The organism is Streptomyces sp. NPDC006012 (genome assembly GCF_042871185.1).
GTDB lineage: Bacteria > Actinomycetota > Actinomycetes > Streptomycetales > Streptomycetaceae > Streptomyces.
The window spans coordinates 115,344-173,014 of sequence record NZ_JBIAIE010000011.1 but is presented as its reverse complement, the minus strand read 5'-3'; the positions used below and the strand labels follow the sequence as shown (position 1 = coordinate 173,014).

40 protein-coding genes and 6 pseudogenes (2 of these 46 cut by a window edge) are annotated in these 57,671 nt (G+C 69.9%); 25 read left to right on the top strand and 21 right to left on the bottom strand.

Annotated elements, in window-relative coordinates; genetic code table 11:
- Nucleotides 1-219: pseudogene (locus tag ACFYPJ_RS20845) on the top strand (aldo/keto reductase); its annotated part reaches 207 nt to the left of the window's first position; the annotation flags it as partial.
- Between the two features lie 12 nt (nucleotides 220-231).
- On the opposite strand, the gene ACFYPJ_RS20840 reads toward ACFYPJ_RS20845, so the two are convergent.
- Nucleotides 232-618, bottom strand: coding sequence for an ArsR/SmtB family transcription factor (locus ACFYPJ_RS20840; RefSeq protein ID WP_389019044.1), 387 nt, complete (start codon nucleotides 616-618; stop codon nucleotides 232-234).
- 93 nt (nucleotides 619-711) lie between these two features.
- On the opposite strand from ACFYPJ_RS20840, the gene ACFYPJ_RS20835 reads away from it, so the two are divergent.
- The 5 genes from ACFYPJ_RS20835 (at nucleotide 712) to ACFYPJ_RS20815 (ending at nucleotide 6,059) form a co-directional block, all read left to right on the top strand.
- Nucleotides 712-2,685 (top strand): heavy metal translocating P-type ATPase, encoded by a 1,974-nt coding sequence (locus ACFYPJ_RS20835; RefSeq protein WP_389019041.1) that lies wholly within the window; start codon nucleotides 712-714, stop codon nucleotides 2,683-2,685.
- Nucleotides 2,682-3,098: a (2Fe-2S) ferredoxin domain-containing protein gene (locus ACFYPJ_RS20830; protein WP_389019038.1), complete on the top strand. Its 417-nt coding sequence runs from the start codon at nucleotides 2,682-2,684 to the stop codon at nucleotides 3,096-3,098. Before ACFYPJ_RS20835 ends, ACFYPJ_RS20830 begins: the two co-directional genes overlap by 4 nt.
- 612 nt (nucleotides 3,099-3,710) lie before the next feature.
- Nucleotides 3,711-3,866: a hypothetical protein gene (locus tag ACFYPJ_RS20825; protein ID WP_389019035.1), complete on the top strand. Its 156-nt coding sequence runs from the start codon at nucleotides 3,711-3,713 to the stop codon at nucleotides 3,864-3,866.
- Nucleotides 3,863-4,627, top strand: a complete 765-nt coding sequence (locus ACFYPJ_RS20820; protein ID WP_389019033.1) for an SDR family NAD(P)-dependent oxidoreductase — start codon at nucleotides 3,863-3,865, stop codon at nucleotides 4,625-4,627. The genes ACFYPJ_RS20825 and ACFYPJ_RS20820 overlap by 4 nt, the downstream gene beginning before the upstream one ends.
- Before the next feature lie 556 nt (nucleotides 4,628-5,183).
- Complete coding sequence (locus ACFYPJ_RS20815) at nucleotides 5,184-6,059, top strand: trypsin-like serine protease (RefSeq protein ID WP_389019030.1); 876 nt, start codon at nucleotides 5,184-5,186, stop codon at nucleotides 6,057-6,059.
- 542 nt (nucleotides 6,060-6,601) lie between these two features.
- Here ACFYPJ_RS20815 and ACFYPJ_RS20810 read toward each other — a convergent pair.
- Complete coding sequence (locus ACFYPJ_RS20810) at nucleotides 6,602-7,972, bottom strand: hypothetical protein (protein WP_389019027.1); 1,371 nt, start codon at nucleotides 7,970-7,972, stop codon at nucleotides 6,602-6,604.
- A gap of 70 nt (nucleotides 7,973-8,042) precedes the next feature.
- On the opposite strand from ACFYPJ_RS20810, the gene ACFYPJ_RS20805 reads away from it, so the two are divergent.
- Nucleotides 8,043-8,201: a hypothetical protein gene (locus ACFYPJ_RS20805; RefSeq protein WP_389019025.1), complete on the top strand. Its 159-nt coding sequence runs from the start codon at nucleotides 8,043-8,045 to the stop codon at nucleotides 8,199-8,201.
- Between the two features lie 35 nt (nucleotides 8,202-8,236).
- A pseudogene (locus tag ACFYPJ_RS20800) lies at nucleotides 8,237-9,038 on the top strand (IS5 family transposase).
- A gap of 33 nt (nucleotides 9,039-9,071) precedes the next feature.
- Here ACFYPJ_RS20800 and ACFYPJ_RS20795 read toward each other — a convergent pair.
- The 5 genes from ACFYPJ_RS20795 to ACFYPJ_RS20775 all read right to left on the bottom strand — a co-directional run bounded on the left by ACFYPJ_RS20795 (nucleotide 9,072) and on the right by ACFYPJ_RS20775 (nucleotide 11,602).
- Nucleotides 9,072-9,551: a hypothetical protein gene (locus tag ACFYPJ_RS20795; protein ID WP_389019022.1), complete on the bottom strand. Its 480-nt coding sequence runs from the start codon at nucleotides 9,549-9,551 to the stop codon at nucleotides 9,072-9,074.
- 141 nt (nucleotides 9,552-9,692) lie between these two features.
- Entirely contained in the window at nucleotides 9,693-9,962 is a 270-nt protein-coding gene (locus ACFYPJ_RS20790; RefSeq protein WP_389019019.1) for a hypothetical protein, read from the bottom strand.
- A gap of 43 nt (nucleotides 9,963-10,005) precedes the next feature.
- Nucleotides 10,006-10,164: a hypothetical protein gene (locus ACFYPJ_RS20785; RefSeq protein ID WP_389019018.1), complete on the bottom strand. Its 159-nt coding sequence runs from the start codon at nucleotides 10,162-10,164 to the stop codon at nucleotides 10,006-10,008.
- Nucleotides 10,165-10,258: 94 nt separating this feature from the next.
- Nucleotides 10,259-10,723 (bottom strand): hypothetical protein, encoded by a 465-nt coding sequence (locus ACFYPJ_RS20780; RefSeq protein ID WP_389019015.1) that lies wholly within the window; start codon nucleotides 10,721-10,723, stop codon nucleotides 10,259-10,261.
- 117 nt (nucleotides 10,724-10,840) lie between these two features.
- Nucleotides 10,841-11,602, bottom strand: a complete 762-nt coding sequence (locus ACFYPJ_RS20775) for a sulfite exporter TauE/SafE family protein (protein WP_389019012.1) — start codon at nucleotides 11,600-11,602, stop codon at nucleotides 10,841-10,843.
- An 83-nt stretch (nucleotides 11,603-11,685) separates the two neighbouring features.
- Here ACFYPJ_RS20775 and ACFYPJ_RS20770 point away from each other — a divergent pair, with 83 nt between their 5' ends.
- Nucleotides 11,686-12,636, top strand: a complete 951-nt coding sequence (locus tag ACFYPJ_RS20770; protein WP_389019009.1) for a LysR family transcriptional regulator — start codon at nucleotides 11,686-11,688, stop codon at nucleotides 12,634-12,636.
- Between the two features lie 81 nt (nucleotides 12,637-12,717).
- Here the strand turns inward: ACFYPJ_RS20770 and ACFYPJ_RS20765 are convergent.
- Nucleotides 12,718-13,410 (bottom strand): annotated as a pseudogene (locus ACFYPJ_RS20765) (aldehyde dehydrogenase family protein); the annotation flags it as partial.
- A gap of 193 nt (nucleotides 13,411-13,603) precedes the next feature.
- On the bottom strand, nucleotides 13,604-14,371 hold the full coding sequence (locus tag ACFYPJ_RS20760) for a crotonase/enoyl-CoA hydratase family protein (RefSeq protein WP_389019007.1): 768 nt from the start codon (nucleotides 14,369-14,371) through the stop codon (nucleotides 13,604-13,606).
- Between ACFYPJ_RS20760 and ACFYPJ_RS20755 the strand changes: the two are divergent.
- The 3 genes and pseudogenes from ACFYPJ_RS20755 to ACFYPJ_RS20745 all read left to right on the top strand — a co-directional run bounded on the left by ACFYPJ_RS20755 (nucleotide 14,325) and on the right by ACFYPJ_RS20745 (nucleotide 17,187).
- Nucleotides 14,325-15,839 (top strand): annotated as a pseudogene (locus ACFYPJ_RS20755) (PLP-dependent aminotransferase family protein). The gene ACFYPJ_RS20760 and the pseudogene ACFYPJ_RS20755 sit on opposite strands and share 47 nt — an antisense overlap.
- Before the next feature lie 537 nt (nucleotides 15,840-16,376).
- Nucleotides 16,377-16,752: pseudogene (locus ACFYPJ_RS20750) on the top strand (hypothetical protein); the annotation flags it as partial.
- A 21-nt stretch (nucleotides 16,753-16,773) separates the two neighbouring features.
- A complete protein-coding gene (locus ACFYPJ_RS20745) occupies nucleotides 16,774-17,187 on the top strand; it encodes a cytidine deaminase family protein (protein WP_389019005.1) in 414 nt (137 codons plus the stop codon).
- 79 nt (nucleotides 17,188-17,266) lie between these two features.
- Here ACFYPJ_RS20745 and ACFYPJ_RS20740 read toward each other — a convergent pair whose 3' ends face one another.
- Nucleotides 17,267-17,554 (bottom strand): hypothetical protein, encoded by a 288-nt coding sequence (locus ACFYPJ_RS20740; RefSeq protein ID WP_389019003.1) that lies wholly within the window; start codon nucleotides 17,552-17,554, stop codon nucleotides 17,267-17,269.
- Between the two features lie 524 nt (nucleotides 17,555-18,078).
- Between ACFYPJ_RS20740 and ACFYPJ_RS20735 the strand changes: the two genes are divergently transcribed.
- The 7 genes from ACFYPJ_RS20735 to ACFYPJ_RS20705 all read left to right on the top strand — a co-directional run bounded on the left by ACFYPJ_RS20735 (nucleotide 18,079) and on the right by ACFYPJ_RS20705 (nucleotide 35,498).
- Nucleotides 18,079-24,954 carry an SDR family NAD(P)-dependent oxidoreductase gene (locus tag ACFYPJ_RS20735; RefSeq protein WP_389019000.1) on the top strand — a complete coding sequence of 2,292 codons (6,876 nt, stop codon included), beginning with the start codon at nucleotides 18,079-18,081 and terminating at the stop codon, nucleotides 24,952-24,954.
- Nucleotides 24,955-24,966: 12 nt separating this feature from the next.
- Nucleotides 24,967-29,634 (top strand): beta-ketoacyl synthase N-terminal-like domain-containing protein, encoded by a 4,668-nt coding sequence (locus ACFYPJ_RS20730; protein ID WP_389018998.1) that lies wholly within the window; start codon nucleotides 24,967-24,969, stop codon nucleotides 29,632-29,634.
- 48 nt (nucleotides 29,635-29,682) lie between these two features.
- Nucleotides 29,683-30,012, top strand: coding sequence for a phosphopantetheine-binding protein (locus ACFYPJ_RS20725; protein ID WP_389018995.1), 330 nt, complete (start codon nucleotides 29,683-29,685; stop codon nucleotides 30,010-30,012).
- Nucleotides 30,009-30,836: an alpha/beta fold hydrolase gene (locus ACFYPJ_RS20720; RefSeq protein ID WP_389018992.1), complete on the top strand. Its 828-nt coding sequence runs from the start codon at nucleotides 30,009-30,011 to the stop codon at nucleotides 30,834-30,836. The genes ACFYPJ_RS20725 and ACFYPJ_RS20720 overlap by 4 nt, the downstream gene beginning before the upstream one ends.
- The gene (locus tag ACFYPJ_RS20715) at nucleotides 30,833-31,849 is read left to right on the top strand and encodes an alcohol dehydrogenase catalytic domain-containing protein (RefSeq protein ID WP_389018990.1); all 1,017 of its coding nucleotides are present in this window, start codon (nucleotides 30,833-30,835) and stop codon (nucleotides 31,847-31,849) included. The genes ACFYPJ_RS20720 and ACFYPJ_RS20715 overlap by 4 nt, the downstream gene beginning before the upstream one ends.
- 54 nt (nucleotides 31,850-31,903) lie before the next feature.
- A complete protein-coding gene (locus ACFYPJ_RS20710; protein WP_389018988.1) occupies nucleotides 31,904-33,130 on the top strand; it encodes a glycosyltransferase in 1,227 nt (408 codons plus the stop codon).
- A gap of 220 nt (nucleotides 33,131-33,350) precedes the next feature.
- Entirely contained in the window at nucleotides 33,351-35,498 is a 2,148-nt protein-coding gene (locus ACFYPJ_RS20705; RefSeq protein WP_389018985.1) for a phosphocholine-specific phospholipase C, read from the top strand.
- On the opposite strand, the gene ACFYPJ_RS20700 is transcribed toward ACFYPJ_RS20705, so the two are convergent.
- The 4 genes from ACFYPJ_RS20700 to rpmB form a co-directional block, all read right to left on the bottom strand.
- On the bottom strand, nucleotides 35,435-35,779 hold the full coding sequence (locus tag ACFYPJ_RS20700; RefSeq protein WP_389018982.1) for a DUF1365 family protein: 345 nt from the start codon (nucleotides 35,777-35,779) through the stop codon (nucleotides 35,435-35,437). The two genes, ACFYPJ_RS20705 and ACFYPJ_RS20700, sit on opposite strands and share 64 nt — an antisense overlap.
- A complete protein-coding gene (locus tag ACFYPJ_RS20695; RefSeq protein WP_389018979.1) occupies nucleotides 35,728-35,901 on the bottom strand; it encodes a hypothetical protein in 174 nt (57 codons plus the stop codon). The genes ACFYPJ_RS20700 and ACFYPJ_RS20695 overlap by 52 nt, the downstream gene beginning before the upstream one ends.
- A gap of 94 nt (nucleotides 35,902-35,995) precedes the next feature.
- The gene (gene rpsN, locus ACFYPJ_RS20690) at nucleotides 35,996-36,301 is read right to left on the bottom strand and encodes a 30S ribosomal protein S14 (RefSeq protein ID WP_389018972.1); all 306 of its coding nucleotides are present in this window, start codon (nucleotides 36,299-36,301) and stop codon (nucleotides 35,996-35,998) included.
- Nucleotides 36,301-36,537 (bottom strand): 50S ribosomal protein L28, encoded by a 237-nt coding sequence (rpmB, locus tag ACFYPJ_RS20685; protein ID WP_389018969.1) that lies wholly within the window; start codon nucleotides 36,535-36,537, stop codon nucleotides 36,301-36,303. The genes rpsN and rpmB overlap by 1 nt, the downstream gene beginning before the upstream one ends.
- Before the next feature lie 64 nt (nucleotides 36,538-36,601).
- On the opposite strand from rpmB, the gene rpmG reads away from it, so the two are divergent.
- The 6 genes from rpmG (at nucleotide 36,602) to ACFYPJ_RS20655 (ending at nucleotide 40,645) form a co-directional block, all read left to right on the top strand.
- Nucleotides 36,602-36,766 carry a 50S ribosomal protein L33 gene (rpmG, locus tag ACFYPJ_RS20680; RefSeq protein WP_389018966.1) on the top strand — a complete coding sequence of 55 codons (165 nt, stop codon included), beginning with the start codon at nucleotides 36,602-36,604 and terminating at the stop codon, nucleotides 36,764-36,766.
- Nucleotides 36,767-36,812: 46 nt separating this feature from the next.
- Nucleotides 36,813-37,070 (top strand): type B 50S ribosomal protein L31, encoded by a 258-nt coding sequence (locus ACFYPJ_RS20675; protein WP_389018964.1) that lies wholly within the window; start codon nucleotides 36,813-36,815, stop codon nucleotides 37,068-37,070.
- Nucleotides 37,067-38,218: a GTP-binding protein gene (locus tag ACFYPJ_RS20670; protein WP_389018961.1), complete on the top strand. Its 1,152-nt coding sequence runs from the start codon at nucleotides 37,067-37,069 to the stop codon at nucleotides 38,216-38,218. Before ACFYPJ_RS20675 ends, ACFYPJ_RS20670 begins: the two co-directional genes overlap by 4 nt.
- Before the next feature lie 34 nt (nucleotides 38,219-38,252).
- Nucleotides 38,253-38,489 carry a 30S ribosomal protein S18 gene (rpsR, locus tag ACFYPJ_RS20665; RefSeq protein WP_389018958.1) on the top strand — a complete coding sequence of 79 codons (237 nt, stop codon included), beginning with the start codon at nucleotides 38,253-38,255 and terminating at the stop codon, nucleotides 38,487-38,489.
- A gap of 36 nt (nucleotides 38,490-38,525) precedes the next feature.
- On the top strand, nucleotides 38,526-38,696 hold the full coding sequence (gene rpmF, locus ACFYPJ_RS20660) for a 50S ribosomal protein L32 (RefSeq protein WP_389018955.1): 171 nt from the start codon (nucleotides 38,526-38,528) through the stop codon (nucleotides 38,694-38,696).
- 1,319 nt (nucleotides 38,697-40,015) lie between these two features.
- Nucleotides 40,016-40,645, top strand: coding sequence for a hypothetical protein (locus tag ACFYPJ_RS20655; protein ID WP_389018952.1), 630 nt, complete (start codon nucleotides 40,016-40,018; stop codon nucleotides 40,643-40,645).
- Nucleotides 40,646-40,860: 215 nt separating this feature from the next.
- Here the strand turns inward: ACFYPJ_RS20655 and ACFYPJ_RS20650 are convergent, their stop codons facing one another.
- From ACFYPJ_RS20650 to ACFYPJ_RS20620, 7 genes and pseudogenes are all read right to left on the bottom strand, one after another.
- The gene (locus ACFYPJ_RS20650; RefSeq protein ID WP_389018950.1) at nucleotides 40,861-42,171 is read right to left on the bottom strand and encodes an MFS transporter; all 1,311 of its coding nucleotides are present in this window, start codon (nucleotides 42,169-42,171) and stop codon (nucleotides 40,861-40,863) included.
- Between the two features lie 149 nt (nucleotides 42,172-42,320).
- Nucleotides 42,321-42,532, bottom strand: a pseudogene (locus ACFYPJ_RS20645) (transposase); the annotation flags it as partial.
- Nucleotides 42,533-42,682: 150 nt separating this feature from the next.
- Nucleotides 42,683-43,087 (bottom strand): peptidase inhibitor family I36 protein, encoded by a 405-nt coding sequence (locus tag ACFYPJ_RS20640; RefSeq protein ID WP_389018947.1) that lies wholly within the window; start codon nucleotides 43,085-43,087, stop codon nucleotides 42,683-42,685.
- 395 nt (nucleotides 43,088-43,482) lie between these two features.
- Nucleotides 43,483-44,055: a GNAT family N-acetyltransferase gene (locus tag ACFYPJ_RS20635; RefSeq protein WP_389018944.1), complete on the bottom strand. Its 573-nt coding sequence runs from the start codon at nucleotides 44,053-44,055 to the stop codon at nucleotides 43,483-43,485.
- Between the two features lie 386 nt (nucleotides 44,056-44,441).
- Nucleotides 44,442-44,801 carry a hypothetical protein gene (locus tag ACFYPJ_RS20630; RefSeq protein WP_389018941.1) on the bottom strand — a complete coding sequence of 120 codons (360 nt, stop codon included), beginning with the start codon at nucleotides 44,799-44,801 and terminating at the stop codon, nucleotides 44,442-44,444.
- A 218-nt stretch (nucleotides 44,802-45,019) separates the two neighbouring features.
- Nucleotides 45,020-51,088, bottom strand: coding sequence for a type I polyketide synthase (locus tag ACFYPJ_RS20625; protein WP_389018938.1), 6,069 nt, complete (start codon nucleotides 51,086-51,088; stop codon nucleotides 45,020-45,022).
- 72 nt (nucleotides 51,089-51,160) lie between these two features.
- A protein-coding gene (locus ACFYPJ_RS20620; protein WP_389019179.1) for an SDR family NAD(P)-dependent oxidoreductase crosses the window boundary here: on the bottom strand, nucleotides 51,161-57,671 show its 3' portion. It continues 2,372 nt past the right edge of the window; 6,511 of the gene's 8,883 nt are visible here — the last part of the coding sequence; its start codon lies off the right edge, out of view — the gene reads right to left on this strand; its stop codon occupies nucleotides 51,161-51,163.

Genomic DNA, 57,671 nt, shown 5'->3' with positions numbered 1-57,671 from the left:
ACCACCAAGCTGTGGGTCCAGGACGCCCCCGCCCAGGACAACACCCGCCGCGCGTTCGAGACGTCCCTGAACAAGCTGGGCCTGGACCATCTCGACCTGTATCTGATGCACCAGCCCTTCGGCGACGTCTACGGCCAGTGGCGCGCCATGGAGACCCTCGACCGCGAGGGCCTGACGAAGGCGGTCGGTGTCGCCGACTTCTACCCCGACCCCCTGGTAGCGGTCGGCGTATCAGTCGGCGACGGCGGGCTCGGCTAGGGCGGCCGGGACGTCGCGGACACCCAGGCGCAGGTGCTCGACGTGGTACAGGGCCTGGTCAAGGAGTTCGGCGACGTGGTTGTCGTACAGGGCGTAGACGATCGAGCGGCCGTGGCGCTCGCCGGTGACCAGGCCGAGGTTGCGCAGCAGGCGCAGTTGGTGGGAGCAGGCGGAGGCTTCCATGCCAACGGCTTCGGCGAGGTCGCTCACCGAGCAGGCGCCTTCCTGGAGACGGGCCAGGATGTAGAGCCGCGAGGGTGTGGCGAGGGCCTGGAGGGTGGCGGCGACGTCGGCGGTGCCGACAGCGTCGAGGCGCTCGCGGGTGGTGGCGTTGCTGGCGGTGTCGGTTCCGTGGCCCATGTGGACATCATACCCATCACACCTGAAGACCTGTTCAGACATTCCTGTATGGTGGATGTGTTGTCCCGTCCGCCCGTGAAGGGTTGTTTTGTCATGTCTTCTGTCCTGGATCAGCGGCCCGCGCCGGCCGCGGCCGGGCCGCGCCCGGCTCCGCCTCGGCGGCGCACCCGGGTGCTGGCGCTGCCGGAGGCCCGGTGGGCGCTGGCCGCGCTGGTCCTGTTCCTGATCGCCCTCCCGCTCAACCTGCTCGGCGCCCCTGCGTGGCTGTGGGGTTCGCTGTTCGCCGCCACCTACATCACCGGTGGCTGGGAGCCCGGTTGGGAGGGCCTGAAGGCACTGAAGGACAAGACTTTGGACGTGGATCTCCTGATGGTGGTGGCCGCCCTCGGCGCTGCGGCCATCGGGCAGGTCCTGGACGGGGCGCTGCTGATCGTCATCTTCGCGACCTCCGGCGCCCTGGAGGCGGTGGCGACCGCCCGCACGGCGGACTCCGTACGGGGCCTGCTCGACCTCGCGCCGACGACTGCGGCCCGGCTACTGCCCGGCGGCGGCGAGGAGACAGTCGCCGCCGAGGACCTGAAGGTCGGGGACGTCATCCTGGTGCGGCCCGGCGAGCGGGTCGGCGCCGACGGTCAGGTCCTGGACGGCGCGAGCGACGTCGACCAGGCCACCATCACCGGGGAGCCCCTGCCCGTGACCAAACAGACGGGGGACGAGGTGTTCGCCGGCACGGTCAACGGCACCGGCGCCCTGCGCGTGCGCGTCGAGCGGGATCCGGCGAACTCAGTGATCGCCCGGATCGTGAAGATGGTCGAGGAAGCCTCCGAGACCAAGGCTCCCACCCAACTGTTCATCGAGAAGATCGAGCAGAGGTACTCGATCGGCATGGTCATCGCTACCCTCGCCGTCTTCGCGATCCCGCTCGCCTTCGGCTCCGCGCTCCAGCCCGCACTGCTCCGCGCCATGACGTTCATGATCGTGGCCTCTCCTTGCGCGGTCGTGCTGTCCACGATGCCGCCACTGCTGTCCGCCATCGCCAACGCCGGCCGCCACGGCGTGCTGGCCAAGTCCGCTGTCGTGATGGAGCGCCTGGGACAGGTCGACGCGGTCGCCCTGGACAAGACCGGCACCCTGACCGAGGGCACGCCCCGCGTCACCGATATCCGTCCCCTGTCCGGCTCCGGGTTGGACGAGGACGGTCTGCTCGCGCTGGCAGCCGCGGCCGAGCACCCCAGCGAGCACCCGCTCGCCCGCGCCATCGTCGATGTCGCCCGCGAACGCCGCCTGCCGCTGCCCGAGGCGCTCGACTTCGCCTCCTCCCCCGGGCAGGGCGTGAGCGCCACCATCGCGGGCCGCACCGTCCAGGTCGGATCGCCCGCCCGCCTTTCGGCCACCACCGGGCCCGCATCTGCGGCGGCGGTGGAGCTGGCGGAGGCCGGGCAGACCGCGGTCCTCGTCATGCGCGACGACGGCCCGGTCGGGGTGATCGGCATCGCCGACCGGCTACGGCCGGACGCCGCCGCTACCGTCACTGCACTCACCGAGCTGACCGGCCGAAGCCCGGTCCTGCTGACCGGCGACAACGAACGCGCCGCCCGCCAGCTGGCCGCCCAGGTCGGCATCACCGACGTCCGTGCCGGACTGCTCCCGGAGGACAAGGTCGCCGCCGTACAGGAATGGGAAGGCGAAGGCCGCAAGGTGCTGGTGGTCGGTGACGGCGTCAACGACGCGCCCGCCCTAGCTGCCGCGCACACCGGCATCGCCATGGGCAAGGCCGGCTCCGACCTCGCTCTGGAGACCGCCGACGCCGTCGTCGTCCGCGACGAACTCGCCACCGTTCCCACCATCGTTGCCCTCTCGCGAACCGCCCGGCGCTTGGTCGTCCAGAACCTCGTCATCGCCGCCGTCTTCATCACCGCGCTGGTGGCCTGGGACCTCATCGCCACCCTGCCGCTGCCGCTCGGTGTCGCCGGGCACGAGGGCTCCACCGTCATCGTCGGCCTCAACGGCCTACGTCTGCTGCGCGAAGCCGCCTGGACCAACCCGGACCGACGGGGTGCCGCGTGAGCAAGCGCTCCCGCCGCGCCGCCTCCGCCCCCGGAGCCGGGGCGGGAGCAGAACGGCCTACGGTCACGGTGTGCCGCGGCTGCTGCTGCGGAACACCGAATATCCCCGGCATCGACCACGCCGCCCAACTTCGGCATCTGCGAGAGGCCTTGGACGGGACGGCAACAGTCCGGGTCACCGACTGCCTCGATGCCTGCGAGCGCGCCAACGTCGTTGTCGTCCAGCCCTCCGGGGCAGGGCGCCGGGCCGGCGGCCGGGCCGTCTGGCTCGGCCTGGTCAACGACCGAGACGCCACAGCCGACATCACCGCCTGGGTCGAGAGCGGCGGCCCCGGCGTCACCGAGCCGCCCGGCATCCTCGACCTCTACGCCTTCAGCCCTTCGCGCCGAGTGCGCACCGAACTCGACGAGTAGGGCGCTTCGGGCCCTCGAACCCGCGCGTCAGCGCCCCCTGACGAGTACCGGACGTGCAGGTTCGCGTGTTTAGCCCTCCGGGATTTCGCGAACCCGCGCGCTTCCGACCGCGCGATGTCCAAGGTCCGCAAGGGCGAGCGTGGCCGCGGCGGAGTCGAGCGGCGCCTGGTCGGCCTCCGCGCCCGCTCCCCCCATGAGGGCGAGACCGGCCGGGCATGGCTAGAAGAGGCCCAGCACGCGATCAGCGCGCGGGTCGTATCCCACGGGAGCAACCACCACTTCTGCAGACAGTTGGCGTGTGTTGCCGCTTGGCCGACAACGCTGGCAAAGCACGATGCCCGACACACTCCCGCTCGGCCGTCCATGTCGAGAGCCCGTGGGCCGCGTTGCACTGCCCTCGTGGAGTTGCGCCACTGCACCCGGGCCAGGATGCCGGACAGGAGGTTTGCGTCACCGCCGGGATTGATCACCAGGCGCAGGTGGGCTTGCTGATCGCCAGCCCGACGGGCCTTCTCGGCGGCCGCGCTGACAGCGTTGAGGGTGTGCCGGCCGTGGTGCAGGAGTGCTTCGCCGGCGAGAGTGAGGGCGACGTGCGGCGACGACCACGCACCGGTGGCCATCGCCAGCGCCATCCTGCAGCTGCGCGTGGCCGACCTCGATGCCTTGAACGCGGCCTTCACCATGCCCGGAACGGTCGACCTCATCAAGCGCTGGCAGGGCCGCCACCCGTACAAGGCGATCTGGGCCAACCACGAGCCGCTGGCATGAGCAGCTACGTCGGCAAGGCCGGTCTGGTCACCGGTGCCGGTAGCGGGATCGGGCGCGCCGCCGCGCTTGAGTTCGCCCGGCGCGGCGCTGCGGTCGCTGTGCTCGACCTGGACGAGGACAGCGCCCGCCAGACCGTGGAACTGATCGCGAAGAAGGGCGGCCGAGCCGAGGCCGTGGCCGTGGCCGTCGACATCAGCGACGAGGAGTCCGTGCAACGTGCCGTGACTCAGGTCGTGGCAGCCTTCGGCGGGCTCGACTTCGCGGTGAACAACGCAGGAATTCCGTCACACAACCGTGTCCTGACGGAGATGTCGGTCCAGGAGTGGGAGCGCGTGCTGCGAGTCAACGTGATCGGCACATGGCTGTGCATGAAGTACGAACTGCCCGCGATGAAGCAACACGGCGGCGGGGCGATCGTCAACGTCGCCTCCAACGGCGGCCTGTACGCGATCCCCGGCGCCCCGGCGTATGTGGCCAGCAAGCACGGCGTCGTCGGCCTGTCCAAGGTGGCCGCCGTGGACTACGCGCCGGACAACATCCGAGTCAACGCGCTGTGCCCGGCGCCGACGAAGACCGCCATGCTCGACGGTGTCGTCGCTTCGGCCGGTGCGCAGATGGTCGAGCAGCAGACGGCCGTGACCCCGCTGCGCAGGCTGGCGGAGTCCGAGGAGGTTGCAGCCGCGGCTGTGTGGCTGTGCTCGCCGGACGCCTCCTACGTCACCGGCACCGCCCTGTCGGTCGACGGCGGCCGCCGGGCTTGAGCCGGGGCAACGGACGGCGGTGGGATCTACGGATTGGAATCAGAGATGACCGACCACAGCATCATTGCAGTAGAGGAACTTCATCTCTCCCGCGTTCCTCCAGCGGGCCCACGGCGGAGGACGATTTCGGCCGAGGGCGCCGCGGCCGTCGTTCTTGGGCAGGGCGGCGGCGGACGTCGGCGGCCACGGCGCGGGCGTGCCCGGTGAGCTGGACGGCGATCTGCTCGTAGTCGCGCGGTTCGAGTGGGTCAGTTTGCACTCCTAGGGCATTTTGTGTTTCAGCTCGGATTTGCGAGAAACCATCTGACAGCGGCAGCGCGACAGGACAGCGCCACTCCGGCCCCCGAGTTTGCCCCAGTGCACAAGGGGGGGCTGGCCACACCATCGACCGACCCGTTGCCCGGATGGTACGGCAGGTTTCGGACAACGAGGCTGAACGCATACAGATCCACCAAGCAAAAGGGAACCCTCTGTGTTCAGCTTCAAGTCGCCGCGTCACCGTACCGCCCGCACCGCTGCAGTCGGCGCTCTCGCTGCTGCGGCTTGCGTCACTGTCATGGCCGGCAGCGCGGGAGCCATCGTCAACGGATCGGACTCCACCGAGAGCTACCCGTTTATGGCGGTCATCCCGGAGTCGGCCCCGGACCAGGGTCTGATAGACGGGAACTGCGGGGCCTCGCTGATCGACCAGCAGTGGGTGCTGACGGCGGCTCACTGCATAAAGGTCGAGGGGCTCAAGCTGGACGGCATCGTGCGGGTCGGCAGCGACCACCGCAAGTCCGGCGGCACCGTCCGGAAGATCGACCGGACCTTCGTCCATCCCGGCTATGTCAACGGCGACAACAAGGCCGCCAACAAGAACGACATCGCGCTGATACGCCTGGACCACCCGGTCGCCCAGCAGCCCATCAAGATCGCCGAGCAGCCGGGGCCACCCGGCACGCCGACCCGGCTCCTGGGCTTCGGCACCACCGTCGAGACCGAGTTCAAGTTCCCGGACCGGCTGCAGGAGCTGAACACCCGCAGGGGCACCGAGTCCGAGTGCGCGCCCGGCTACGCGGACCGGACCCGGCTGTGCACGATCACCACCGTGCCCAAGGCCATGGCGTGCTTCGGGGACTCCGGCGGACCGCAGATCAAAAAGGGCCGGGACGGCCGTTGGGAACTGATCGGCGTCACCTCGGGACCGGGCGCCCCAAAGGTGCCGTGCTCGCAGGGCCCCGGCCTCTACACCAGCGCGCCCGCCTACATGGGCTGGCTCGACAAGACCATGAAGACCAACAGCGCTCCGTCGACCGCGGCCAACGACGACCTCGCCGAGACCGGCACCAACGACAACACCGCGGCAATCATCGGCGTGGCCACCGCGCTGATCGCCGCCGGTTGCGGCACCGCCCTCGCAGTCCGCCGCAAGACCCGCCACGCCGCCTGAGCACGGCCGCCCGAAGGGGGATCACCTGCAAAGCCGCGGCGGCCTCATCGCGTTGCCGCAGACACGAACAGCTAGTGCCGCGGCAGGCAACGTTTGCCCGTCAAGGAGCGGCGTCCGGTGCGTGCTCTCGGCGTGCCGGCCGGAAGTCCTCGTACTGGACGTACTTGGGCTTTCGGCCGGTGCGGCGAGAGTGCGTGCCGGGGGTCGCGACGGGGCGAACGTTGCCTGTTGCGGCACTAGCAAGGAGGCCCGTCGTGGGCTGCTCGCGGCGCAGGCCGAACTCATGCTCGGCGAGACCCAACCGAGCGCCGGCACCCCGCACGCCGAGGTCAAACAACAGCTCGTGCGGCTGGAGAACGCCCTCCGTGCGGAACTGTCCCGGCCGGCCGATGAGCGTTGAGAGGCGTACCCGGCCGGCACCGCCAGACGGCGGCGCAGGTACGGTGGACGCGCTGCTCAGACCTCGGCCACGGGCAGCGTTGCCCTGTGAAGCGCGGGTTCGGAGCAGCCGATCGAGCGGCTGCTCCGAGTCCCCGGGCCGGTCAGTTGACGGCCAGGACCGCCGTGTTGTTCGTGAGGTCCGGGTCGAAGTCGAAGGGGTGCTCGCCGAACTCGCCGAACGTGGGGTGGATGCTCACGGCACCGGTCGCGCCGGGCACCACGGTGTCGACGCGCACGGAGAACGCGAACGTACGCTGAGTGTCCTCCAGCACCCAGTACCGAAGGTCGCAGTCGTAGCGCGGGGCGCCCGTCTGCTTCGGGTAGTAGCCGCCGTCGAGGGTGCGTGGGTAGCAGTCGGACGGCACACCGGTGACCTTGGTGCCCTCGGGCACGACCAGCCGGACTTCGGCGACCGGGTCACCGGAGCCGAGGTTGCCGAACCAGGCCGGGCCGTTGTTCTTGAACGTCAGCTCTGCCGTGGCCGTCTCGCCCGCCGCGCCGGAGATGGCATCACCGGTCACGGAGAAGTCCGCGGTGTTTTCCACGCCGATCTGGAGGACTGCGTAGTCGTTCTGGGAGTCGATGTCCTGGGCGCCGTCGCCCGGCTCGATGTCTATGTCGAGCCGCTCGTTCAGCGCGTGCGGGGCGAGTCGCACCGCCAGCGGCTCGGGCAGCTCGAAGGAGTCGCCTGGCGCCAACACCTGGTCGAACGTGCAGATTGCCATGTTCGACGGTGCGTAGTCGTCGCCGTCCGTCGTGGTGTAGGTGCAGTCGTCGTACCGGGTCAGATATGACAGGCCGTACGAGGCGTACAGCTTGACGGTGAACCCGTTCGCGCTTGCATTGCCGTTGTTGGTGATCTTGAGCGGGATCGTCCGCGTGTCGCCGGGCTGACCGTCCTCGATGTCGCCGATGGGGTCGATGGCGAGGTCAGGCCCGACGCCGACAGTGAGCGTGGTGTCGGAACTCTCGCGGGGCGCGGTGAGCGTGCCGTCGGGGCCGCCGGTGGCCGTCGCCTCGTAGGTGATCCTGCCCTGTGCGCCGGCTTCGGCGCCGTCGGCCGCGCGCACCGTCAGGAACACCTGGTCCTCGTAGTCGCCACCGATCGCGGGCACCACGGGAACGTCGCAGACCGCACTCGTGCCGCTCGGCGTGCAGTTGTCAGGCCAGGTCACCTCGGCGACCCCGGTGAGGTCGGAGACGTCGACGGTGAGTCTGCCGTCGGTCACCGTGAAGTTCTCGTTGTCGTGGTAGATGCCGACGCCGAGGGTGCGGGACTGCGGCGTACCCCCGTCGGTGCCGAGCGGAAGCGTCTGTTCGTACGGCTCGTTGATCCACAACTGGTCGGTCTGCGGCGGGTCGTCGTCAGCGAACGCGGGCGCGGCGAGGCCGGCGGTCAGCAGGCCGGCCACCACCGCTACGACGGCACCGGATCTGAGACGTACCGGACGTCCAGCGGAGAACAGTCTCATTGCTACCTCCCAAGGGTGTGGTAACGGGACTGACGTGCCGGCAGCTCCGGCACGCCGGCAGGATCATCACATGGCAGGGCAGCCCACCGCCCCTGGTTTCCCGGCCCTGTTGGAGAACACCGGGCTACCGGCCAGCCCGCTCGCATCTCCCGAAGTCATCGAAGACCTGGACCGCTGTGCCCTGCACAAGCTGCGGCAGGCACTGCGCGCTCACACACGGCGTCCATGACGGTGTCTTGATCGGCTGTGGTTAATTGTCCTGGCATGGGGACAGTGGAGCGGCCGGCGCCGAACGGACTGTGGGAAGTCTTCCAGGATGTGGCGCCGGAGCCGCCGATCCGCGTGCAGCGGGGTGGCCGGCGGCGGTGTGATGATCGAGCGGTGCTCGCAGCGATCATCTTCGTTGCGACGTCAGGGTGCACGTGGCGGCAGGTGCCGCCGGTCTGCGGTGCCTCCTGGCAGACCGTGCACCGACGTTTACCGACTGATCGGCGGCCCGGGTGTGGGCCAAGCTGCGCCGTGTCGTGCTGGATCGACTGGCGCGAACGGCGAGCTGGACCGGTCGCGGTGCCCGATCGGTTCGGTCAGCGTCCGGGCGGTCAAAAGGGGGCCTTTGACCGGACCGCAGCCGACTGATCGAGGCAAGCTCGGGTCGAAGATTCACGTCATCTGCAACTGCAACGGGCTGCCGCTGCCGGTGGGTATCTCCGGCGCCACCCTGCACGGCAGTCAGGCCCTGATCCCGCTGATGCGCGGCATTCCGCCGATCCGCTCCCGCTACGGACCCGGGCGCCGCCGACCGGCCAAGCTGCACGCGGACAAGGGCTACGACTACGAGCACCGACGCAGTTGGCTGCGGCGGCGGCAGATCGTGCCGCGCATCGCCCGCCGCGGCGTCGAAACATCCAGGCGCCTCGGCAAATACCGCTGGGTCGTGGAGCGGACGATGTCCTGGCTGAACGGCTGCCGCCGTCTGCACCGCCGCTACGAGCACAAGGCTGAGCACTTCCTTGTCTTCGCGGGCATCGCCAGTGCCCTCATCCGCTATCGCCGGCTCACGCGATGAGACCGGCTCCCACTGCGTCACGGCGCCAAGGGCCTACCAGTGGCGCCAGACCTCTGCCGGAGTGATGTCCCAGGAACTACCCGCGATCTTCACCGTGTTGAAGAACGACGCCCAGCTCACTGCAGTATCGCCAGCGCGCTGCGCACCCCGGTCAAACTCGAAGTCCGGCCAGCCCAGGTCGCCTGTGGGGCTGTACGAGATACCCAAGCCTCGCTCCACAGCGCGCGCTTCCATCTCCGCGTCCAGCTCCGACGGCACACGGCCGATCAGACGGATCCCCTCACAGATCACCTGGGGACCGCGCAGCCCATCCACGAGCACGCAGGTCAAACCGGCGCCTTCGACGAAGTAGGTCATCACAGCAGGTCGATGCCTGTCCGCTCCCGCCTTGCGAAACTCGGCGCGCCACTGAGCGCGCTGCGAGTTCCACCGCTCGATCTCGCTCTCCTCCGCAGCAAAGCCATGCCCCGCCATGATCGTGACCGCTTCACGCTGATCGGCCCCGAAGACCACGGCCCAACCGCCTTGCGGGGAACGTACCCCCACTGCTCCCGCTCCGAGTCTGCCAGCACCGCCCAGTAGTTCGTATGCATCGCCTCAGGATCGTCTACGCGGCGATGCCGTCACCATCCGACCGAACGATCCACGCCGGCATCACAGCGCCTTCGCGACGATGTGCGCGTCCGGCGCATGCATCACGGGCATGCCGACAGCGGCGCCCTTCGTCCAGATCTGGACCGGATCATCCTGCACACCACGGGTGATGATCAGGCCCGGCGCGTCCTCGCGGACGATCTCCGGATTCGAACCGTGGGACAGAACCAGCGCATCGGAACACGTCCAGGTCCTCACCTCTGTGGACCAGGCCACACCAGGCGACCAGGCACTGCTGTCCTGCTTGATAGCTGCAGGAGACCCGGACATGGCTTCGTCCTAGCGGGAGGTCGCCGGCGCGCTGGGGCTGGAGTCACCTGATGACGACGATGTCCTGCGCGATGTACTCGAAGCGGACGTTCAGCAGGTCCAACGCTACTGGCGCCACCGGTAGGACCTGCGACTTCGTCGTATGCCCCGGTGCCGGTGCGGGGACGACTCCCCCTTCTTGTCCGAGCCGGACTTCCACCACGAGCAATCCCCACTCGTCCTGGAAGCGCCGGAAAGGACGCTCTTGGCCAGTGCGGCGTGTTGCGCGATGTCACGGTCGTGGTGTTCGCGGTGAGTCAGGAGGTCTTCCTCTGAACCAAGCCTGCGGAGACTGGTGCGGTGCCTAGGTCGCTGTCGCCATCTTGGTGGCGCAGCACCCAGTCGTCGAGGTCGAGGGCTGTTTCCAGCGGTTCCCTGGTCATGTGGGCGCGCAAGCTGCTCACCTCGCTGGCGGTGCCCGATTGAGTCCCCTCTGGTGAGAGCAGTTCTTCCCGGAAGGCGGCTTCGGACATGGCGAAACGCACCCGAGCGGTGTGGGGAGACACGTTCAGGATGTCGCCGATGACGTGCCAGTCGGCGCCGCCCACGCGCTCGAACACGGCGGCGGCTTCGAAGAACCGCAGCGCGGCGGTCAGTACTCGGGCGGCATCTGCCAGCACGATCCCTGGCGCGCGGGTGGTGCCGTCGGGGTTCAGCTCATGTTCGCCGATCGGGACGGCGGCACGCGCGAGCTCGGCCAGTTCGCAGGCTTCGTAGGCCATCAGCAGTCTCGCTCGTGCCGCGTCCGTGTACGGTACGGTAGGATTCGGGCCATTTTCGGTCATGGCGTCAGCCTCCGCTCCCGATGATCAGTGATGACCACTGCTTCTCCTCCGTGTTCACCCGCGCAGGAAGTACAGGACGGTCGTGATCACGGCCGTCGTCAGGAGGATGCCCCGCAGCATCAAGGCGGGGAGCAGGCGGGCGAGGTGGGCGCCGGCGAAGCCCCCGATCACGGCGCCGACCAGCATGGCGGTCAGGAGCAGCGAAGCGCTCAGCGCGTCCGAGGCGATGAGGAACAGCACTGTGGCGCTGAGGTAGATGGCCGCGAGTTGAGTGATGCGCATCGGGTTGCTGACCGCGGCGTCGAGGCCGAGGCCGATGCTCCACAGGGCCAGCATCATGATGCCTACGGCTCCGCCGAAGTATCCGCCGTACATGGCGAGGATGAACTGTCCGATCAGGATGGCCCGTGAGCTCATGCTGACCGAGCGGCCCAGCGCGCTGCCCAACGCCCGGGAGAGGTGGCGGCCGAAGGCGAGGATCACTGTGGCGAAGGCGAGCAGCCACGGTGCTGCGGCGTCAAACGACGAGGCGGGCAGCACCAGCAGCAGGCCGGCCCCGACGCCACCGCCGATCACACTGATCACTGTCAGCGCCTTCGTGGACGCAGGCCCCACAGGGGTGAGTTCACGTCGGTACACCCACGCGCTGGCCACGGCGCCGGGTACGAGGGCGGCCCGCGACACCGCGTTCGCGGTCACCGGTGGCAGGCCGAAGGCGACGAGGGCAGGTAGCGCGACGAACGTGCCTCCGCCGCCCATGGCGTTCAGGACTCCGGCAGCAACACCGGCCAGCAGGACAAGAGAAAGCTCGATCACCTGCCGAGCATCACCCGTGGAGGAGTCGTTCCACAATGCGGAATCGACGTACCCAGCCTAAGTCTATGCCTTAGCCTTAGCTGGTGCGCTATGACCTGGACGACCTGCGGCTGTTTCTCCACATCGTCACGGAGGGGTCGATCACGGCGGGCGCTCATCGCATGCACCTGAGCCTGCCCTCGGCCAGCGCCAGAGTCCGCTCGCTGGAACACCACGCCGGCGTGGCACTGCTGATCCGCGGCCGACGGGGCGTGCGGCCCACACCGGCGGGGACGACCCTGGCCCGCCACGCTCGCGACGTACTCGCCCAGACCACGCGGCTCGAAAGCGCCGTCGCGAGCTACACCCAGTCCCAAATAGCCCCGCTGACCCTGCTGGCCGGTGGCTCCGCCATGCACCGGCTCGTGCCGCAAGCGCTGATCTCGTTCCTGCGCGCCCACCCGGACGCCGATGTCGCCGTGTCCGAGAGCCGCACCCCACAGACCGTGCGGAAGCTCACCGACGGTGAGGCGGACCTGGGGGTCGTCCTCGATGACGAGGCCGGCGACTGCGGGCTGCGCATGGAGCCCCTCGGCGACGACTCCCTCGTCGTCATCGGCCAAACCGGAGGAATTCTTGCCGGGCGGACCGCGCTGACCTACAGCGAAGTCGCCGAACACCCCCTCGTCGGCCTTGACGCGGACTCCTCGCTGCGCCGCTGGATCGAGAAGCACCTGGGGCCCCATGCCCCGGTGGTGCGCCACCGCACCACCGTCGCCAACCTGAGTGTCCTGGTCTCCCTCGCCGCTGGCGGCGCCGGGCTCGCCGTCGTACCGCGCCGCGCCATCGACCCCGACCAGAGCCTTGACGTGTGCGAGCTGAAGGACCCCTGGGCTCGCCGCCACCACCTACTGGCCTGGGGCGTCAAGGACGGCGCAGTGCCGACGGCCACGGCAGCGCTCGCCGAACATTTGCGCCAGGCGGCCTATGCGGAGCCTTCCCTCCGCAAGGCACACGAAGAACTCGCAGGCCGGCAACCCGTCTACGACGGCTGACCGAACTGGCGGGGCATCTCCGATGCCTTGCCTGATGAAGCCGTGTACCCGCTCGCACTGGGCGCCGGGCACCAGCGGCCCGAGCTTGGTCTTCGCGTCGAGCGGGTCTCCGGGCACGAAGCCCCCTACGGCACTCTTCGCCAGCTTCAGGGCCTCGTCGTGGCGCTGGACGGGGACGAGCATGCGGGTCCAGGCGGTGCAGGTCTGCCCTCCGTTGAGGAACGCGTTGGCCACGCCCGCCTTCACTGCGGTGCCGAGATCGGCGTCGTCGAGGATCACGCCGGCGGACCTGCCGCCGAGTTCGAGCGTGATGCGCTTGATCGACCGTGCTGCGAGCTCGGCGACACGGGCGCCGCCGCGCAGAGAACCGGTGAAGGAGACGACGTCCACTTCCGGGTGGGTCACCAGTGCCTCGCCCACGCCGGGGCCGTAGCCGCTGATCAGGTTCACCACGCCGCGAGGGAAACCAGCCTCGTGAATGGCGTCGAACAGCTGGTAGGCGGCGAGGGGTGCCACTTCACTCGGCTTGACCACCTCGGTGCAGCTGGCGGCGAGCGCGGGCGCGATCTTGCAGGTGATCTGGTGCAGCGGGTAGTTCCATGGCGTGATCGCCGCGACGACACCCGCGGGTTCGGTGAGGATCACCGAGTTGCCGATCCGCTCCTCGGTTTCGTCTTCCTGCAGCAGGTCGATGCAGCTGGCGATGCCGGTCAGGGGGAGCGCGGCCTGAATCCGGGTGGCGATGCGCATCGGCGTGCCGACGGCGGTGGCGATCGTTTCGGCGATCTCCGCCGAGCGTTTGGCGAGGCCGTCGTGGAGCTGGCCCAGGTTCCGCCCGCTCGGCGCGGGTTGCCCTCCTGACCCGATCCTCGTCTGTCATCTCGTAGAAAGACGCGGGTCCTTGTTTTTCACAGTGGGTTCGACGTTCCCCGAAGCGTTCGCGGTCGAGCGCGTCGGACTCAGTCGGCTAGGGCCGTCCGTCGAGGAACCGTCGCAGGCCAGTCCGTACGCCGTCGGTGGGGACGGTGGCGGCAAAGCACGCCGCCTCGACCGCCAGGCCCTCGTCGATCGGCAGGTTGATGCCGCGGGTGACCGCGCGCAGGCAGGCAGCTACGGCCGTCGGTGCGTGCCGGACGATCCGTCCGGCCAGGTCCTTCGCGGCGTCCAGGAGCTCGTCGGCCGGTACGACGGTGTTGACGAGACCCAGCTCGGCGGCTCGGGCGGCCGGGACCGGGTCACCGGTCAGGATCAGCTCCAGGCCGCGCTTGCGGCCGACGTGCCGCGGCAGGCGCTGGGAGCCGCCGAAGGGTGGCGGAAAGCCGAGGGAGATCTCGGGCTTGGCGAAGGTCGCATGCTCGGCGGCGATCGCGAGCGGGGCGGCCTCGGTGATCTCGCAGCCACCGCCGTAGGCGAGGCCGTTGACCGCGACGATCACCGGCTTGCGGAACTCCTCGATCCGCCGGGTCAGCGTGTGGCCCCGGCGCACGATCTCGCGTAGCGCACGTTCGGGCCCGCCGGCGATGCTGGCCGCCAGTGCAGGGATGTCCGCGCCCGCGCTGAAGGCCCTGTGCCCGGCGCCGGTCAGGATGACCGCCCGGATGCTGTCGTCGGAGTCGACGAGGTCGAGCTGTGCGAGCAGCGCGTCGATCGTCGGATAGTCCAGGGCGTTGAGCTTCTGCTCCCGGTCGATGGTCATCACTACGACCTGGTCGTCCCACTCGATGCGCACGGTCATGCCGGGTCCCTCCGTTTCGCCTGGGTTCGGACCCATCGAGGCTACGAGCCGTAATCCAGGACGATCCATTAATTGTCCTGGATACAATGGAGTTCTTCACCGGTATCCCTCCGCGACGGACAGCAGGTGCCGCATGCGGCCGTCCTCCTACAAGGCCGTCGTCCACGAGTTCGCCGCAGCCATCCGCTCCGGCGCGATCCCGGCCGGCACCCGGCTCCCGACACACCGCACTCTCGCGCGCGATCGGCGGATCGCGCTGGCCACGGCCACCCGCGTCTATGCCGAACTCGCAGCCCTGGGCCTGGTTGTGGGAGAGCCGGGCCGGGGCACGTTCGTCCGGGTGCGCTCCGGCTACGACGGGCTCGAACCGTCACGCGCTCTGCCGGTGCCGAGGGTGGCGGACCTGTCGTTCAACCAGCCCCTGGCCCCCGGGCAGGGCGACCAGCTGCGGCAGGCCCTGCGCACGATGGCGGCGGCGGGAGACGTCGAGGCGCTGCTGCGCCAGCAGCCGCCCGGCGGACACCGCCACGACCGGGCGGTCGTGGCCACCTACCTGCTGGCGCGGGGAATCGACACGGTGCCGTACAACGTCCTGCTGACGAGCGGAACCCAGCAGGCGCTCGACATCGTGCTGCGCACGCTCACCCGGCCCGGTGACGTCCTCGCCGTCGACGCGCTCAGCTACCCGGGCATCAAGCTCCTCGCCTCGGCACACCACCTCGAACTCGCCCCTGTCCCTGTCACGGCCACGGGACCGAACCTCGACGTACTCGATCAGATGTGTCGCACCCGGCCCGTCCGCGCGATCTATACGATCCCCACCGTGCACAACCCGCTCGGCTGGGTGCTCGACCAGGAGCAACGCGAACGGCTGGCCGCCCTCGCCCGCTGACACAACTGCCTGATCATCGAGGACGGCACCTACGCCTTCCTCGAACCCTCGCCGCCACCACCGCTGCAAGCGCTCGCGCCCGAACACACCTGTTACGTCGCCGGCCTGTCCAAGAACGTGGCACCCGGCCTGCGCTTCGGCTTCGCCGTCCTGCCCGACCGCCATCTGAAGGCAGCCACGAGCAGCCTTCGTGCCGCGGCCTGGGGAATGCCGGGAGTCGTCACCGCACTCGCCACCAGCTGGATCTCCGACGGAACGCTCACCCACCTGGAGAAAGACCGCCGCGAGGACGCAGCCGCCCGGCAGGACATCGCCCGCGCCGCGCTCGCCGGCCTGGACATCACGGCGCACCCGGTCTCCTACATCGTGTGGCTCGCTCTGGAACCCCATCAGCGCCCCGATCACGTCGCTGCCGTGCTCGCGGAGCAGGGGATCCTCGTGTCCACCGCGGACGCCTTCGCCACCGGACCCCACCGTCTCCGAGCACTCCGCCTGGCACTGGCAACACCACCCCGCGACGAGCTCGGGGCCGCATTGCGCAGCCTGAAGGACACGCTCGACGCAATCCCCCCATGACATGGTCCCGGTGCCGTACCCCGGGGCTGACTACGCCTTTCTGACCCAACATGCTGGACTCGACAGGGAACAGACCCGGTCGGTGTACAGCTTGGTGCTGAGCTGTCCGCCACAGCCGCCCGAGCAGCAGTCCGCGCCAGAACGTGTCCTGCTCGTGACGACGGCGGAAGACGTCCAGCTCGATCGCCTCCAGCGGCAGCATCAGCGGCTCCTCCGAGTCCGCCCCGCCCAGGACCGCCGTCTGAATCTGCCGCCTGTCACCAGGCACGAAACCCCCGCCCTTCGTCCCAACTCATGCTGTCATCCGTGCCATTGGCTTCACAGACGTTCGGCCGGGACACCTGGCAACTGGCCGCGGACTCCGACGGCGGCCTGTTCGCGGACGCCGCGTAGGTCGAATCCTGGCGGTCGGCCGCCGCGGAGCGAATCTTGTGGGCCATCCCGTTGATGACCTGCCGGTCCTCCACGCGAGGCCGCCCCGTCGCGGCCGGGGTATCAGCGCAGCTAGTAACTCCCGCTCCTGGTCCATGAGTTCTTGGCCACATCAAGCCGGTCATGAAGCGCCCCCGTTCCTGGAGCTCCCCCGGTACCTGCGCAGCCTCTACCCGGCCGAAGTCCGCATCGCGAGCGTCTGTGGCACCTTCTTGCCGCACCTGACCACGAAGAAGTGCCGGCGGGTCGGCACCCGGGCCGGGCGAACAACGTCGAGATCGCCTACACCCCGACCAACAGCTCCTGGCTCAACCGCATCGAAGCCCAGTTCACCGCCCTGCGCTACTCCACGCTGGACGGCACCGACCACCCCAGCCACAAAGAGCAGGGCAGCATGATCCGCCGCTACCTCATCTGGCGGAACAAGCACACCGCCGATATTCGCTTGCGCACCCTCGTCACTCGGGTCAACGTCTCGTGACACCTGACGAAGGCAGAGAAAATGACCACGCAGACCCACCCCGTCGACCACGAACTCATCCAGGCCGCGGCGCACGTTGCTCGCACTCGCTGCCGGGGCGACAACCACACCATGGCAGCCGCGGCCCGCGCCCAGGACGGCCGGATCGTCACCGCCGTGAACGCCTACCACTTCACGGGTGGTCCCTGCGCCGAGCTGATCCTCATCGGCGCGGCAGCCGCCCAGGGCGCCTACGAGCTCAACACGATCGTCGCAGTGGGTGACCGCGACCGAGGAGTTGTTCCCCCATGCGGCCGGTGTCGCCAGGTCCTCCTCGACTACTTCCCGACCCTCAAGGTCATCGTCGGCGAAGGTGACCGCATTCGAACCGTCCTCATCACCGACCTGCTGCCCGAAAGCTACGTCTGGGCCGACCACCAACTCGACGCTGGGTGAACCGCTCCACCCAGCACGGTCTGGCACCGCCGGCCGACAACGGGGCGAATGTTGCCTGATGCGGCATTAGGGTCCGTCTTCAAAGTGATCTTGTCCAGAGCAGGAACGACGTCAGGCAGACCGCTGCTTCGTATGAGGTGGCGGTCTTGTCGTACCCGGTTGCGATGCCGCGGAAGTGCTTGAGGGCATTGAAGCAGCGTTCGACGGTGTTGCGTCGGCGGTAAGTCTCCCGGTCGAAGCCTGGCGGCCGGCCGCCGCGGTGGCCACGGTTGCGGCGGTGTCGGCGTGGGTCGTCCTTCTCCGGAATGGTGTGCGCGTTCCCGCATTTACGCAGGCAGGCGCGGAATCCGCGTGAGCTGTAGGCCATCCCGGAACCGGGTATCAGTGGAGCGGGCAATTCCCACTTTTCATCGGTCAGTTCATGTCGAGGCACGAAAGCATGAACGCACTGACAAGATCACTTTGAAGACGGACCCTAGAACCACAGACCAGACCAGACCAGACCAGGCCAACACCAGTCCAGTATTCCACAGCGGATTTGTCAAACCAACGTCTACGGACACGTTGCGGCACCACTCGCCGAGCCCGCGGACACCTCAGCACCGCCCGGATCTGAAGCCCCGACAGCGACCCCAGAAACTGACACGTATCTACGCTGAATCAACACATGTCGCTGCTGGCGAGATTTGGGGTGCACAGCTCCGCACTGCACACGGTCGGCCGCCGCATTCAGGGGTGTCTAGACTGATGAGACCCGCGTGCTCGCCATCGATAACTCATCCGGTCTTTGGATTAACATCCGGTGCAACGTCAGATCATCCTCTTCCCATCCCACATGTTGAGAGCAGGTGTGCGTTGAGTACATGGCCCACTTCCGATCCTGACAGCCTGGTGATCGCCATCAGTGGCGGGACGGGTCTGGAGGCCAGCCCACACCTGCTCGGCGAAGTAGCCCGAGGCGGTGGCCTAGGTGTCATCGACCTCACAACGGGTGATCCTCACATCTGCCGCGTCCTCCGTCAGAGCAGCCGACGCACACGTGGCAGGCTCGGCGTGCGAATAGCCGGCGGCTGCGCCCTCTCACCGGACGATGTCGAACGGGTTCTCGGCCGCAAGCCCGCACTGGTATTGCTGACCGCGGACTCGCCATGGTCCTTGGCCGAAGCAGCTGCGGACTACCGGGTGCTGGTCGAGGTGGCTGATGCGGACGCGGCCCGTGCAGCGGTACGAGCGGGCGCGGCCGGGCTCATCGCCCGGGGCATGGAGTCGGGCGGCCGCGTGAGTGAACTGAGCACATTCGTGCTCCTGCAGCAACTGCTCGCGGACGAGATGGTTTCCGTGCCGGTGTGGGCGGCGGGCGGCATAGGGCCGCGGACCGCGGTTGCTTCAGTGCTCGGCGGGGCTGCCGGAGTCGTCCTGGACAGCCAGCTACTGCTCCAGCCGGAGTCCGTCATCGATGACGAACTGCGCGCTCTGGTGGGGCGTATGGACGGCAGCGAAGTCGTTGCCGACGGCGGGTCGCGAGGTCTGAGGCAGGGGCAGGAACTGCTGCCGATCGGCCAGGACGGCTGGCTCGCCGCCGCGTTCGCGCGTCGTTGGCCGGGCACCTCGGCCGCGGTCCGGGGCATACGCACGGCAGTGCAGGACTCTGCGGCGTCGAAGACGAGCGGGCAGATATTCGGTGCGGCTTCACCACTGGCGCAGACCCTCGGTACGGCGCTGCCCGTGGCCCAGGGGCCGATGACGCGGGTCAGCGATGAAGCCGGCCTGGCCGCTGCCGTTGCCGAGCAGGGCGGTCTGCCCTTCATCGCGCTTTCGCTGGCCGGCCCCGAGCAGGCGCGGCGGATGCTGACCGAGACAGCCGCGGCACTGGGCGATCGCCCGTGGGGCGCCGGGCTCCTCGGCTTCGCCCCGGAGGAACTGCGCGAGGCACAGACCCAGTTGCTGCTGGAGATCAGGCCGACTTGCGCGATCATCGCCGGAGGCCGTCCCGCGCTGGCGAAGGATCTCGAAGAAGCGGGCATCAGCACCTTCCTGCACGTGCCCTCGCCGACCCTGCTGCGCCAATACCTCGCTTCCGGGACGCGTAAGTTCGTCTTCGAAGGGGCCGAGTGCGGTGGCCATATCGGCTCCCGTACGAGCTTTTCGCTGTGGGAGGCACAGCTCCAGGTCATCGAGGAGTTCCTCGACGACAACCCCGGCGTGCGGGCATCGGAACTCCAGGTGTTCTTCGCCGGGGGCATCCACGACGAACGCTCGGCCGCCATGGTCGGGGCGATGGCGGCACCGCTTGCCGATCGCGGCATGCAGGCGGGTCTGGTGATGGGTACCGCCTACCTGTTCACCGACGAGGCGGTCTCCTGCGGTGCTGTCCAACCGCTTTTCCGCAAGCGGGCCGTCGAGGCCACCCGTACGAGCCTGCTGGAGACCGCACCGGGTCTGGTCACCCGATGTCTTCCGTCTCCCTTCGTCGATGACTTCCACGCCCTGCGCGAGAACCTGGAAAAGGCCGGGTCCTCCAACCGGACGCTGTGGGACCAGCTTGAGGTGCTCAACGTCGGCCGGCTTCGTATCGCGAGCAAGGGGTTGCGCCGCGAAGGCAGCGAGCTGGTCTCCGTCGACGAAACGGTCCAGGACACAGAGGGCTTGTTCATGGCGGGACAGGTCGCGGTTCTGCGCGCGGCCGACACCACCATCGCCCGACTGCACACCGAGGTGACGTCCGGGGCCGCGGATTTCCACACCCGCCGGCTGCGGGAGCTACGGGCACAACCGGGGTGGCACAAACCCGAGAAGGCACGGCCCGAACCGATCGATGTCGCCATCATCGGCATGGCCTGCGTCCTGCCCGGTTCCCCGGACCTGGCTTCCTTCTGGCAGACCGTGCTCAGCGGCGCCGACCGGATCACCGACGTACCGGCAGGCCGATGGGATGTCGACCTCTACTACTCACCGACCCTTGAGCAGGGGCAGGCCGGGAAGGTCACTGTCTCGAAGTGGGGCGGCTTCATCGACCCGGTGCCGGTCGACGCCATTGGCTACGGCATCCCGCCCGCCGCGCTGGCCAGCATCGACCCCAACCAGCTCCTGGCCCTGGAGATGGCCAACCGGGCGCTGCGGGACGCCGGGTACGCCCACGACGCTCCCGACGCGGACCACTCCACAACCGGCGTGATCTTCGGGGCGGAGGGCGGCAGCGAGATGGCCAACGCGCAGACGCTGCGGCTGGTCCTGCCCGCCTACTTCGGCGCGGTGCCCGAAGACATGGAGGGCCTGCTGCCGCAGATCACCGAGGATTCGTTCCCGGGGGTGCTGCCCAATGTGATCGCCGGCCGGGTGGCGAGCCGCCTTGATCTGGGCGGCCCCAACTTCACCGTGGACGCCGCCTGTGCCTCCTCGCTGACGGCCCTGGACGTGGCCTGCAAGGAGCTGATCGCCGGCCACAGCGACCTGATGGTCTGTGGTGGGGCGGACCTGCACAACAACGTCAACGACTATCTGATGTTCACCTCCGCGCACGCCTTGTCGCCGACCGGCCGCAGCCGCACCTTCGACAGCTCCGGCGACGGCATCGCCATCGGCGAGGGCGTAGCCTGCGTCGTCCTCAAGCGCCTCGCCGACGCCGAACGGGACGGCGACCGGGTGTACGCCGTGGTCAAGGGTGTGGGCGGCGGCAGCGACGGGCGTGCTCTGGGACTGACCGCGCCGCGCCCGGAGGGCCAGCGTCGCGCGCTGGACCGTGCCTACGCCATGGCCGGCGTCTCCGCCGACCAGGTCGGTCTCGTCGAGGCCCACGGCACGGGGACGGTCGTCGGGGACCGCACGGAACTGCAGACTCTCACCGGGCTGTTCACCGATGCGGGAGCCAAGCCCGGCGCCACCGTACTCGGATCGGTGAAGTCGCAGATCGGGCACACCAAGTGCACGGCGGGCATGGCAGGTCTGATCAAGACCGCGCTGGCGCTGCACCACGGTGTGAAGCCGCCCACCATCAACCTCCGCCGGCCCAATGCCGCCTGGGACCCCAAGACCAGTCCCTTCTCCTTCCACACGGAGGCGAGCCCGTGGGCCGCGCCGCCGGAGGAACGGATCGCCGGGGTCAGTGCCTTCGGGTTCGGCGGCACGAACTTCCACGTGGTGCTGGGCGCACACGCGGCGTCCGCCGACCCACGCCACTCCCGGCAGCAGTGGCCGGTCGAGCTGTTCTGCTTCCGGGGTACCGATGCCGACGGAGCCCACCGCGCCGTACGGAAGCTGCTTGAGGAGATCGACAAGGGGCGCGTCGGCTCACTGGCCCGGTTGGCGTTCAAGGTCGCCCGGCAGTCGAACCCGCGCAGCGGCCCCGTCCGCGTGGCGGTTGTCGCCGCGGACCTCACCGAGCTTGCGGCTCTGCTGCGCCGGGCCCTCGCCGGGGAGCACGATCCGCAAAGTGGGCTGGTGCAGCCCTCCACCGACACGGCCCAAGAGGGGCCCGGCAAGGTGGCCTTCCTCTTCCCGGGGCAGGGCAGCCAGCGGCCCGGTGCCCTGGCCGAACTCTTCTACACCTTCCCTGAGCTGCGCGAATACCTGGAGTTGGGGCGTGAGTGGGCTGACCTGGCCTTCCCCGCGACCGCCTTCGACGAAAGCACCGCCCAGCTTCAGGTGGAGCGTCTGCGCGACACCCGTGCGGCCCAGCCGGCCCTGGGCATCGGCGGCCTGGCCGCTGACCACCTTCTGCGGCGGCTCGGCGTGCGGCCCGACATGGCAGCGGGACACAGCTACGGTGAGCTGGTCGCTCTGTGCACGGCCGGCGCCTTCGATCCGGCCACGCTGCTGGACCTGAGCCGTGAGCGGGCCGACGCCATCCTTGCCGCCGCGGGCGCCGACCCCGGGACGATGGCAGCCGTCACCGGCAGCACCGCACGCATCGGCGACGTGCTCGAAGGAGCGGGACTGTCGGGACAGGTGGTGCTGGCGAACCACAACACGCCGACTCAGGTCGTCATCTCCGGTCCGAGTCAGGCGGTCGGCGACGCCGTGAAGGCCCTGGCAGCCGCCGGTCTGCAGGCCCGCCCGCTCTCCGTCGCCTGCGCCTTCCACAGTCCCGTGGTCGCCGGGGCGTCCGAGACCCTGGCCGCGAGACTCGCCGAGCAGACCGTGTCGGCGCCGTCCCTCACGGTGTGGTCCAACCGCACCGCGCAGCCGTATCCCGCCGACGCCGACGGCGTACGGACCGAGTTGGCCGCGCAGGTCGCCGCACCGGTCCGATTCGTCGAACAGATCGAGGCCATGTACGCGGCCGGCACCCGCGTGTTCGTGGAAGCCGGCCCGGGGCAGGTCCTCACCGGTCTGGTCCGCACCGTCCTGGGCGAGCGTCCCCATCTGGCGGTGGCCTGCGACGCCCGCCCCGGCGGTGGTCCGGGCACGGGACTGCGGGCACTGCTCACCGCCGTCGCGGAACTCGCCTGTGCCGGCGTACCGGTGCGTACCAACTGGCTCTTCGAAGGCCGCGGCATCGACCCGGCGGCTTCCGGTGTTTCCGCCCGTCCGCTGTGGATGGTCGACGGCCAGCTGATCCGGGACCAGCACGGCGAACTGCTGCCCGGCGGCATGGCTCCCGCCCGACGTATCAAGGAGAATGTGATGGCCCCTGTCGACGACCAGGCTCCGGGAGCGCAGGCCCGGGATCCCAGGGCCGAGCTGATCACCGAGTTCCTCCGCTCCGGCCGGGACATGATGGCCACACAGCGGGATGTCATGCTCGCCTTCCTCGCAGGTGGCGAGCCCGGTGTGCGATGGGTCCCGCAGCCCGTCCAGGACAGCCCGGCCCGGCTTGCGGCACCCGCGCAGCCGATCGCTCCGCCCCTCGGCGTGACGGATTCCTCCGGCTTCACCGCGCCGCCGGCGGCCATCGTCCTCCCCTCACCGCAGGCCCCGGCTCCGCTGTCGGCTGAACCGGTACAACTGCCCACCCCGGTGCAGGCGCCCGTGGAGACGGCGGTTGCGCCGGCCGCTGCGGATGTGTCGGCTGTCGTCCTGTCCGTCATCAGCGAACGCACGGGTTATCCGGAGGAGCTGATCGAGCCTGACCTGGACCTTGAGGCGGACCTCAGCATCGACTCGATCAAGCGCGCGGAGGTGGTCGGTGAGGTGGCCTCCCGCCTGGGTCTGTCGACCAGCGACGAATCGCGGATGGAGGAGTTGGTCCGGTCCAGGACGGTGAGCCTGATGGTGACCGCGCTGGAGGAACGCACCACTGCGGCGAAGGAGCCATCGCTCCCTTTTGAGCAGGCGCCGCATGGCGCCGAACCGGTGCCCGTCGTCAGCCCGGCAGACGCCCGACCGGCCCTGTCCCCCGGCCGCCCGCCGCGGCGTCTGACGGTCACGAACGTCGCAGCCGCTCTGCCGACCGGGTCGGCCCCCGCGTTGGCGAACGCCCGGATCTTGCTCACCGGCGCACCGGACATCGCGGACGCGCTCACTGCGCGGCTGGCCGCGCACGGCGCGACCACCGTGTCCCTGCGAGAGGAACGCCCGCAGGTGGACGGTCTGGTGCTGCTCGATCCGCTCGCCCCGGCCGCGGAGGGACTGCTGCCGGACAAGGTGGGCCTTCTCCAGTCCGTGCTGGCGGGCGAGCCTCGATGGCTGCTCGCCGTCGGCCGGTCCGGCAGCTCCCGGTCGGACGGGCTGCCCGGCCTGTTCCGCACGCTTGCGGTGGAGTACCCCGCCACTACGGTGCGGTACGTCGAGGTGGAGTCCGGCGCGTCCACCGAGGAGATCCTCGGCCGCATCGTCGACGAGCTGGGAGCGGACGGCAGCGATGCGGTGATCCGTTACACCAGTGAGGGTCGGCAGAGCGAGCAGGTCTGCCCGGCAGTGCTGGGTCGTCTGGCCGTCAGCGGCGCCGGAGCCGCCGGTGACGGCACCGCCGAGGCCCGTGCCCTCGGTCTCGGCGAGGACTCCGTCGTAGTCCTTCTCGGTGGTGCCCGGGGCATCACCGCACGGTTCGCTCTCACACTCGCCGCCGCTGCCCGCTGCCGTGTGGAGCTGGTCGGCAGAACGCCGTCGCCGGCCGGGGCCGAAGACGCGGATCTGGCCGCGGCCGCCGACCTGCCTGCCCTGCGCGCGGCCCTCACCCGCCGGGGCATGCGTTCCCTGCCTGACATCGAGGCGACCGCTCGTGGTGTTCTCGCCGGGCGGGAGGTCGCTTCCACCGTCGCCGAACTCGTCGAACTCGGCACGCGGGTGCGCTACCACGCCCTCGACGTGAGGGACACGGAGGCAGTCAAGCTCCTGCTCAAGGACATCCACGGTGAATACGGCCGCATCGACGGACTGGTCTACGGAGCCGGGATCATCGAGGACAGGCTGTTCGCCGAGAAGACCGCCGAGTCCTTCGCGCGGGTGTACGGCACCAAGGTTGACGGTGCCGGTGCCGCTCTCGACGGACTCGACCAGACGGGTGCGTCGCCCTCGTTCGTCGTCCTCTTCGGCAGCATCGCGGCGGTCTACGGCAGCCGTGGGCAGTCCGACTACGCCGCGGCGAACGATGCCCTCGAATCGATGGGGGCCCGCTGGGCCTCGGCCAGTGGCCACCGCTGCCTCACCGTGCACTGGGGGCCGTGGGCGCCGTCCGGACGTCACGACGGAATGGTCACCCCCGAGCTCGTGGACGAGTACGCACGGCGCGGCATCGACCTGATCGATCCGGTCGACGGCGCTGCCGGTCTGCTGCGTGAGCTGGCGTGGGCCGACACGGCTGCCACCGCGGTCGTCTACACCGCTTAGGAGGCGGTCATCATGGAACGGATCGCCATCGTCGGCATGGCGGCGCTCATGCCGGGCGCTGCCACGCTGGACGCCTACTGGAGAAACCTCGTCGACGGGGTGGACGCCATCACCGACGTGCCGGAGGGACGCTGGGATCCGGAGTTCCGCGCCGTCGGCCGGTCTCATGCGTCCGACCGGATCTACTGCCGCCGAGGCGGGTTCATCGACGACCTGGCAACGTTCGAGCCCTTGCGCTACGGCATCATGCCCAACTCGGTCGCCGACATGGAACCGGACCAACTGATCTCCCTGGAGGTCGCCGCGGCGGCGGTCGAGGACGCCGGCGGGGCCGAGCGCATGCCGGACGCCGACCGGATCGGTGTGATCCTCGGCCGGGGCGGCACCTTGAGCTCGGCGCAGGCCCGGTTCAGCCACCGGATCCGGGTACCGACGCAGATCGTCAAGTCGCTGCGCGAGCTGTTCCCGGAGCTCAGCGACGACCGGCTGGAACAGGTACAGCGCCGCCTCGACGAGGAGATGGGGCCCCAGCAGGCCGACGGCGTGCTGGGGGTGACTCCCAATCTCGCCGCGTCCCGGATCGCCAACCGGCTGAATCTGCGCGGCCCCGCCTACACGATCGACGCCGCCTGCGCATCGTCGCTGATCGCGGTCGAGCATGCGGTCAGCCAGCTGGCCGGCGGGCAGTTGGACGCCGTGCTGACCGGCGGCACACACCACACCCACGACGTCACCTTCTGGTCGGCGTTCAGCCAGTTGGGCGCGGTGTCGCGGCAGGGGCAGATCCGACCGTTCGACGCGGCGGCGGACGGCCTGCTGATCGGTGAGGGGACCGGTGTCGTCGTACTCAAGCGGCTGGCCGACGCGGTCCGCGACGGCGACCGCGTGTACGCGGTCATCCGCGGGACGGGCACGTCCAGCGACGGCAGGTCGGCGAGCATGTTCAATCCGGTCACCGACGGCCAGGTGGTCGCCTTGCGCCGGGCCTGGCAGGCGGCCGGTCTCGACCCCCGCGCCGCGGACGCCGTCGGCCTGCTGGAGGCCCACGGCACTGCCACCCCCACCGGCGACGCCTCCGAGCTGAGGGCCGTCGCCGAGGTGTTCGGTGGGGACGACCGTGGCTCCCGTGCAGTCATCGGCTCGGTCAAGTCGATGATCGGCCACACCATGCCGGCCGCCGGTGTCGCCGGACTGATCAAGGCGGCGTTGGCGGTGCATCACGGAGTGCAGTTGCCCACCCTGCACTGCGACCGGCCCCGCGACGAGCTGGAGCAGACCCGGTTCACCCCCCTCACCGCCGCCCGCCCCTGGGAAGGCACAGGACCCCGCCGGGCCGCCGTGAACGCTTTCGGCTTCGGAGGCATCAACGCCCACGTGATCATCGAGGAACACGTGGCACCCGCACGGCACACGGCCACACGTGTCTCCCCCGTGGGGACCCAGCCGTTGTCCGTCTTGGAACCCGACGAGCTGCTGTGGCTGTCCGCGGCCGATCCGACGGCTCTGGCCGCCGTGCTGGACGGGGACGACCACTCCGTACGCCGCCTCTCACGGGATCGGTCGCCGGCCACGGGCAGCACCCCCGAGGGTCCTTGCAGGATCGGTGTCGTCAACCCCACGGACAAGCGCCTCTCCGCAGCCCGCCGCCTCGTCGAGCGGGGCGACGCCTGGCGAGGCGGCCGTGACATCTGGTTCGCACCCCGCCCCCTGCTCGGTCCGGGCGGTGGCAGACTCGCGTTCGTCTTTCCCGGCATCGAGGCGGACTTCTCGCCCCGCACAGCCGACATCGCCGCCCATTTCGGCCTGCGCGACCGCCCGTGGTCGGCCTCCGATCTCGGACAACACGGTGCCGGGCTGACGGAAGTCGGCAGCCTGCTCAGTGACGCGTTGCGGCGAACAGGCATCGTCCCCGATGCGGTCGCCGGACACAGCATCGGCGAATGGACCGCGGCGATCGTCAGCGGCCAGATGAACAGAGCAGACATCGACGAATTCCTGCGCCTGTTCGACGCCGGTTCGGTCGAGGTCACCGGCCGCGTCTTCGCCGCGGTCAGCACGGGAGCGGACGCCGTCAGTTCAGTGCTCGGCAGGTACCCGGACGTGGTCATCACCCACGACAACGCACCCAACCAGTGCGTCGTCAACGGCCCCGAGCAGCAGGTCGAGGCACTGATCACGGAACTGCGGACCCGTCACGTCATCTGCCAGACACTGCCGTTCCGAGCGGCCTTCCACACGCCGGGATTCTCCGACGGCCTCCGCTCCATCAGCGAAGCCCTGCCGCACCGGCAGGTCCGGCAGCCCACGCTCCCGGTCTGGTCCGCCACACTCGCCGCACCGTTCCCGACCGACCCCGACGAGGTCAACACCCTCTTCGCCCGGCACATGGTGGAGCCGGTCCGCTTCCGCCCCATGATCAACGCCATGTACGAGGCCGGCATCCGAGCCTTCCTCCAGGTCGGAGTGGGACAGCTGCCCGCGCTCATCCAGGACAACCTGCAGGGCCGAGAACACCTGGCGATGCCGGTCAACGTCCCGCGGCGCAGTGGCCTGGAGCAGTTGCGCAGGGTGGCCACCGCACTGTGGGTCGACGGCGCCGACCCCGATCCCCGGGTCCTGTCCGAGACACCCGCGTCCGCCCCTGCCGTCACCCGAAGGCCGGCCATGCCCGGACCGCACCGCGGACCGGTACTCCGGCTGAACCTGGCCACTCCCCTGGCGACGCTGGGCGAGAACGCGGCCGAGCTGCTCAACGAAGCCGCTGCGACGAATGCGCCGGCGGTCGTCGAGGCAAGCCGGCCGGCCACGCCCGCCCCGAACGTGCGCGCACCCATACCTGCCGCTGCCCCGAACGTGCGCGCACCCATGCCTGCCGCCGCCCCGCCCGCCCGCGCACCCGAGCCGACCGGCGCGGAGAACGCACTCAGTGTGCTGCGGAACCTGGCAGGCGATTCGAGCGCCGCTGCCGAACTCATGGGCCTGCTCGAACAAACGGCACAGGATGCGGCCGTCGTCATGAAAGCCGGCTCCCGGCCACCGGCACGCTCCGCGGCCAACGTTGCGACGGCCCCGTCCGCACCTCGCGCTCGGCAGGCCGCGCCGTCGGCCGCCTCGGCGTCGCCGGCACAGCTGAACGACCAAGCCGTGCGGACGACACTGAAGGTGTCGCTGGACACCATGCCGTACCTGATCGACCACTGCTTCTTCCTGCAGCCTGACGACTGGCCGCATCCGGAGGACCGGTGGCCGGTGATGGCAGCGACGACCGTGGTGCACCACATGGTCGAGGCGGTGCGCCGCGTCGCGCCCGGCCTCCGTCCGGTCGAGGTACGGCAAGCGAGATTCCACCGCTGGCTCCTCGCCGCCCCCGCCACCGAGGTCGAGGTGACCGTCAAGCCGGTGGCACCCGGTCAGTGGTCCGTCACGTTCGGCGGCCACGCCGGCGCTACCGTCGTCATGGCGGCCGGCTTCCCCTCCGATCGCCCCACGCCGTGGGCAAAGGAGACGACCGAGGTCCAGCCGCCCGCGATCACCGCCGAACAGCTCTACCGGGACCGGCTGCTGTTCCACGGCCCCCAGTTCCAGGGCATCACCGATATCCAGGCCATCGGCGACACGTTCGTGCGCGGGCTGATCACCGCACCGGAAGCGCCCGGCGCCCTGCTGGACAATCTCGCGCAGCTTCTGGCGGCCTGGCTCAACACCATGCACCCGGACCGCCCGGTGGTCCTGCCCGTCGCCATGAACGGGATCCGCTTCTTCGGTCCCGCCCCCGAGCCCGGCACCGAGGTGACCGGCCTGGCCCGCATCAAGAAGCTCGACAACGGGCAACTGGTCGCGGATCTGCAGATGCTGCACGGTGGCCGTGTCTGGGCCCAGATCGACGACATAACGGAACGCAGGTTCGACAGCGGTCCGGACAACCGGCTCGCCGAACAGTTCCCCGGACGCCACCCGATGACGATCGTCCAGCCGGAGGGCTGGACCATGGCATTCGACTGGTGGACCGATCCCGTGGCTCGTGACATGGCGGCCTTCAGCCTGATCGGCCGACAGGCAGCGACGGAGTACGAGCGGATGCTGCCGAAGGCCAGGCGGCAATGGCTGCTCGGCCGCATCGCCGCCAAGGACGCCGTGCGCCACCGGCTGTGGGAGGAGAACAGCGGCGACGTCTACCCGATCGAGGTGGGCATCGGAAACGACGAGACCGGCCGTCCCTGCTTCCGACCACGCCCCGACGCCGCGTTCGTCGACTGCGACCTCTCACTCGCCCACTGCGCGGAGATCGGAGTGGCCGTCGCCCAGCAGTACGACGCCGACGCCGACCGCACCGCGCCAGGAGTGGGCATAGACGTCGTCGAAGTGACCGCGCGCGAGGAGAGCACCCTCCAGTACGCCCTGACGCCCGATGAACTGACCCTGCTCGACACGGTCGCAGGCGGCGAGCGGAACCTGTGGTTCGCCCGGTTCTGGGCGGCCAAGGAGGCAGTCGGCAAAGCCGAGCGCACCGGACTGGACGGCAATCCGCGTCGGTTCGTCGTACAGGCACACGATGCCGTCGGCCTCCGGGTCACGACCGGCACACGTACGTACCGAGTGGGCCTGCGTGAGGTGGCCAACCCACCCGGGCTGCCCGCACGCCAGTACGTCGTCGCCTGGACCTGGGGCCCGGTCGACTGACAGCCCCACAACACCCCCCTTTCCCTCACCTTGCACAGGAGCCTGATGATGCCCACCCCGACTTGGGACACCGTGTTCGCCGACGTCACGGACATGCTGAGGTCTGCCATGGGCGACTTCGACAACGAACTCGTCATCACGCCGGAGAGCACCTTCCGCGACGACATAGGGATGGAAAGCATCGACATCGTCGCCCTCGCCGGGCGGCTTCAAGCCGCTTATGGCAACGCGGTGAACTTCGCACTCTTCATCGCCGGCGACGAAGCGGCGATCGCCACGGAACTCCGGGTCGGACGACTCGTCACCTACATAGTGGACTCCTTGAAGACATCGGACAGCGGCAGCGGCACGTCGGGCGTGACGACCACCACAGCATGAATGAGATACGTGCCAACGGGATCTCCACACACGTCGCCGAGATCACCCCGGAAGGCGGCCGGTCCCGGACCGTCGGGACAGCGGTTCTCATTCACGGCGTGGCGCCGGACAACATGGCGAGTTGGTACCTGACACTCGCCTACCCGCTCGCCCAAGCGGGCCTGCGCGTACTGCTCTACGACCTGCGCGGCCACGGACGCAGCCAGCGTCCGGCCCGCGGCTACCGCTTCTCGGATTTCCTCGACGACATCGATGCGTTGATGCAGCAGTGGACAGTCACCGAGCCGGTCTTCCTGATAGGGAACTCGCTCGGTGGCGCCCTGGCCTTCGGCTACGCCGCCAGGCATCCGAAACGCGTGGCCGGCATCGTCGCCATCGAGGCCGAGGCACCCACCGAGGGGTACTTCGCCCGCTTGTCATGGCTGGTCGACAGCTTGGCGCTGGTCACGGACAACGGACGGCAGGCCGTGCGGGGCCCGTCGGAGATCCTGCACGCGCCCCAGGTACTGGCCCTGTTCGCCGAGACCTCCATCCGCGAGGAACTCCCGGCCGGCCCTCCGCCGGACCTGTCCCCCCTCACCACTGTCGACCGTCCGGTCCTCTGCCTGTACGCAAGGGAGTCACCGCTGCGTCGGCGTGCTCCTGAGATCCGGCGCCTGCTGCCGCAGTCCCGTACCGTGGTGTTCGCCGACCACAAACACACCCTTCTCATGGACAACCACCATGAGGTCCGTGACCACGTCCTTGCCTGGCTCTCACCACACATCGGCAGTCCATCCGTCGACGCGGGTATCTCTCGCGCGGCGCACGGGAGCACCACATGACACCACAGATGCAGGCCGTCCGGCTCACCCTGAAAACGCGCGAACTACGCCTGGAGACCGTGCCCGTACCGGAACCCGGCCCCCAAGAAGTACGGGTCCGGGTCGCCGCCGCGGGCGTCTGCCTCTCCGACGTCCACCTTGTCGACGGCACGCTGTCACCCGCCCGCCGGACCGACGGCGCGGTCACACTGGGACACGAAGTGGCGGGCACGGTCGACGCCACCGGACCGGGAGTCCGCGGCTGGCGTCCGGGCACGCGCGTGGTCATGCTGCCGGGACAACTCCGCCGTGACGGCGCGGTCGTCACACGTGGCGTGGACTTCGACGGCGGGTGGGCGCAGTTCGTCCTCGCTCGGCGAGACACCTTGGTACGCATTCCGGACTCATTGCCGTTCGAACAGGCGGCTGTCATTCCCGATGCCGTTTCCACTCCGTGGGCGGCGATCACCAGCACGGCACGCGTACAGCACGCCGAAGCCGTCGGGGTATGGGGTGTCGGGGGACTTGGGGCCCATGCCGTCCAACTGCTGCGGATGTCACAGGTGAGCCTGCTCGTCGCCGTTGATCCACGGCCGTCCGCACGGGAGCGCGCCCTGTCCCTGGGAGCCGACGCCGCTCTCGCACCGGACGACCCGGCACTGCCGGAGCTGGTGTCCCGTGCCACGCAGGGACGCGGCCTCAACGTCGCGTTCGACTTCGCCGGGGTGCCGACTGCCCGCGACCAGGCGATGGAACTGCTCGGCTGGTCGGGGAGACTCGTGGTGGCCGGAATGTGGGACGGCCCGGTGACCATCGCCTCCGGCGTCCGCTTCGGTTACCTGCGTCAGGCCGTCCTCGGACACTACGGTTCCGAGATGGTGCACCTCGAACAGTTGGTGCGCATGGCCGGCGACGGCGCCTTGGACCTCACGCACTCGGTCGGCGAGACCTTCGGCCTGGCCGATGCCGCAGAGGCGATCGCACGAGTGCGAGACGGGGGCCAGAACCACGCCCGTCTGGTACTTCGCCCCTGACCCCGTTCCCGCTCCCCCTCCAGACCGCCTCCGCAGAAGAGCAAGGACCGTGCCATGCGCGTGTTGTGCACCGTCAACGCCACTCCGTCCCACGCCCGCAGCCTCATTCCCCTGGCCAGAGCTCTGGTCAACGCCGGGCACGACGTACGAGTCGTCACTTCACCAGCAATGGCCCATACGTTCGACCAAGAGCGGTTCACCCTCGACACCGTCATGCCGGACGCCCAGGACTGGATGGGGCTGCTCCACGCGGCGGACGCCGCGGCTGAGGCTCGCGGCCAGGTCGTACATCGCACCGCACCCGATCCCACCGGCCTCATCAACAAGATCTTCGGTGCGAAGGGCTGGCGCGGGCTGTTCAAACGAACCCTTGACATCGCCCGCGTCTACCGTCCCGACCTCGTACTGCGTGACGACCTCGACTGCGTGGGCTACATCGTCGCCGAATCCCTCGGAATACCGCATCTCGCCATGACCGGCGGCCCGACCATACTGCTCGACCCCGACCGCCTCGCGGACCCGTTGGAAGCACACGGCCCGAAATTCGGACTCGGCACATCCGGGCACGGCCTCTACGGATTCGGACGGGTGGACTACGTTCCCGCGCCGTACTCCTTCACCGAGCACGAGTGGCCGCGTGTGCTGAGGTTCCGGCAGCCCGTACTGACCAGGCCCGGCGAGACACTGCCGTCATGGATCGCCGCGCTGCCCGCCGGGCGCCCCTTGGTGTTCGCTGCGGTCGGAACGGGCCTGCCCATGCAGGCAGCCATCCAGAGAGACGGCGTGCCCCTGCCGACCACGATCGATCCGCGCGGATGGATCCGTCTGGTTCTGGACGCCCTCTCGCGGATCGACTGCGTCGCTGTCGTGGCAACCGGCGGCATGGACGTCCACGACCTGCCACGGGCCGCCCACGTGCACCTCACCGACTTCGTACCTCAGCCGCTGATTCTGGAAATTGCCGACCTGTTTCTGACGCACGGTGGCTACAACAGCATCCGGGAGGCGCTCCGCTCAGGCGTTCCCATGGTGCTCCATCCGCAGGGCGCGGACATGCCGCACAATGCCGCCCGCGTCAGCGAGCTGGGCCTCGGGGTCGCGGTGACGGATCCGGACGTCGAGGACCTTGTGAAGGCCTGCACCACAGTGCTCACCAACGGAGCCTTCCGCGACCGTGCCCGTACCGCCCGCAAGCACGTTCTGACACTGCCCGGAGTGGACACCGCTCCGCCATTGCTCGAACGCATGGTCCGAACGGGCGGCGAACCGTACCACGACTGAACCAGGCCATTGCCGTCGTCAATTCGGTCCCCGCGGACAGGGCGGCACGGCTGCGTGCGGCCCTCGTTCGCTCAGCGTGACGCTGCTCAGATCTGCGTGATGCTGCGTCGATTGTTGGCCGGCTGATCATATTCCGTCACTCGTGCTGATCATTTCGCGTACCGAGCTGTCGCTAGCGTGCGAACCCGTCCCCGTACGTCAACACGGAAATGGCAGGTCGATGGGTTCCTCCAGCAACGATGCCCACCTTGGGCGGCGCAGATTTCTCCAGCTCGGTGGGACGGGAGCGGCCGTGGCGGCCGGGGCCACGATGTTTCCCCCGGCCATCGCGAAGGCGATGGCGCTGCCCGCGATTTCGCAGACACACTCCATCCAGGACGTCAAGCATGTCGTGATCCTGATGCAGGAGAATCGTTCGTTCGACCACTACTACGGCACGCTGCGCGGCGTCCGCGGCTTCGCCGACCCGCGCCCGGCGCTGCTGCCGAACGGGAAGTCAGTCTTCCACCAGCCGGCCGTCGAGACGAAGACCGGCCGCTACCAGGACCGTGGGCTGCCGGGCGGTGAGACGGAGGTGCTGCCCTGGTACATCGACCCGCGCAGCACCACCGAGTACCAGGCGGGCACCGACCACGGCTGGAGCAGCGGGCACCTCGCCGTGAACCAGGGCCGTCATGACCAGTGGGTGAACCAGAAGCAGGACGTCCTGACGATGGGACATCTCAAGCGTCAGGATCTGGGATACCACTTCGCCCTCGCGGATGCCTTCACGATCTGCGACGCGTACTTCTGCTCGGTCCACGCCGACACCGCGCCCAACCGCATCTACCTGTGGACGGGCACCATGGACCCGCGCAACGTCTACGGGAAGACGAAGCTCAACGGGCCGGGCACCGACGAGCGCAACGACACCAACGGCTACACCTGGACCACCTACCCGGAGCTGCTGGAACAGGCCGGGGTCAGCTGGAAGCTGTACCAGGGCGGCAGCGGCATCCCGGGCACGCCGACCGACAACTACACCGACAACTCCCTGATGTTCTTCGAGCAATACCAGACCGCCGAGGGAGCCCAGGGCCCACTCGTGGACAAGGGCGCCTCCAACCACACCCTCGCCGAGTTCGCCGCCGACGTGAAGTCCGGCACACTCCCGGCGGTCACCTGGATCGTGCCGCCCTACCAGTACAGCGAGCACCCCTCCGCCTCGCCGACCGACGGCGCCTACTACATCAACCTGGTGCTGGAGGCGCTGACGGCCAACCCCGAGGTGTGGGGCAGCACCGCGCTGTTCCTCAATTACGACGAGAACGACGGCCTGTTCGACCACGTGGTGCCTCCGATGCCGCCCCTGCGCAGCGTCCCCGGGGCCGACGGAATGGTCTCCGACAGCCTGCGTGCCTCCCTGGCCGACGAGTTCCTGGACCTGGACACCTACCCGGGCGAGATGGGCCCGCTGGTGCCAGGCGCCGATCCGGGCGGCAAGCAGCCCATCGGCCTGGGCCCGCGGGTACCGATGACGGTTGTCTCACCCTGGTCACGCGGCGGTTACGTCTGCTCGGAGACCTTCGACCACACGTCCGTCCTGCGTTTCCTGGAGCAGCGCTTCGGTATCCGCTCGCCCTACATCAGTGACTGGCGCCGCTCGGTATGCGGCGATCTGACCTCCGCTTTCGACTTCAGCGGGAAGGACACCAGGCCGCCGCATTTCCAGGTGCCCGCACCGATCGGGGGCATGGGGCAGCCGTACAAGGTGACCATCCCGCAGCACCTACCGGTGCAGGAACCGGGCGTCCGTCCGTCCCGCCCTCTGGGCTACCGGGCGCTCGTCAACGAGGTCCACCGGCAGGCCGGCGCCTTCACACTCAAGCTGGAGAACCGCGGCAGCCTCGGCGCCGCCTTCTACATCTACGACCGGCTCCAGCCGCAGGCCGCTCCCCGCCGCTACACGGTCGCCGCACACGACACACTGCGTGACGACTGGCAGCTGGACGCGGGCCAGCGGTACCAGCTGGCGGCCCACGGGCCCAACGGCAGCCTGTACGAGTTCGGGGGCAGCGGCTCTGACGCGCTCACGGTGGAGTTCGCCGAGGAGGGCGTTACCCACGTTCGGGTCAGAGTGAAGAACCGCGGCAAGAACCGTCGCACCGTTCGCCTGGCCAACGCCTACCAGCCCGGCAGGCAAGGGACGGCCACCAAGGTCCTGCCCGCACATGGCGAAATCGAATTCCGCTGGCAAACCAGCCAGCAGGCCAACTGGTACGACATCTCCGTCACCGCCGTAGAGGACCCGGCCTTCAACCGCCGCTACGCCGGACACCTTGAAAACGGGCGCCCCAGCACCAGCGACCCCGGCCCCAAGGCGGACTGACGCCCGTCGTGGGCGGCGAGGAAGTCGTCCAGGCCGACGCGGATCGAGGGCCGGTCGCCGGTGAAGTGGTCGCGGGCGTGGAAGCGGGCCAACGGTCGCAGAAGAGACGGGAGCCGGGGCGGGCGGCCGGGGTCGAGAAGCCACGGATATGTGCGGTGGCGCAGCACGTACCGTCGGGGGCCGGTGCGCTCGTGCGCGACGGGGCACGGACAGAGGACAGGTACGGCAGTCACCAGGGCGCTCCCAGCGCGGCGGCGGCCTCGACGCCGGAGCGGCAGCATTCCTCGTAAAACCGCCAGCCATGGTCAGCGCCGACGAACACGCAGACAGGGCTGTTCAGTTCGGGCAGATGCCGCTGGGCGGCCACCGGCTCGGGGGTGTCGACGAGGTGTTCGAAGACCACGCGGGCCGGTGCCCGGCCGGGGTGGCTGTCCAGGCAGGAAGCTGAACGAGGGGGGGCAGCACGCCCGTGCCGCCCCCCTCCTCCTGCGTACCTGCTACCAGGACGACTTGGTCACTCCAGGGAGGTATCCGGCGTGGGCCTGCTTGCGTACGTTGACGCGGGAGAGGCCGAACTTGCGCAGGTGACCGCGAGGGCGGCCGTCCACGCTGTCACGGTTGCGTACACGGGTCGCGCTCGCGTCCCGGGGCTGGCGGCGAAGTTCCGCCTGTGCGGCCGTCTTCTCGTCGTCCGTACTGGTCGGGGAGACCAGGACGGCCTTGAGTGCGGCGCGCCGCTGCGCGTAGCGGGCCACGACCTGCTTCCGCTTGTCGTTCTTCGCGGTCTTGCTCTTCTTCGCCATCAGATGCGCTCCCCACGAGCTCGGATACGGGCGACAGCGGCCTCGATGCCGATGACGTCCACGGTCTTGATGCCACGCGCGCTCAGCCGCAGACGGACGTGGCGACCCTCGCTGGGCAGCCAGTAGCGCTTGTTCTGGATGTTGGGGTCGAAACGGCGCGAGGTGCGCCGGTGGGAGTGGGAGATCTTCTTGCCGAAACTCGGCTCTGCGCCGGTCAGTTGGCAGCGAGCGGACATCAGGTCTGTGCCTTTCCCTTCGCACGCTTGTCGATAATGGAAATCATTGTCGTATGCTACCCCCATGGCTCGCACCGAACTACGCCCGATCATCAAGCTCCGCTCCACCGCAGGGACCGGCTACACGTACGTGACCCGCAAGAACCGCCGGAACAATCCGGACCGGCTCGTCCTACGGAAGTTCGACCCGATCACCCGGCGCCACGTCGACTTCCGCGAGGAACGCTGACCGCACCGCCCCTGCCCGCAAGCACTCTGACTGGAAAACAGATCCCATGAAGACCGGAATCCACCCCGCCTACCGCCCCGTCGTCTTCCGCGACAAGGCCGGCGGCTTCGCCATCCTCACCCGCTCGACGATGACCAGTGACAAGACCGTCGTGTGGGAGGACGGCCACACCTACCCGGTGGTCGATGTCGAGATCTCCTCCGCAAGCCACCCCTTCTACACCGGCACCGCCCGTGTCCTGGACACCGCCGGCCGCGTCGAGCGCTTCGAGCGCCGTTACGGGCGGGACGGAGGCCGGCGATGAGCCCAGAAGGACCGATGCCCGTGGTGGTCGTCGGCGGCCTGCACGCCGACGCCCGCCGCGCCACGGTCGAACAGCTGCTGCGCGAGGTGCCCGGCAGCGTCGCCCTGCACCACGACCTGTCCAGCGGCCCGACGAGCACCGTACGGCGCAGCATCCGAGACACAACAGGCGATCTCTCCTGGGCCGACACCCCCCTGATCAACGACTGCGCCTGCTGCGCCCTGCGCGAGGACCTCGTCCCCGAACTGGAACGACTCGCCGACGGCGCCCTCACCCGCCTGGCCGTGGTGGAGCTGTGGGACTCCGTGGAACCCCGCGCCATGGCCGAGGTCATCGCCGCCCGCGGTGACGGCGTCTTCCGGCTCACCAACGTCATGACCGCCGTGGACCCGGCCCTCGTCCTTGCGTGCCTGACCAACGGCGACGACCTGGCGGAAGCCGGGCTCGCCGCGGCTTTGACGGACGAACGCACCGTGGGCGACACGTTCGCACGGCAGTTGGAGTACGCTCCGGTCCTCTCCCTGGCGGACAGTCCCGCCACCGGTCGCGACGACCTGGCCCTGTTGCGCCAGTTGCATCCCACCGCGCGGCAGATCCACATCGCGTCCGGGAAGCTGGGCGTCGCTGCGGTCGCCGGTTTCGACGTGGCGGCCGCGGCCGCGGCCCAGCACCCGGCCTGCGCCCGGTTGCCGCACGACTGGGACGAGGAGGGCATCAGCACCTTCGTCTGGCAGCGTCGCCGCCCCTTCCATCCCGGCCGTCTCTACGCGGCGTTGGAGGATCTGTGCTGTGCTGCGGCGCGCAGTCGAGGCAGGTTCTGGCTGGCCGACCGGCCCGACAGCCTGCTCGCCTGGGACGCCGCCGGGGGCGCGCTGTGCGTGGAGCACGCAGGCCCCTGGATGGCCTCGCTTCCGGACGCCGCCTGGGAGATGATGCCCGCCGAGCGCCGCACCGCGGCCGCCCTTGACTGGCACCCCGAGCACGGCGACCGCTGCCAGCACCTCGTCTTCACCTCTCCCGGCCTGGACCGCGCGGGGCTGCTCTCCCTACTCGACTCCTGCCTGCTCACCGACGACGAACTGGCGTCCGGGCCCGCATCCTGCTCGCCTCCCACCGGCTTCGACGAACTGCTCGGCGCCGTCGCCTGAACCGCCCGTCCCCCCACCCGACCGAGGACCCTCCATGCCCCGCCCGACCAAGTCCGCCCACGCGCGCAAGAACCGGCCGAATCCCCTGGACGACGCCGGCATCACCTACATCGACTACAAGGACACCGACCTGCTGCGGAAGTTCATCTCCGACCGCGGCAAGATCCGCAGCCGCCGCGTCACCCGAGTCAACCGGCAGCAACAGCGGCAGATCGCCGCGGCCGTCAAGAACGCCCGGGAGATGGCGCTGCTCCCCTACTCCAGCCGCTGACCCCCACCGCCCCAACTCCCTGCCGATTGGACCGTCATGGCCGTCCCCAAGCGCAAGATGTCCCGCAGCAACACCCGTCACCGACGCGCCCAGTGGCGTGCCACCACCCCGGCGCTCGCCCCCGTCACGATCGACGGAAGCACCTACCTCGTGCCCCAGCACCTGCGGAAGGCGTACGAGCGCGGCCTTCTCCGTCCGGAGGACTGACTCAGCATGCCGCACGACCGTTTGCCGGTGACGTCCTGTCCGGGTTCCTCGGAGCCGGCAGGACCACCCTGCTCAATCACCTGCTGTCCGATCGCGAGATACTCGCCGAACGCCTCGGCCCCGCACTCCCCACCGACGCCGTCCGGATACCCGGGCTCACGGGCTTCGCACTCCGCCTGCTCCGAGACCTCGACGGCATGAAAGCCGGGCTCACTCTCGACTGGATCTCCGGCGGCATCGAGAGCGCCGTGAAACCGCATCAAGACGATCAAGCGGCAGCTCTACGGCCGAGCCCGGTTCGAACTGCTCCGCAAGATGATCCTTCTCCAGTAACGCTCCGAGACGCCCCCAAGATCTGCGCGAGAACCAAGAAGAAAGAAGTGTTGCGGCGGGCGTGCGCCCAGAGGCTCCTCCAGATGCCCAACCGTGGCAAGATGGCCCCATGTTGATCCGAAAGGGCGATGCCGCGTAGGCGTCCCAAGGCCGTCCGTCGAATGGGCGTTGACGGGCTGGTGGTGGACCAGAATGCGTGAACGCTGACGCGACTCTGCGCTCGCGCCCCGCACGGTCAGCGGGCCAGGCGGCTGCCCTCGGCGCTTGCCTCGGCCGTTCTCGCCCGGACAGGCCGGTCCGGCGCTCGCCTGAGCTCCTTGCTCGGGGTCTCCGTCAGCCGGAGCACCGTCCTGTGCTTGGACGACGCCCTTCCCGAGCCGGAGGTGCCCACGCCGTGTGTGGTCGGCGCCGACAGGCACGCCACCCGCAAGGTCCGCCACTACGGCACCGTCCTGGTGGACCTCGAAACTCGCCGTCCGATCGATCTGCTCCCGGACCGGGAGACGTCGAGCCTGGCACCGTGGCTCTCCGATCGGCCCGACGTCGAGGTCGTATGCCAGGAGAACAGGTCGCCGGGACCCGGCACATCGTGTGGCACCGGATCGGGACCCCCGGCACCTGGACCGGCCCCCTGGCCGAAGGCCGTCTTACGGGGCAGGGCCACCGGTTGGCCGGCTGATCACCCCCTCAGCCTGGCAGCGAGCGAGACCTTGTCCGAGCTGGAGGCTACTTCTGGCCGGCGCAGGGGCGCAGCAGGAGGGTGCCGGTTCGGCGCAGACGCTGACGGTGTCGGTGGTGTCGGGGTCCTTTACGGAGCCATGCGCACGGCCGGCTATCCGAGCTGAGCCACTCGCTCGGACGTCACAAGACCTTCGGTAGCGGCTGGTCCCGTACAAGTGACGCGAGTACGTTCCCTGTCGCCGATCCGGGCGCACCCCCTAAACTGCGGACCCAGACCTCCAACTCCCTTGTCAGTGAGGGGGATCGTGCCCGACCAAACCTCCGCCGGAGCGGCGCACGGTGCCGCCGACGACGCACGGCTGCTCGCGCTGCGTGCCGAAGTCGAGAAGCTCATCACCGAGGCCCGGGTCGGTGCGCGGCGGGCGCAGCGCCGCGCCAAACTGTGGCACGCGACCTATCTCAGCCTGGGTTTTCCCGCGGCGGTCCTCGCCGGCGTCTCGGGCGCCGCGGGCCTGGCCTCCGCCGGAGCGCGCGTGCCTGCGGCCGTCCTTGCCCTCCTGGCCGCCGGGTTCTCGGCCGGGTCGACCTTCCTGCGGGCGGACGCCCGCCACATGACGAACCTCCGCAGACGCTATGCCTGGCAGAATCTTGAGACACGCGCCCGGCTCATCCTGGCCTACGACGCCTATGAGGGCCCCGAGCATCTGCACACCGCCCTCCTGGGCCTGCACGAAATGCGCCTCGCCGTCCCGTCCAGCGCCCTGATCCTGGCCGAGCAGCAGGCGCCGACGCTTGCGCTGTCTGCAGTCCAGCCGCCGTCGGTGCCGGCACCGACGGTTCAGCAGCAAGCCATCCCGGCCCCGACGGCGCAGCCGCCCGCGAGTCCCCCGCCCTCGCCCGATCCGTCGCCGGAGCCGCCTGACCCGGTCGGCTGACGCGTACCCGCCCGGCCCCGAAACCCACGCCGGTCCGGCCGATCCCCCTGCTGCAGTAACCGCTTCCGTGCCGCGGGACGCAGCCCCCGCACAGTGCATCCTTGCAAGGAAAACGGCCTTGGAGGGCGCCGCGGGTCCATGCGTCGGCGCAACGACGGTGTGGCGGGCAGCACCGCACCGGGGGTACGGACAACAGGTGAGTTCGGGGGCGGCGGTCAGTCCGCTACGGCCGACTCCCTCGGCGCGGACGCCTCCGTCCCGGCGGGCCGAGCGAGGCCGCGCAGCGGGCGGTTCAGCAGGACGTAGCACATGAGCAGGACGTACAGACCGCCGAAGATCGCCAGGGTGATCCGCAGGCCGATGGTCTGCGCGAGCCAGCCCGCGATGAAGATGCCCACCGGCGCCGCGGCGAAGGCCATGGCCATCACGGCTCCCCAGATCCGGCCCAGCATCTCCGGCGGAGTGGAACGCTCGACAACCCCGGTCACGAGGGGGTTGATCGGCCCGCTGGCCAGCCCGATGGCGAAGGCGACCACAAGCATGATCCACAGTCCGGGCTCCGCAACCATGACCAGCCGGGCGGCGCAGATCAGCGCGAAGCATCCGGCGAAGGTGGCCCAGCGGTTGGCCAGCAGCCGACGGCTCGCGGGGACGTAGGCGAACGAACCGACCACCGCGCCGATGCCGTTGGCTGCGAGCAGCAGCCCCACCACCCTTTCGCCGCCCAGCAGTTCACGGCTGTAGACGGGGAACACCACGGGGGTCAGCGCATCGTCAAGGAAGTTGGTGCACACCACTACGCTGATGATGGCGGCCAGAACGGGCGTGCGCAGGATGTACCGCGCGCCTTCCGTGACCTCGCGCAGCAGGCCCGGACGGCCGGCGCTCTCGGCGGACTCCCCCGGCGCGGCGGACTCGGCCTCCGGGGTACGGGTCACGGGGATCCCGTCCGGCACCGCCATGATGAGCAGGGCCGAGGCGAGGAACGTGCCTGCGTCGACGTAGAGCACGGTGGTCGGGCCGGTGAGGCCCGCCATCACCGCTGCGACGGGCGGGCCCACCACGAACGCCACGCGCTGGGCCGAGGAGAAGATCGAGTTGGCGGTCTCCGGCCGCACCTGCCCCCGCGCGGTCACCCGCGGCAGCAGGGCCAGCCGCGCCGCGGAACCGGGCGCATCGGCCAGCGTGCGCAGGAACAGCAGCGCCATCAGGACCGGCAGGGCCAGACCGACCGTGCCGTGCAGCAACGGCACGGCGGCCACGCACGCCCCGGCGGCCAGGTCCGCGGCGACGCTGGTGCGCCGCGGACCGACCCGGTCGGCGATCACCCCGCCCGCGAGTCCCGCCACGATCATGGGCAGCGCGTTCGCGAACCCGGCCGCTCCCGCCTCGGTCGCGCTGCCGGAGATCTGGAGCACGTAGAGCGGCACCGCGACCAAGGTCATGGTATTGCCGATCCACGACAGGTAGTTGGCCGTCACCAACGCGGTCAGGGGCCACCGATCCCGGGCGGTCGCCGATGTCATGCGGACCGGCTCTCCTTCTCTCGGGTGAGTTCCGCAAGCATGCGGTTCACTTCGTTCAGGAACATGCCCTCGGTGGAGGGCCGCTGTGAGCCGCGGTTCGCGCCAGGGGCCGATCACATCACGTACGACATCCCGCCGCTGAACCGGCAGGTCCAGCGATCGGCCGCAGCGGAGTCGCGCAGCCTTGGCCGGGTCCGGCCGAGGGTCTGCTTGAGCATGCGGAAGGTGTGCTCGTTGTCGATCTTCGCGGGAACGCCTGCCAGCAGCGGTCGACGTCGGCTTCGGTGGCGTCGGTGCGCGACCACCACGGCCAGACCGGCTTGCTCGCCCCGCCGGACGGCAGGTGCTCGACGGCCAGGCGGCTGGAACAACGTCACGACAGTGGCCGTCGCATGACAGGAACCTCACGACTGTCAACCTGCAACTGCCGTGAAAGCGAACTGGCTGTGGTGTCTCAGAGCCTCTCCCGACGCCGAAGCGGGAGAGGCTCCTCGTCGGGAAAGAGCGATCCCTAGCACCTCTTCAGCGAGCTGATGTCGTTGGCATGACCGTACTGCGAGGAGTTGCCGCGCCAGTTGCCGACGGGCCAATTGGGTCCGCCCCATTCCTTATCGACATACAGGCACCAGCGATCGCCGGTGCGGTTCCAGACGGAGCGCACCTTGTCGTTGAAGACGAAGCCCTCGACCGGATTCGCCAAGTTCTCCGAGCCGTAGTAGAAACGCGCCCAATGGCCCCCGACCGCTCCTACGTTGGCGTTCCCGTACTCCCAGACGCAGAAGTAGTACTCGGGGCACTGCTCCCATGAGCTGATGGATTTCGCGGAAGTCACCCGCGTGTCGTCCAGAGGTGCTGCCTGGGCCGTGGTGGGCACCGTGACCGCAACCGCGGCGGCGAGCCACAGGGCCGTATTCATACCTTTCAGCCAACGCACAGTATTCACTGCCTTCCGTCGATCCATCCGCACCGGTTGTCCCGGTTTCCCCTCGTCCGTCCCGTGGGCCGAGGTGCGAACTACGGTGTAGCGCGGATGGGTTGTCCGGCGCCGGACGCGGGAGTTTCTTGGCGAATTTCCAGTGCTATATGACCGAAAAGTCGTAGCGGCCATTGAGCTTATTGTTCAACGACCGCACTGGGAATCCAGTGTGATTTTCGTGATGTATCCAGCAGGTTCATCGGCGGATCGTCGTCGGTAGTGGCTGTGTCGGCCTGTTTCCTGGTGGCGTCTGCACCAGATTGACCAGTGCAGCATTCACCGGCATCGCCTGCACTCTCATCTGCTACCGCAGACTCACCGAATCAGCTGACCTCCTAGCGGGCCGGAATCTCGGGGTGCGACGGCCGCCACTCTCGCCTGATCAACCCGAATACCCACGAGTCGGATACCTCGCCGTTCACGACACAGTCCTCCCGCAACGTCCCTTCACGCACGAATCCGATCTTCTCCAGGACCCGGGCGGACGCCAGGTTGCGCGTATCGGTCTCGGCCTGAACTCGATTCAGGTCCAGTGTGTCGAAGGCCCACTGCAGCACGGCGTGCGCGGTCTCCGTCGCATAGCCGTGGCCCCACATCGCATCGTCGAGGCAGTAGCCCAACGATGCGCTGCGGTAGTCCGGGTTCCATTCGGTCAGACCGCACCAGCCTACGAAGGCACCGTCAGAGGCACGATCGACGGCCACCCGCGCCCCGGTGCCTTCGTCCGCCATCTTCCGGCACATCGCGATGAAACGATTGGCGCGGGCCCGCTCGTTCCACGGCGGGGAATCCCAATAGCGCATCACGTAGCTGCTGCTGTGCAGCGCGAAGAGGGGGGCCGCGTCGGCGTCGGTGAAGGGGCGCAGTCGCAGGCGAGCGGTGTTCAGTAGGGGGGTGGCCAAAGTCATGCACACCATCTTGCGTCCCCATGAGGCAGGCAGACACCGAATATCCGATCCCGGTCCTCACCACCCAGCCAGCTCCTACCAGCGGACCGCGCACGCCTACGACCGGCTACCCGGCTGGGCATTCAAGATCCACGAACGGCACGACTACATGGCCCGCCCGCCGACCACCCGGACAAAGCCACTACCAGAAACGGACTTACTGACGTCAGCCCGTCGGGGTGAAGTCAGTAAGCGAAGGGCACCGGACCTGTACGAATGCCTCACTGGCGCACCCAGACGAGCGCGTCTTTGCAACCGATGCAGCCCCGTCATCGACGAGGCCGCATCACGGAACCGAGCGGGGCGCTCCCAGCGAATCACCCTGGGAGCGCTCAGGTCCGGTCGAATCAGAGGGCGTCGATCTGCCAGGCGATCACGCCATGTGCTCCCTTGATGCCCATGACGTCGATGCGCACCGGCTTGTTCACCGTGATGCGCTGCTGAACGACCGACTGGTCGCACTGGGCCGGCGTTTCTCTGCTCTTTGGTGTCACGGTGAGGTCAGCGCTGCCGCTGCCGAAGCAGACCAGGCTGAGCCGGTAGATCCTGCCCTCGCTCAAGGTGGGTTCGGTGTGGATGCCGTCAGTGACGCGTTCCGCACCGGCTTCGATCATCTTCCCGTCGTGGACGGCGGCCAGAGCTGCCTGAGCCAGCTCGGTGAGCTTCCGCTCGGACGGACCGGCGGACGTCTGAGACACGCTCGGCACGGATGGGGGTCCTTCTCACCGCCTGCACATCAGGCAGCGAAGACGACACGCCTGCGAAGGCGTCAGCCTGGCGGAGCAGTCCCCGCGGGTGCGGGGACTGCCGTGCGCCGCGAGCCGTGCCCGGTGTCTCCGGTCCTCCGGGCCCTGCAAGTGGCCTTGACCGACCCGGTCAAGAAGGCAGGACGGTCCTCATACGCACACCCGGGACTTCGGCGACTTCATCCGAGCCGTTCCGGGGACGGGACATGTTTCGACAACCAGTCATTGACTGCCGTCGTTGTGACGTCGGCGTGCGCGGTCATCATCGTGAAGTGGTTGCCCTGGACCTCGATCGGATCGAGCGGGATGCCCAGCGACGCCCGCCACCAGGGGTCGCCGACCCCTTGGTCGAGCCACTCAGCGGCGCCCAGGCAGAGTACCGGGGTTCCGGAGAGAGGGGCGGGGTTCCACGTGCTGAAGAGATGTGCATACGCGCCCATCGCCACGAACTGCCGTGACGGGGCACCGGGGGTGTCGGCGAGCAGCACGGTCCGCTGGGTGTTTTCACCCAGCATGCGCTCCTGCACCTGCTGATTCATCCGCGGCGGGGGCAGGTAGGTGTCGATGAGCACCACGCCCGCCGCGGGCTCGCCGAGTTCCTCCAGGCGTTGCGCCAGGGCGTAGGCGATCCAGCCACCGGACGAGTGCCCGACCAGTACCGGGGGCCGGTCGTCGAACACCGTCCGCAGCGCGGCCCGGTGCAGGTCGAGCAGGGCGTCGAGGTCGGCCGGCAACGGCTCGTCGGCCTTGAATCCCGGCGAGGCGCTCACCCAGGTCTCGTGCAGTCCGGACATCTGCCGGGCGAACGGTGTGTACTGGTCGATGTCCGAGGGCGCGACCGGCGACAGGTAACACATCAGCTCCGGTCCGGCCGGTCCGGAGCCGATCGGCTTCACGACCCGCTTCACCAGCTCCTCTCCGGCGTGGTCGAAGGACGGCTCGATACGCGCGGCTGCCATGAGTACGTCGAGGAAGTGCCGGTAGCCGCCGGTGGCGATCGCTTTGCGCTGCAACGACAGTATGAAGTCGTCGCTCTGCGGTCGGTTCCCGGCCGCGTCGGCGTCGGCGGGGGTGTAGGTCAGCTCGCTGAGGTACTTGGCCAGAGCCCGAGGGCCGTTGTGATCGAACACGATGGTGGCGGGCAGCCGCTTGCCGGTGAGGGCCGCGATGCGGTTGCGGAGTTCGACGCCGCTGAGCGAGTCGAAGCCCAGCTCCTTGAACGTGCGGTCCGGGCCGACCTGCTCGGCCGAGGTGTGCCCGAGCAGGATGGCGATCTGTTCCCGGATGGCATCCGACAGCAGTTGCTCCCGCTCGTGGGCAGACATGGTCGTCAGGCGCGCAGCCACATCGAGCTGTGGGCCTGTCTCGACCGCACGCCGCCGACGAGCGCGCCGGGGCACCAGCGCCTTCAGAATCGCGGGTACGTCGTCGCCGAGCGCGTCGGCGCGCAGCGGCACCGGGAGCAGTACCCCGTCACCGGCCGCCAGGGTCCGGTCGAACAGTCGCAGTCCGTCCTCGGTGGACAGGGCCCGGACACCGGCGCGGGACACCCGGGCCCGGTCCACCTCCGACATCCCGCCCGTCATACCGCTGGCCTCCTCCCACAGACCCCACCCCAGCGACAGCCCCGGCAACCCAGCACGCACCCGGGCCCGCGCCAGACCGTCCAGGAACGCGTTGCCCGCCGCATACGCCCCCTGACCCGCCGGTCCCAGGGTGCCGGCCACCGACGAGAACAGCACGAACATCGACACGTCCTGATCACGTGTCAGCTCATGGAGATTCCATGCACCGGCCACCTTGGGCGCCAGCACCTCCCGCAACTGCTCCACGCCCAGCGACTCCACCACACCGTCACGCAGCACACCCGCCGCATGCACCACACCAGCAACCCGCACACCCTCCAGCACGGACCGCAACGACTCACGGTCCGCCACATCACACGCCCGCACCACCACCCGCGCACCCAGCCCCCGCAACTCCTCGACCAGCTCACCCGCCCCCGCCGCCACCGGCCCCCGGCGACTCAGCAACAGCAGATCCCGCACCCCGTGCGCCACCACCAGATGACGCGCCAACGCCGAACCCAGCACCCCCGTCGCCCCCGTGACCACCACCACACCCTCCGACCCCGACAACACCGGGCCGGCGTCAGTGGCAAGGCCGGCCGGAACGATCCGCGGCACCAGTACCCGCGATCCGCGCACCAGGAGGTGGGGCTCGTCACCGTATGCCAGCGACGCCAGCTTTTCCGCCGACGGCTCCTCGCCCGGGCCGTCGGCCGGCTCGGGCTCGAAGTCGACGAGGACGATGCGCCCCGGGTTCTCTGCCTGAGCCGAGCGGACCAGCCCGGACACGGCGGCAGCCGCCAGGTTCTGCCCGGAGGCTGCGCCCCGCACCGACACGACCAGCCGGGACTCGCCCCAGCGTTGGTCCGACAGCCATGGCTGGAGCACCGCAAGGCACCATTCCACGGCTGCGACCGGGTCGGTGTCCGCGCTGTCCGGGCACCGCGCGACCACCACGTCCGGCCGGCCGGCCGCGACCGGCCAGCTTTCCACGGTACGTCCGGTCGATTCGGCGGTGACGGCGGCCGGCACCCAGTCAAGCGCGTACACCGAGTCGTCCGTCCGGCCGGGCCCGCCCTTCGGCAGTGGCCGCACCGTCAGGGAGTCGACCTCGGCCACCGGGGCGCCGGTGCCGTCTGCCATCGCGAGCGAGACGGTGTTCGGACCCGCCGGTGCGATGCGGGCGCGCAACCGGGACGCCCCGCCGCTGTACAGCTCGACTCCCTGCCAGGTGAACGGCAGCGCGGCGGCTTGCTGCCCGCCCGACACCGACATTCCGTGGAGCACCGCGTCGAAGAGTGCCGGGTGCAGGACGAAGCCGTCGTCGGGCCGCTGTGCCTCCGGGCGTCCGACCTCCACGAACACGTCGTCGCCACGCTGCCACACGGCCTCAAGGCCCTGGAACGAGGGACCGTAGTCCAGTCCCACGTCCGCGAGTCGCTCATACCAGTCGGTGGTCTCGACCGGCGCCGCGCCGGCCGGCGGCCACGCAGTGAGATCCACGGACCGCGTCGGGGTCCCGCCGGTGAGGGTGCCGGTGGCGTGGCGGTGCCACGACCGGTCCCCGGCGGAATACAGCGCGAAGGACCGGTTGCCCTGCTCGTCCGCAGGGTCGACCACGAGTTGGACGCGTATCTCGCCGGACTCGGGGAGGATCAGCGGCTGGTGCAGCACCAGCTCGTCGATCCGCGCGAGGCCGACCTCGTCGGCCGCGGACAGCGCCATCTCCACCACCGCGGTCCCCGGCAGCAGCGCGGCACCGTCGACACGGTGGTCGCCCAGCCACGCCGTGCTCTGCAACGACAGGCACCCGGTGAGTACCAGACCTCCCTCCGGGCCGTCCAGCTGCGCACCGAGCAGTGGGTTCGCCGTCGGACGCTGGCCGATCCCGCGGACATCGGCGACGGCGGGGGCCGTGTACCAGTACCGCTCGGTCTGGAACGCGTAGGTGGGGAGCGGGACGCGTGACGCGCCGAGCCGGCCGTACACCTGCGCCCAGTCGATCCGGACGCCCCGTACGAACAGCCGCGCCAGCGACTCCACGAAGCAGGCCGCGTCCTCGCGGTCCCGCCTCAGTGAGGCCGCCACCTCGACCGAGGGGTCGTCCAGGGTGTCCTCGACCGCACCGGTCAGTGTCGGATGGGGGCTGACCTCGACGAACACCGAGAAGCCGCGGGAGCGCAGAGTCTTCACCGCGCGGTCGAACAGGACCGGCCTGCGCAGGTTGTCCAGCCAGTAGTCACCGGAGAGCGACGCAGTGTCGAGCATCTCTCCGGTGACCGACGAGCAGAACAGCTCAGGGCGGGACACCGCTCTCACCCCGTCCACGAGGGGCCGCAGTTCGTCGACGATCTCGTCCACCTGAGCCGAGTGGGAAGCGTAGTCCACCGAGATTCGCCGGGCACGGATCTGACGGGCCGCGCAGTCGGCGACCAGCGCCTCGACGCCCTCCACCGAGCCGGAGACCACCACGGAGGACGGGCCGTTCACCACGGCCACCTCCACCCCCTCCGGCAACAGGCGCTCGACCTCGGCCACCGGCAGTGCGATCGACGCCATGGTGCCGTGACCGGACAGCGACCGTGCCACCACGGCGGACCTGCCCGTCACCAGGCGCAGCCCGTCGGCCAGCGGCAGCGCACCGACCGCGACCGCGGCGGCGATCTCGCCCTGCGAGTGCCCGATCACCGCACGAGCCCCCACACCCACCTCACGCCACAGCCGGGCCAGGGACACCATCACCGCGAACAGCACCGGTTGCACGACATCCACCCGGTCGAGGCCCGGCGCGCCCGGCTCACCGCGCAACACCGCCGACAGCGACCAGTCGACCAGCTCGGACAGCGCCGCGTCGCACTCCGCCATCGCCTCGGCGAACACCGGGGAGCACTCCAGCAGCCGCAGCGCCATCCCGGCCCACTGCGAGCCCTGGCCCGGGAACACCCAGGCCACGCCGGAGTCGGCCACCGTCCGTTCCAGCGTGCCCGTGACGACACCGGGGTGCGGCCTGTCCTCCGCGAGCGCGGTCAGCCCTTCGATCAGGGTCTCGCGGTCCGGGGCGAGCACCACGGCGCGATGGTCGAACAGTGGACGGGAGGTCACCTGGGACCATCCCACGTCGAGCGGGCGAACCCCGGGCCGCTCGTCGACGAACCGGGCGAGCCGGGCTGCCTGCGCGCGCAGCGCCGCTGCCGAACGGCCGGACACCACCACCGGCGCGACGGGCAGCAGACCGAACACTCCCGTGCCGGGCGGCGGTGCCGGCGTCTCGGGCGCCGTGGGCTGCTCCAGCACCACATGCGCGTTCGTTCCGCTGATGCCGAACGCGGACACCGCCGCGCGCCTGGGCCGCTCGGTGCCGGGCCACTCCCGCTTCCGGGTCAGCAGCCGCACGGTGCCGGCCGACCAGTCCACCTGGGAGGTCGGCTGCTCGGCGTGGAGCGTGGCGGGCATGCTCCCGTGGTTCATCGCCATCACCATCTTGATGACGCCCGCGATCCCCGCGGCGGTCTGGGTGTGCCCGATGTTGGACTTGAGCGAGCCCAGCCACAGGGGCCGGTCCGCCGCACGGCCTTGGCCGTAGGCCGCCAGCAGCGCCTGCGCCTCGATCGGGTCACCGAGGCGGGTTCCGGTACCGTGCGCCTCCACCACGTCCACGTCGGAGGCGGACAGACCCGCGGCTTTCAGCGCCTGTCCGATGACCCGCTGCTGGGAGGGACCGTTGGGCGCGGTGAGCCTGCTGCTCGCGCCGTCCTGGTTGATCGCGGATCCCCGGACGAGGGCGAGCACCTGATGACCGTTGCGCCGGGCGTCGGACAGCCGCTCCAGCATCACCACGCCCACGCCCTCGGACCACCCGGTGCCGTCGGCACCTTCACCGAAGGCCCGGCACCGGCCGTCCGGCGACGCGCCGCGCTGGCGGGAGAACTCGACGTACATGAACGGAGTGGCCGTGACCGACGCTCCGGCCGCGAGCGCGAGTGAGCACTCCTGTTCCCGCAGCGCCTGGCACGCCTGGTGCAGCGCCACCAGCGACGAGGAGCAGGCGGTGTCGACCGTGACCGAAGGCCCCTCCAGGCCGAGGGCGTAGGAGACCCGGCCGGCCATGACACTGAGCGTGTTGCCGGTGAGCATGTAGCCTGCCAGCTCGTCCGGGATGTCCTGGCCGCCCGGGGTGGCGTACCCCGCGGAGGCCGCGCCGACGAACACCCCGGTGCGGCTGCCACGCAGTGACAGCGGATCGATCCCGGCCCGTTCGGCGGCTTCCCACGAGGTCTGGAGCAACAGCCGCTGCTGCGGGTCCATCGCCACCGCCTCGCGCGGGGAGATGCCGAAGAACTCCGCGTCGAACAAGGCGGCATCGTCGATGAAACCGCCTTCCCTGACGTAGCTGCGACCGGTCTGCTCCGGGTCGGGGTCGTAGACCGAGTCGATGTCCCATCCCCGGTCCTGCGGGAACCGCGTGATCGCGTCGACACCGTCGTCGACCAATCGCCACAGGTCCTCCGGTGACCTCACCCCTCCGGGGAAGCGGCAGGCCATGCCCACCACGGCGATGGGTTCCCGGCGATGCGCCTCGGCGTCGCGCAGGCGACGGCGGGTGCGGTGCAACTCGGCGGTGACGAATTTGAGGTTCTCCAGCAGGCTGGTGCCTTTGCCGGGCGCGGCTGATTCGGTCATGTCTCACTACCACCAGTGAAGGAGTCGGTGCGGCACGGGTCGTTGCGATGGGGGTGCTGGGCGGCCGGGCGGCTAGTTCGCACCGAACTCCCTCTGGATGAAGTCGAGTACCTCGTCGGCCGACGCCTCTTCGAGGCCGGCGGCGACATCGTCGTCGCCGTGTCCGCCGTCGAATTCCCCGGTGGTCGCGTCGGCCGGGGCACTCGGCAGCGTCATGAGCGTGCTCAGCCGGACCATCAGGGCGTCGTACTCCTGGCCCGTCAACTCCACGGACCGCAGCGCCGCCTCCACTCGGTCCAGCTCGGACTGCAGGTCGGCCGTGCCGGTGGTCGTCTCCTCCTGGACCAGTTGCGACCAGAGGAACTCCGCGAGGGCGACGGGTGACGGGTAGTCGAAGGCCAGGGTCGGCGACAACTGCAGCGATGTCAGCGTTGCCAGCCGGTTGCGCAGATCCACCGCTGTGAGTGAGTCGAGCCCCGCTTCCAGGAACCCGGCGTCGGGAAGCACGGACTCGGGCGACTGGTGTCCGAGGACCGTCGCGGTCTGGGCGCGCACCAGTGCCAGCAGCTCGCGCCGCTGGTCGTGCGGCGGCAGCCCGGCGAGCCCGCGCATCAGCGAGTCGCCACTCCCCCGGACGGTCGCCACCGTCCCGGCGGGCGCCGCCGGGGGAACCAGCGTCCGTAGGACGGCAGGCACCGGGGCCCCCGATGCGCGGATGCGGTTGAGGTCGAGCACCGCGGTGACCAGCGCGCCGGTGTCGGTCCGCAACGCGGCGTCGAACAGCTCCAGGGCGTCGCTCGTGTTCATCGCGGACACCCCGGCGCCGACGATGCGCTCGACCTCCCGCTCACCGATCCGGCCGCTCATGCCGCCGTCGGCCCACAGGCCCCAGGCCAACGACGTGGCGGTTGTGCCCTCGGCCCTGCGGAGCTGGGCGAGGGAGTCGAGGAAGGCGTTGGCCGCGGCGTAGTTGCCCTGGCCGGGCGCGCCGAGTACCGAGGCTGCAGAGGAGAACAGCGCGAAGAACGCCAGGTTCATTCCGCGAGTCAGCTCGTGCAGGTGCCAGGCGGCGTCGGCCTTGGGGCGCAGGACCGTGTTCAGCCGGTCGGTGTCGAGGGACGCCACCACGCCGTCGTCCACGACACCGGCGGTGTGCACGACGCCGATCAGCGGGTGCCCGGCGGGCACGTCGGCGATCACCTTGGCCAGGTCGTCCCGGTCCGAGACGTCACACGCCGTCACCTCCACCGAGGTGCCGTGGCCGGTCAGCTCGGTGATCCACTCCTCGATGCCGGGGGCGTTGCTGCCGCTCCGGCTGAGCAGCAGCAGGTGGCCGACGCCCCTGTCCTTCACCAGGTGCTCGGCGACCTGCCGGCCCAACGCGCCGGTACCTCCGGTGATCAGCACCGTACCGGCCGGGTCGAGGGTGATGTCCTCCTTCGCCGATGCCGTGGCGTGGCGCAATCGTGGCACTCGCGCGGTATTCGCTCGGACCGCCACCCGCGGTTCGTCCGACTCCCAGGCCAGGACCGCGGCAGGCGCCGGGGCAGCCGAGGCGTCCAGGTCGAGCAGGGTGAACCGGCCCGGGTGCTCGGACTGGGCCGAGCCGAGCAAGCCCCACAGCGCGGCGAGGGCCGGGTCCGGCGCACCGCCGTCCGGCGCGACCGCGCCCCGGGTGACCACGACCAGCCGGGTCGAGGCGAGCCGTTCCTGCTTCAGCCAGTCCTGCACCAGCGTCAGGCCACGGGCCAGTACGTCGTGCGCGTTCGCGGCCGGGTCGAGTCCCTCGGACACGTCGATCGGCGCGAACACGACGTCGGGCGCCTCGGCGGGCACGCGATCCGTCCCTGAGCCGGACTCCGCGAGGAGCGCGGACAGGTCGGCGTGGCTGCGCACGTCAAGACCGAGCCCCGCCAGGCCGGACGCGAGTGCATGGGCGTCGTCGCCCAGGACCGCGTACGTGCCGTCCGGGCCGGCCCCGCCCGCCGGCCGCAGCGGTGTCCACTCGGTGTGGAACAGCCCGTTCCGAGTCGCCCTGCCGGCCCCGGCCAGCTGAGTGGGGGCCACCGGGCGCATGGCGGCCGAGTCGGCCGCCGCCACCAGGAGCCCGGTGTGGTCGGTGATGGTCAGCCGCATCTGGTCGGGCCCGACCGGGGTGATCCGCACCCGCAGGGAATGCGCGCCGAGGGTGTGGATCGACATCCGGGTCCACGAGAACAGCATCCTGACCTGTCCGGGCCCGGCGTCCTCACCGCTGTCGCCGTGAATCAGCTGCGGGGCCACCAGTACGGGGTGGAACACCGCGTCCAGCAACGCCGGGTGCAGCCCGAAGGCGGCTGCCTCGGCATGGGACTCGGCGGGCAGTGCGATCTCGGCGAACAGCTCGCCGTCGCGTTCCCACACCTTGCGCATCCCCCGGAACTCGGGACCGTAGTGGACGGCCGAGTCGTCCATCGACTCGTAGGCGCCCTCGGTCGGCAGGGCTCGCGCGCCGGCCGGTGGCCAGCTGCCCGACAGCGGGGCGAGCCGTTCGGCGTCGACCGCCTGCGGTCCCTCCACCAGCACACCCGAGGCGTGCTCGGTCCACCGCTGATCGGCGGGGGCGTCCTGGGGGCGGGAGTACACGGCGAACGACCGGGTGCCGTCCTCGTTGCTCGACGCGACCCGTAGCTGGACCTGCATGGCCTGCGCGTCGTCGAAGACCAGGGGCCGGGCCAGGGTCAGCTCCGCGAGCACCGGATGGCCCAGGGCACGCCCGCCGTGCAGGGCGAGTTCGACCATCGCCGTACCGGGAAACACCACCCGCCCCAGCAGCATGTGTCCGGACAGCCAGGGATGGGTCGCCAGTGACAACCGTCCGGTGAACAGGTACTCGTCACCGCCGGCCAGGCCCACGGCGGCGCCGAGCAGCGGGTGCTCCGTGGTGGTCATCCCCATGGAGGCGGCGTCCGTCCGGACGGCGGTCGGCCTCGGCCAGTACCGCTCGCGCTGGAAGGCGTAGGTGGGCAGTTGGACCGCGGGCGTACCGGTCCGATCGAGCACCCGCGCCCAGTCCACCGGGACGCCACGGGAGTACGCCTGTCCGACCCCGGACAACAAGGAGGCCGCATCCGAACCGCTCCGGCGCAGGGTCGCCACCGCGGCGGGCGCGTCCGGCCGGCCGCCCAGGCAGTTCGTCACCATCGGCGTCAGTACCGCGTCCGGGCCGACCTCCAGGAAGACCAGCCCCGGCCGCCGCTGCCCGGCGTCGATGCCGGCTACGGCATCGGCGAATCGTACGGTGTTCCGCACCTGATCCACCCAGTACGCGGTGGTTTTGAACAGGTCCGCGCCGGCCGGCTCGCCGGTGACGCTGGACACCACGGGCACGGAAGGTTCGGCCGCGCCGGTGACCACGTCGGCCACCAGCTCGGCGAACCGCTCCAGCATGGGGTCCATGTGCGGCGAGTGGAAGGCGTGGCTGACCCGCAGCACGGAGGTGCGCAGCCCCTGCTCCCGCCACCGGGCGCCGAGGGCCGCCACGTCCTGCGCGTCGCCCGAGACCACCACGGAGGACGGCCCGTTCACCGCGGCCAGGGCCACCCGGTCGGTCAGGTCGGCGGCGACGGCCTCCGCGGACGCCTGGACCGCGAGCATCGCCCCGCCGCCGGGCAGTGCCTGCATCAGCCCGGCCCTGGCCGCGACCAGCGTCGCCGCGGCCCTGAGGTCGAACACGCCGGCCACGTGCACCGCGGCGAGTTCGCCTACCGAGTGGCCGACGACCACGTGCGGGCTCACTCCCCAGGACTCCAGCAGCCGGTACAGCGCCACCTCGACGGCGAAGATCGCGGGCTGTGCCACGCCGGTCGCGTCCAGATCTCCCGTGGTGATCGCCGCGGCGACATCCACCTCCGGCAGCCCGAGCGCCGCGCCCGCCTCCGCCAGGGCCGTGCGCACGGCGTCGAACGCCTCGGCGAACACCGGGTAGCGATCGTGGAGTTCGCGCCCCATTCCGGCTCGCTGACTGCCCTGGCCGGAGAAGACCATCGCCACCCGCGCCGCGGCCGACGCGGGCGTCGACGCCTGGGCACGGATGTCCTCCAGGCCGGCGAGCAACGCGTCGCGGTCGGCCGCGACGACGGTGCCGCGGTACTCGAACTGCGACCTGCCTGCGACCAGCGTGGTGGCCAGGCCGGCGAGCCGCAGTGCCGGGTGGGACCGCAGGTGCTCACTCAGCCGGGCCGCCTGTTCGCCCAGGGCACCGGCCGACCGGGCCGAGAGCACGAACGGCAGTGTCGCCGCGTCCTCCTCGGTGCCCACCGGCTCCGGCTCGGGCACGTGTTCCACGATGACGTGTGCGTTGGTGCCGCTGATGCCGAACGAGGACACGCCGGCCCGCCGGGGACGGTCCACCCGCGGCCAGGGCACCTTCTCCGTCGCCACCCGCACCCCACCCGACGACCAGTCAACATGCGACGACACCCGGTCCACATGCAACGTCCGGGGAACCACACCCGCACGCATCGCCATCACCATCTTGATCACACCCGCCACACCCGCAGCCGACTGCGTATGACCGATGTTCGACTTCACCGACCCCAGCAACAACGGCACCTCACGACCCCGCCCATACGCCGCCAGCAACGCCTGCGCCTCGATCGGATCACCCAACCGCGTCCCCGTACCATGCCCCTCCACCACATCCACATCCGACGCCGACAGACCGGCATCCTCCAACGCACCCGCAATCACCCGCTCCTGCGACGGACCGTTCGGCGCCGTCAACCCATTCGACGCACCATCCTGATTCACCGCCGAACCACGCAACACCGCCAGCACCGGACGCCCCGCCGCCCGCGCATCCGACAACCGCTCCAGCAACAGCACACCGACACCCTCGGCGGAGCCGAATCCGTTCGCCGCCTGCGCGTACGCCTTGCTCCGGCCGTCCTGGGACAGGGCGCCCTGCCGGGAGAACTCGACGAACATGGCAGGGGTGGACATCACCGTCACGCCACCGGCCAGCGCCAGCGAGCACTGGTTCTGGCGCAGTGCCTGCGCTGCCAGGTGAATCGCCACCAGCGACGACGAGCACGCCGTGTCCACGCTGACCGCCGGCCCCTGCAGTCCGAGCGTGTAGGCGACCCGGCCCGACGCGACACTGGCCGAGTTGCCGGTCGCCCGGTGGCCCTCCACGTCGTCCAGCCCGTCCAGCAGGCTGTCGTACTCGTTGTACGACATGCCCACGTAGACGCCCGTCTGGCTGTCGCGCAGGTCATCACGCCTGATCCCGGCTCGCTCGACGGCTTCCCAGGAGGTTTCCAGGAGCAGACGCTGCTGCGGGTCCATCGCGACGGCCTCGCGCGGGGAGATACCGAAGAAGCCCGGGTCGAACTCGGCCGCGTTGTGCAGGAACCCACCGGACCTCGTGCGGCTGGAGCGGGGTCGTTCTCCTTGCGGGTCGTACAGGCCGTCGACGTCCCAGCCGCGGTCGTCCGGAAAGTCGGAGATCGCGTCACCACCGGAATCGACCAGCCGCCACAGGTCTTCGGGCGAGGCCACGCCACCGGGGAACCGGCAGGCCATGGAGACGATCGCGATGTCGTCCCCGGTCACCGCGGACCGGGTGGCCGGCACGGCCGCCCGGTCCACGGTCCCGCCCAGCAGGAGACCGCGCAGGTGCGCGGCGAGCGCGGCCGGCGTGGGGTGATCGAACACGAGCGTGGCGGACAGCCGGCGGCCGGTCTCCGGAGCCAGGCGGTTGCGCAGCTCGATCGCGGTCAGCGAGTCGAAGCCGAGGTCCTTGAACGCCTGGTCGGCGGGGACGTCGTCGGCCGAACCGTGTCCCAGGACGAGTGCGGCCTGCTCACGGACCAGCTCGGCCAGCCGTGCGAGCTGCTGCTCCTCGGGCAGGGCCGCGAGCCGGTCGGCGAGGCCCTGCGGCTCACCGGTCTGCCGGGCGGCCACGCGCCGTCGCGCGGAAGCACCGAACAACGTGCGGAGCACGGGTGGGACTTCGACCGCCGGATCGGTGCGCCAGGCGGCCGCGAGCACCGCGCCGTCGAATCCGGCCAGGGCCCGGTCGAACAGTCGCAGTCCGTCCTCGGTGGACAGGGCCCGGACACCGGCGCGGGACACCCGGGCCCGGTCCACCTCCGACATCCCGCCCGTCATACCGCTGGCCTCCTCCCACAGACCCCACCCCAGCGACAGCCCCGGCAACCCAGCACGCACCCGGGCCCGCGCCAGACCGTCCAGGAACGCGTTGCCCGCCGCATACGCCCCCTGACCCGCACCGCCCACGGTCGCGGCGACGGCGGAGAACAGGACGAACATCGACAGGTCCTGATCACGTGTCAGCTCATGGAGATTCCATGCACCGGCCACCTTGGGCGCCAGCACCTCCCGCAACTGCTCCACGCCCAGCGACTCCACCACACCGTCACGCAGCACACCCGCCGCATGCACCACACCAGCGACCCGCACACCCTCCAGCACGGACCGCAACGCCGCACGATCCGCCACATCACACGCCCGCACCACCACCCGCGCACCCAGCCCCCGCAACTCCTCGACCAGCTCACCCGCCCCCGCCGCCACCGGC

What these genes read in the sequence shown, in the direction of transcription:
- ACFYPJ_RS20840 (WP_389019044.1), bottom strand. Translation starts at nt 618, where the DNA reads ATGGGCCACGGAACCGACACCGCCAGCAACGCCACCACCCGCGAGCGC.
- ACFYPJ_RS20835 (WP_389019041.1), top strand. Translation starts at nt 712, where the DNA reads ATGTCTTCTGTCCTGGATCAGCGGCCCGCGCCGGCCGCGGCCGGGCCG.
- ACFYPJ_RS20820 (WP_389019033.1), top strand. Translation starts at nt 3,863, where the DNA reads ATGAGCAGCTACGTCGGCAAGGCCGGTCTGGTCACCGGTGCCGGTAGC.
- ACFYPJ_RS20815 (WP_389019030.1), top strand. Translation starts at nt 5,184, where the DNA reads ATGGCCGGCAGCGCGGGAGCCATCGTCAACGGATCGGACTCCACCGAG.
- ACFYPJ_RS20810 (WP_389019027.1), bottom strand. Translation starts at nt 7,972, where the DNA reads ATGAGACTGTTCTCCGCTGGACGTCCGGTACGTCTCAGATCCGGTGCC.
- ACFYPJ_RS20805 (WP_389019025.1), top strand. Translation starts at nt 8,043, where the DNA reads ATGGCAGGGCAGCCCACCGCCCCTGGTTTCCCGGCCCTGTTGGAGAAC.
- ACFYPJ_RS20790 (WP_389019019.1), bottom strand. Translation starts at nt 9,962, where the DNA reads ATGTCCGGGTCTCCTGCAGCTATCAAGCAGGACAGCAGTGCCTGGTCG.
- ACFYPJ_RS20780 (WP_389019015.1), bottom strand. Translation starts at nt 10,723, where the DNA reads ATGGCCTACGAAGCCTGCGAACTGGCCGAGCTCGCGCGTGCCGCCGTC.
- ACFYPJ_RS20760 (WP_389019007.1), bottom strand. Translation starts at nt 14,371, where the DNA reads ATGACCGTGCGCATCGAGTGGGACGACCAGGTCGTAGTGATGACCATC.
- ACFYPJ_RS20745 (WP_389019005.1), top strand. Translation starts at nt 16,774, where the DNA reads ATGACCACGCAGACCCACCCCGTCGACCACGAACTCATCCAGGCCGCG.
- ACFYPJ_RS20740 (WP_389019003.1), bottom strand. Translation starts at nt 17,554, where the DNA reads ATGGCCTACAGCTCACGCGGATTCCGCGCCTGCCTGCGTAAATGCGGG.
- ACFYPJ_RS20730 (WP_389018998.1), top strand. Translation starts at nt 24,967, where the DNA reads ATGGAACGGATCGCCATCGTCGGCATGGCGGCGCTCATGCCGGGCGCT.
- ACFYPJ_RS20725 (WP_389018995.1), top strand. Translation starts at nt 29,683, where the DNA reads ATGCCCACCCCGACTTGGGACACCGTGTTCGCCGACGTCACGGACATG.
- ACFYPJ_RS20720 (WP_389018992.1), top strand. Translation starts at nt 30,009, where the DNA reads ATGAATGAGATACGTGCCAACGGGATCTCCACACACGTCGCCGAGATC.
- ACFYPJ_RS20715 (WP_389018990.1), top strand. Translation starts at nt 30,833, where the DNA reads ATGACACCACAGATGCAGGCCGTCCGGCTCACCCTGAAAACGCGCGAA.
- ACFYPJ_RS20710 (WP_389018988.1), top strand. Translation starts at nt 31,904, where the DNA reads ATGCGCGTGTTGTGCACCGTCAACGCCACTCCGTCCCACGCCCGCAGC.
- ACFYPJ_RS20705 (WP_389018985.1), top strand. Translation starts at nt 33,351, where the DNA reads ATGGGTTCCTCCAGCAACGATGCCCACCTTGGGCGGCGCAGATTTCTC.
- ACFYPJ_RS20700 (WP_389018982.1), bottom strand. Translation starts at nt 35,779, where the DNA reads ATGCTGCCGCTCCGGCGTCGAGGCCGCCGCCGCGCTGGGAGCGCCCTG.
- rpsN (WP_389018972.1), bottom strand. Translation starts at nt 36,301, where the DNA reads ATGGCGAAGAAGAGCAAGACCGCGAAGAACGACAAGCGGAAGCAGGTC.
- rpmB (WP_389018969.1), bottom strand. Translation starts at nt 36,537, where the DNA reads ATGTCCGCTCGCTGCCAACTGACCGGCGCAGAGCCGAGTTTCGGCAAG.
- rpmG (WP_389018966.1), top strand. Translation starts at nt 36,602, where the DNA reads ATGGCTCGCACCGAACTACGCCCGATCATCAAGCTCCGCTCCACCGCA.
- ACFYPJ_RS20675 (WP_389018964.1), top strand. Translation starts at nt 36,813, where the DNA reads ATGAAGACCGGAATCCACCCCGCCTACCGCCCCGTCGTCTTCCGCGAC.
- ACFYPJ_RS20670 (WP_389018961.1), top strand. Translation starts at nt 37,067, where the DNA reads ATGAGCCCAGAAGGACCGATGCCCGTGGTGGTCGTCGGCGGCCTGCAC.
- rpsR (WP_389018958.1), top strand. Translation starts at nt 38,253, where the DNA reads ATGCCCCGCCCGACCAAGTCCGCCCACGCGCGCAAGAACCGGCCGAAT.
- rpmF (WP_389018955.1), top strand. Translation starts at nt 38,526, where the DNA reads ATGGCCGTCCCCAAGCGCAAGATGTCCCGCAGCAACACCCGTCACCGA.
- ACFYPJ_RS20650 (WP_389018950.1), bottom strand. Translation starts at nt 42,171, where the DNA reads ATGACATCGGCGACCGCCCGGGATCGGTGGCCCCTGACCGCGTTGGTG.
- ACFYPJ_RS20640 (WP_389018947.1), bottom strand. Translation starts at nt 43,087, where the DNA reads ATGAATACGGCCCTGTGGCTCGCCGCCGCGGTTGCGGTCACGGTGCCC.
- ACFYPJ_RS20635 (WP_389018944.1), bottom strand. Translation starts at nt 44,055, where the DNA reads ATGACTTTGGCCACCCCCCTACTGAACACCGCTCGCCTGCGACTGCGC.
- ACFYPJ_RS20625 (WP_389018938.1), bottom strand. Translation starts at nt 51,088, where the DNA reads ATGACCGAATCAGCCGCGCCCGGCAAAGGCACCAGCCTGCTGGAGAAC.